Origin of the sequence: Amycolatopsis sp. WQ 127309 (assembly GCF_023023025.1) — a bacterium.
GTDB lineage: Bacteria > Actinomycetota > Actinomycetes > Mycobacteriales > Pseudonocardiaceae > Amycolatopsis.
This window is the reverse complement of sequence record NZ_CP095481.1, coordinates 5,147,244-5,202,640: the sequence shown is the minus strand read 5'-3', so window position 1 is coordinate 5,202,640 and position 55,397 is coordinate 5,147,244. Positions and strand designations below refer to the sequence as shown.

At 72.4% G+C, this 55,397-nt stretch carries 56 protein-coding genes (1 of these 56 only partly in view); 22 read left to right on the top strand and 34 right to left on the bottom strand.

Annotated elements, in window-relative coordinates; all coding sequences use genetic code 11:
* Window positions 1-531: 531 nt before the first annotated feature.
* Window positions 532-744, top strand: coding sequence for a hypothetical protein (locus MUY22_RS24585; protein WP_247062947.1), 213 nt, complete (start codon window positions 532-534; stop codon window positions 742-744).
* A 75-nt stretch (window positions 745-819) separates the two neighbouring features.
* Here the strand turns inward: MUY22_RS24585 and MUY22_RS24580 are convergent, their stop codons facing one another.
* Together MUY22_RS24580 and MUY22_RS24575 are read right to left on the bottom strand one after the other, a co-directional pair.
* Window positions 820-2,505, bottom strand: a complete 1,686-nt coding sequence (locus MUY22_RS24580) for a DUF885 domain-containing protein (RefSeq protein WP_247062946.1) — start codon at window positions 2,503-2,505, stop codon at window positions 820-822.
* A gap of 42 nt (window positions 2,506-2,547) precedes the next feature.
* On the bottom strand, window positions 2,548-3,432 hold the full coding sequence (locus tag MUY22_RS24575; RefSeq protein WP_247062945.1) for a methylenetetrahydrofolate reductase: 885 nt from the start codon (window positions 3,430-3,432) through the stop codon (window positions 2,548-2,550).
* A 135-nt stretch (window positions 3,433-3,567) separates the two neighbouring features.
* On the opposite strand from MUY22_RS24575, the gene merB reads away from it, so the two are divergent.
* Genes merB through MUY22_RS24550 form a run of 5 tightly spaced genes read left to right on the top strand, consistent with a single transcriptional unit; the run spans window position 3,568 to window position 8,591 of the window.
* Window positions 3,568-4,257, top strand: coding sequence for an organomercurial lyase (gene merB / locus MUY22_RS24570; RefSeq protein ID WP_247062944.1), 690 nt, complete (start codon window positions 3,568-3,570; stop codon window positions 4,255-4,257).
* Window positions 4,258-4,317: 60 nt separating this feature from the next.
* Window positions 4,318-5,409: a polyprenyl synthetase family protein gene (locus tag MUY22_RS24565; RefSeq protein ID WP_247062943.1), complete on the top strand. Its 1,092-nt coding sequence runs from the start codon at window positions 4,318-4,320 to the stop codon at window positions 5,407-5,409.
* 1 nt (window position 5,410) lies between these two features.
* Window positions 5,411-6,883, top strand: a complete 1,473-nt coding sequence (gene crtI / locus MUY22_RS24560; protein WP_247062941.1) for a phytoene desaturase family protein — start codon at window positions 5,411-5,413, stop codon at window positions 6,881-6,883.
* A complete protein-coding gene (locus MUY22_RS24555; RefSeq protein ID WP_247062939.1) occupies window positions 6,880-7,806 on the top strand; it encodes a phytoene/squalene synthase family protein in 927 nt (308 codons plus the stop codon). Before crtI ends, MUY22_RS24555 begins: the two co-directional genes overlap by 4 nt.
* Window positions 7,803-8,591 (top strand): LLM class F420-dependent oxidoreductase, encoded by a 789-nt coding sequence (locus tag MUY22_RS24550; protein WP_247062937.1) that lies wholly within the window; start codon window positions 7,803-7,805, stop codon window positions 8,589-8,591. The genes MUY22_RS24555 and MUY22_RS24550 overlap by 4 nt, the downstream gene beginning before the upstream one ends.
* 56 nt (window positions 8,592-8,647) lie before the next feature.
* Here MUY22_RS24550 and MUY22_RS24545 read toward each other — a convergent pair whose 3' ends face one another.
* Both MUY22_RS24545 and MUY22_RS24535 read right to left on the bottom strand, forming a co-directional pair.
* Window positions 8,648-8,806, bottom strand: coding sequence for a hypothetical protein (locus MUY22_RS24545; RefSeq protein WP_247062935.1), 159 nt, complete (start codon window positions 8,804-8,806; stop codon window positions 8,648-8,650).
* A 242-nt stretch (window positions 8,807-9,048) separates the two neighbouring features.
* Window positions 9,049-9,417 carry an Rv2175c family DNA-binding protein gene (locus MUY22_RS24535; protein WP_247062933.1) on the bottom strand — a complete coding sequence of 123 codons (369 nt, stop codon included), beginning with the start codon at window positions 9,415-9,417 and terminating at the stop codon, window positions 9,049-9,051.
* A gap of 103 nt (window positions 9,418-9,520) precedes the next feature.
* Here MUY22_RS24535 and pknB point away from each other — a divergent pair, with 103 nt between their 5' ends.
* From pknB to MUY22_RS24510, 5 genes are all read left to right on the top strand, one after another.
* Window positions 9,521-11,536 (top strand): Stk1 family PASTA domain-containing Ser/Thr kinase, encoded by a 2,016-nt coding sequence (gene pknB, locus MUY22_RS24530; RefSeq protein ID WP_247062931.1) that lies wholly within the window; start codon window positions 9,521-9,523, stop codon window positions 11,534-11,536.
* On the top strand, window positions 11,533-11,742 hold the full coding sequence (locus MUY22_RS24525; protein WP_247062929.1) for a hypothetical protein: 210 nt from the start codon (window positions 11,533-11,535) through the stop codon (window positions 11,740-11,742). The genes pknB and MUY22_RS24525 overlap by 4 nt, the downstream gene beginning before the upstream one ends.
* Window positions 11,743-11,792: 50 nt before the next feature.
* Entirely contained in the window at window positions 11,793-13,286 is a 1,494-nt protein-coding gene (locus MUY22_RS24520; RefSeq protein WP_247062927.1) for a flotillin family protein, read from the top strand.
* 136 nt (window positions 13,287-13,422) lie between these two features.
* Window positions 13,423-14,124: a hypothetical protein gene (locus MUY22_RS24515; RefSeq protein ID WP_247062926.1), complete on the top strand. Its 702-nt coding sequence runs from the start codon at window positions 13,423-13,425 to the stop codon at window positions 14,122-14,124.
* A 256-nt stretch (window positions 14,125-14,380) separates the two neighbouring features.
* A complete protein-coding gene (locus MUY22_RS24510; RefSeq protein ID WP_247064097.1) occupies window positions 14,381-15,622 on the top strand; it encodes a wax ester/triacylglycerol synthase family O-acyltransferase in 1,242 nt (413 codons plus the stop codon).
* Window positions 15,623-15,625: 3 nt separating this feature from the next.
* Here MUY22_RS24510 and MUY22_RS24505 read toward each other — a convergent pair whose 3' ends face one another.
* The 4 genes from MUY22_RS24505 to gltB form a co-directional block, all read right to left on the bottom strand.
* A complete protein-coding gene (locus tag MUY22_RS24505) occupies window positions 15,626-17,017 on the bottom strand; it encodes a class II 3-deoxy-7-phosphoheptulonate synthase (RefSeq protein ID WP_247062925.1) in 1,392 nt (463 codons plus the stop codon).
* 496 nt (window positions 17,018-17,513) lie between these two features.
* Complete coding sequence (locus MUY22_RS24495) at window positions 17,514-18,680, bottom strand: macrolide family glycosyltransferase (RefSeq protein ID WP_247062924.1); 1,167 nt, start codon at window positions 18,678-18,680, stop codon at window positions 17,514-17,516.
* A 103-nt stretch (window positions 18,681-18,783) separates the two neighbouring features.
* Window positions 18,784-20,292 (bottom strand): glutamate synthase subunit beta, encoded by a 1,509-nt coding sequence (locus tag MUY22_RS24490; protein WP_247062923.1) that lies wholly within the window; start codon window positions 20,290-20,292, stop codon window positions 18,784-18,786.
* Window positions 20,285-24,838 carry a glutamate synthase large subunit gene (gene gltB, locus MUY22_RS24485; protein ID WP_247062922.1) on the bottom strand — a complete coding sequence of 1,518 codons (4,554 nt, stop codon included), beginning with the start codon at window positions 24,836-24,838 and terminating at the stop codon, window positions 20,285-20,287. Before gltB ends, MUY22_RS24490 begins: the two co-directional genes overlap by 8 nt.
* Window positions 24,839-25,172: 334 nt before the next feature.
* Between gltB and MUY22_RS24480 the strand changes: the two genes are divergently transcribed.
* Window positions 25,173-25,958 carry an SDR family oxidoreductase gene (locus tag MUY22_RS24480; RefSeq protein ID WP_247062921.1) on the top strand — a complete coding sequence of 262 codons (786 nt, stop codon included), beginning with the start codon at window positions 25,173-25,175 and terminating at the stop codon, window positions 25,956-25,958.
* 4 nt (window positions 25,959-25,962) lie between these two features.
* Here the strand turns inward: MUY22_RS24480 and lgt are convergent, their stop codons facing one another.
* From lgt to MUY22_RS24465, 3 genes are read right to left on the bottom strand one after another with little or no spacing between them, the layout of a single operon-like run.
* Entirely contained in the window at window positions 25,963-26,988 is a 1,026-nt protein-coding gene (lgt, locus tag MUY22_RS24475; protein ID WP_247062919.1) for a prolipoprotein diacylglyceryl transferase, read from the bottom strand.
* A 26-nt stretch (window positions 26,989-27,014) separates the two neighbouring features.
* Complete coding sequence (locus MUY22_RS24470) at window positions 27,015-28,190, bottom strand: M20 family metallopeptidase (RefSeq protein ID WP_247062915.1); 1,176 nt, start codon at window positions 28,188-28,190, stop codon at window positions 27,015-27,017.
* Entirely contained in the window at window positions 28,187-29,311 is a 1,125-nt protein-coding gene (locus MUY22_RS24465; protein WP_247062913.1) for an amidohydrolase family protein, read from the bottom strand. The genes MUY22_RS24470 and MUY22_RS24465 overlap by 4 nt, the downstream gene beginning before the upstream one ends.
* 90 nt (window positions 29,312-29,401) lie before the next feature.
* Between MUY22_RS24465 and MUY22_RS24460 the strand changes: the two genes are divergently transcribed.
* Window positions 29,402-30,760 (top strand): glutamine synthetase family protein, encoded by a 1,359-nt coding sequence (locus tag MUY22_RS24460; protein ID WP_247062911.1) that lies wholly within the window; start codon window positions 29,402-29,404, stop codon window positions 30,758-30,760.
* On the opposite strand, the gene MUY22_RS24455 is transcribed toward MUY22_RS24460, so the two are convergent.
* The 8 genes from MUY22_RS24455 to MUY22_RS24420 form a co-directional block, all read right to left on the bottom strand.
* On the bottom strand, window positions 30,752-31,258 hold the full coding sequence (locus tag MUY22_RS24455; protein ID WP_247062909.1) for a peptidoglycan recognition family protein: 507 nt from the start codon (window positions 31,256-31,258) through the stop codon (window positions 30,752-30,754). The genes MUY22_RS24460 and MUY22_RS24455 overlap by 9 nt on opposite strands.
* A gap of 87 nt (window positions 31,259-31,345) precedes the next feature.
* Window positions 31,346-31,912 (bottom strand): Uma2 family endonuclease, encoded by a 567-nt coding sequence (locus tag MUY22_RS24450; protein ID WP_247062907.1) that lies wholly within the window; start codon window positions 31,910-31,912, stop codon window positions 31,346-31,348.
* Between the two features lie 134 nt (window positions 31,913-32,046).
* Window positions 32,047-32,427 (bottom strand): MerR family transcriptional regulator, encoded by a 381-nt coding sequence (locus tag MUY22_RS24445; protein ID WP_247062906.1) that lies wholly within the window; start codon window positions 32,425-32,427, stop codon window positions 32,047-32,049.
* 33 nt (window positions 32,428-32,460) lie between these two features.
* Window positions 32,461-33,252 (bottom strand): tryptophan synthase subunit alpha, encoded by a 792-nt coding sequence (gene trpA / locus MUY22_RS24440; RefSeq protein WP_247062904.1) that lies wholly within the window; start codon window positions 33,250-33,252, stop codon window positions 32,461-32,463.
* Window positions 33,249-34,481 (bottom strand): tryptophan synthase subunit beta, encoded by a 1,233-nt coding sequence (gene trpB, locus MUY22_RS24435; RefSeq protein WP_247062899.1) that lies wholly within the window; start codon window positions 34,479-34,481, stop codon window positions 33,249-33,251. Before trpB ends, trpA begins: the two co-directional genes overlap by 4 nt.
* Window positions 34,460-35,269 carry an indole-3-glycerol phosphate synthase TrpC gene (trpC, locus tag MUY22_RS24430; protein ID WP_247062897.1) on the bottom strand — a complete coding sequence of 270 codons (810 nt, stop codon included), beginning with the start codon at window positions 35,267-35,269 and terminating at the stop codon, window positions 34,460-34,462. Before trpC ends, trpB begins: the two co-directional genes overlap by 22 nt.
* A gap of 124 nt (window positions 35,270-35,393) precedes the next feature.
* Window positions 35,394-35,921 (bottom strand): Trp biosynthesis-associated membrane protein, encoded by a 528-nt coding sequence (locus MUY22_RS24425; RefSeq protein ID WP_247064095.1) that lies wholly within the window; start codon window positions 35,919-35,921, stop codon window positions 35,394-35,396.
* Window positions 35,922-35,979: 58 nt separating this feature from the next.
* Window positions 35,980-37,539: an anthranilate synthase component I gene (locus MUY22_RS24420; protein WP_247062895.1), complete on the bottom strand. Its 1,560-nt coding sequence runs from the start codon at window positions 37,537-37,539 to the stop codon at window positions 35,980-35,982.
* A 78-nt stretch (window positions 37,540-37,617) separates the two neighbouring features.
* Between MUY22_RS24420 and MUY22_RS24415 the strand changes: the two genes are divergently transcribed.
* A complete protein-coding gene (locus MUY22_RS24415) occupies window positions 37,618-38,250 on the top strand; it encodes a TetR/AcrR family transcriptional regulator (RefSeq protein WP_247062893.1) in 633 nt (210 codons plus the stop codon).
* Here MUY22_RS24415 and MUY22_RS24410 read toward each other — a convergent pair.
* The 8 genes from MUY22_RS24410 to hisF all read right to left on the bottom strand — a co-directional run bounded on the left by MUY22_RS24410 (window position 38,247) and on the right by hisF (window position 43,605).
* Window positions 38,247-39,125 carry a DUF3592 domain-containing protein gene (locus tag MUY22_RS24410; protein WP_371827639.1) on the bottom strand — a complete coding sequence of 293 codons (879 nt, stop codon included), beginning with the start codon at window positions 39,123-39,125 and terminating at the stop codon, window positions 38,247-38,249. The two genes, MUY22_RS24415 and MUY22_RS24410, sit on opposite strands and share 4 nt — an antisense overlap.
* Window positions 39,073-40,152: a DUF3592 domain-containing protein gene (locus MUY22_RS24405; protein ID WP_247062885.1), complete on the bottom strand. Its 1,080-nt coding sequence runs from the start codon at window positions 40,150-40,152 to the stop codon at window positions 39,073-39,075. The genes MUY22_RS24410 and MUY22_RS24405 overlap by 53 nt, the downstream gene beginning before the upstream one ends.
* Before the next feature lie 115 nt (window positions 40,153-40,267).
* On the bottom strand, window positions 40,268-40,834 hold the full coding sequence (locus MUY22_RS24400) for a hypothetical protein (protein ID WP_247062883.1): 567 nt from the start codon (window positions 40,832-40,834) through the stop codon (window positions 40,268-40,270).
* Window positions 40,835-40,936: 102 nt separating this feature from the next.
* The gene (locus MUY22_RS24395; RefSeq protein WP_247062882.1) at window positions 40,937-41,692 is read right to left on the bottom strand and encodes a hypothetical protein; all 756 of its coding nucleotides are present in this window, start codon (window positions 41,690-41,692) and stop codon (window positions 40,937-40,939) included.
* A gap of 44 nt (window positions 41,693-41,736) precedes the next feature.
* Window positions 41,737-42,099 (bottom strand): DUF1304 domain-containing protein, encoded by a 363-nt coding sequence (locus MUY22_RS24390; protein WP_247062881.1) that lies wholly within the window; start codon window positions 42,097-42,099, stop codon window positions 41,737-41,739.
* Window positions 42,096-42,461, bottom strand: coding sequence for a phosphoribosyl-AMP cyclohydrolase (gene hisI, locus MUY22_RS24385; protein ID WP_247062880.1), 366 nt, complete (start codon window positions 42,459-42,461; stop codon window positions 42,096-42,098). The genes MUY22_RS24390 and hisI overlap by 4 nt, the downstream gene beginning before the upstream one ends.
* The gene (locus MUY22_RS24380) at window positions 42,458-42,835 is read right to left on the bottom strand and encodes a hypothetical protein (RefSeq protein WP_247062879.1); all 378 of its coding nucleotides are present in this window, start codon (window positions 42,833-42,835) and stop codon (window positions 42,458-42,460) included. The genes hisI and MUY22_RS24380 overlap by 4 nt, the downstream gene beginning before the upstream one ends.
* The gene (hisF, locus tag MUY22_RS24375) at window positions 42,832-43,605 is read right to left on the bottom strand and encodes an imidazole glycerol phosphate synthase subunit HisF (RefSeq protein WP_247062877.1); all 774 of its coding nucleotides are present in this window, start codon (window positions 43,603-43,605) and stop codon (window positions 42,832-42,834) included. Before hisF ends, MUY22_RS24380 begins: the two co-directional genes overlap by 4 nt.
* Before the next feature lie 38 nt (window positions 43,606-43,643).
* Here hisF and MUY22_RS24370 point away from each other — a divergent pair, with 38 nt between their 5' ends.
* On the top strand, window positions 43,644-44,252 hold the full coding sequence (locus MUY22_RS24370) for a TetR/AcrR family transcriptional regulator (protein WP_247062876.1): 609 nt from the start codon (window positions 43,644-43,646) through the stop codon (window positions 44,250-44,252).
* A gap of 79 nt (window positions 44,253-44,331) precedes the next feature.
* On the opposite strand, the gene MUY22_RS24365 is transcribed toward MUY22_RS24370, so the two are convergent.
* Entirely contained in the window at window positions 44,332-45,960 is a 1,629-nt protein-coding gene (locus MUY22_RS24365) for a hypothetical protein (protein WP_247062874.1), read from the bottom strand.
* 294 nt (window positions 45,961-46,254) lie between these two features.
* On the opposite strand from MUY22_RS24365, the gene MUY22_RS24360 reads away from it, so the two are divergent.
* Window positions 46,255-46,752, top strand: a complete 498-nt coding sequence (locus tag MUY22_RS24360; RefSeq protein ID WP_247062872.1) for a SigE family RNA polymerase sigma factor — start codon at window positions 46,255-46,257, stop codon at window positions 46,750-46,752.
* Window positions 46,749-47,729 (top strand): hypothetical protein, encoded by a 981-nt coding sequence (locus tag MUY22_RS24355; protein ID WP_247062870.1) that lies wholly within the window; start codon window positions 46,749-46,751, stop codon window positions 47,727-47,729. Before MUY22_RS24360 ends, MUY22_RS24355 begins: the two co-directional genes overlap by 4 nt.
* Here the strand turns inward: MUY22_RS24355 and MUY22_RS24350 are convergent.
* Window positions 47,719-48,666, bottom strand: coding sequence for a hypothetical protein (locus tag MUY22_RS24350; protein WP_247062868.1), 948 nt, complete (start codon window positions 48,664-48,666; stop codon window positions 47,719-47,721). The two genes, MUY22_RS24355 and MUY22_RS24350, sit on opposite strands and share 11 nt — an antisense overlap.
* A 142-nt stretch (window positions 48,667-48,808) precedes the next feature.
* Here MUY22_RS24350 and MUY22_RS24345 point away from each other — a divergent pair, with 142 nt between their 5' ends.
* From MUY22_RS24345 to MUY22_RS24335, 3 genes are read left to right on the top strand one after another with little or no spacing between them, the layout of a single operon-like run.
* A complete protein-coding gene (locus MUY22_RS24345; RefSeq protein WP_247062866.1) occupies window positions 48,809-49,522 on the top strand; it encodes an ABC transporter ATP-binding protein in 714 nt (237 codons plus the stop codon).
* On the top strand, window positions 49,519-50,253 hold the full coding sequence (locus MUY22_RS24340; protein WP_247062864.1) for an ABC transporter permease: 735 nt from the start codon (window positions 49,519-49,521) through the stop codon (window positions 50,251-50,253). The genes MUY22_RS24345 and MUY22_RS24340 overlap by 4 nt, the downstream gene beginning before the upstream one ends.
* A 13-nt stretch (window positions 50,254-50,266) precedes the next feature.
* Window positions 50,267-50,653, top strand: coding sequence for a PPOX class F420-dependent oxidoreductase (locus MUY22_RS24335; protein ID WP_247062863.1), 387 nt, complete (start codon window positions 50,267-50,269; stop codon window positions 50,651-50,653).
* Here MUY22_RS24335 and MUY22_RS24330 read toward each other — a convergent pair.
* The 5 genes from MUY22_RS24330 to MUY22_RS24310 all read right to left on the bottom strand — a co-directional run bounded on the left by MUY22_RS24330 (window position 50,637) and on the right by MUY22_RS24310 (window position 53,879).
* The gene (locus tag MUY22_RS24330; RefSeq protein WP_247062861.1) at window positions 50,637-51,113 is read right to left on the bottom strand and encodes a GNAT family N-acetyltransferase; all 477 of its coding nucleotides are present in this window, start codon (window positions 51,111-51,113) and stop codon (window positions 50,637-50,639) included. The genes MUY22_RS24335 and MUY22_RS24330 overlap by 17 nt on opposite strands.
* Before the next feature lie 48 nt (window positions 51,114-51,161).
* Complete coding sequence (locus MUY22_RS24325) at window positions 51,162-51,503, bottom strand: DUF1330 domain-containing protein (protein WP_247062859.1); 342 nt, start codon at window positions 51,501-51,503, stop codon at window positions 51,162-51,164.
* Window positions 51,504-51,577: 74 nt separating this feature from the next.
* Window positions 51,578-52,315: a bifunctional 1-(5-phosphoribosyl)-5-((5-phosphoribosylamino)methylideneamino)imidazole-4-carboxamide isomerase/phosphoribosylanthranilate isomerase PriA gene (gene priA / locus MUY22_RS24320; protein ID WP_247062858.1), complete on the bottom strand. Its 738-nt coding sequence runs from the start codon at window positions 52,313-52,315 to the stop codon at window positions 51,578-51,580.
* Between the two features lie 35 nt (window positions 52,316-52,350).
* Window positions 52,351-52,971 carry an imidazole glycerol phosphate synthase subunit HisH gene (hisH, locus tag MUY22_RS24315; RefSeq protein WP_247064093.1) on the bottom strand — a complete coding sequence of 207 codons (621 nt, stop codon included), beginning with the start codon at window positions 52,969-52,971 and terminating at the stop codon, window positions 52,351-52,353.
* 32 nt (window positions 52,972-53,003) lie between these two features.
* Window positions 53,004-53,879 (bottom strand): hypothetical protein, encoded by an 876-nt coding sequence (locus MUY22_RS24310; RefSeq protein ID WP_247062857.1) that lies wholly within the window; start codon window positions 53,877-53,879, stop codon window positions 53,004-53,006.
* A 172-nt stretch (window positions 53,880-54,051) separates the two neighbouring features.
* On the opposite strand from MUY22_RS24310, the gene MUY22_RS24305 reads away from it, so the two are divergent.
* Together MUY22_RS24305 and MUY22_RS24300 are read left to right on the top strand one after the other, a co-directional pair.
* Complete coding sequence (locus MUY22_RS24305; RefSeq protein WP_247062856.1) at window positions 54,052-54,240, top strand: hypothetical protein; 189 nt, start codon at window positions 54,052-54,054, stop codon at window positions 54,238-54,240.
* Window positions 54,241-54,288: 48 nt separating this feature from the next.
* Window positions 54,289-55,397, top strand: the 5' portion of a protein-coding gene (locus MUY22_RS24300) for an acyl-CoA dehydrogenase family protein (protein WP_247062855.1). Its footprint extends 64 nt past the window's final position; the window shows 1,109 of its 1,173 coding nt (coding positions 1-1,109); it begins with the start codon at window positions 54,289-54,291; its stop codon lies off the right edge, out of view.

Below are 55,397 nucleotides of genomic sequence, written 5' to 3'. Positions count from 1 at the left end.
CCGACGCTAGCGGGAGCGGTCCGATGGCGCGACGGGTTTTCGGGCCCGCCCCGAGCCGGCGGGCGCGACGTTCCGGGCCCGCTTGTCCACAGGGGTGCCCTTGTGGTGAGCGAGCCCTGCTTGACCACAGATTTCGCTCGAAGCGGCCAGATACTCTGGCCAGGACCCAAAAGAAGGGATCGGAAGTGAGCTTGCCAACCGTTGTTTCGGCAGTTTTTCAGGACTGGCACTGATCGTCTCCGCGATCACTCTTCGGCGCACACATCTCGCGCCGTTCACGGTGGTCGCCGCGTTCGGTCCCATGCGCGTTGGCATGCATCGGATGAAGAACGGTGACGAGTCCTGGCGACTACCCCACTTCGCGGTCGCCGCCTCGTTTACGAACTCCGGGGCACGCCTCGGCCGCGTCATGGACATTCGCATGTCGCTGCGATACGTGGCATTGCCGATCCCCGGAGCCCGCGAAACGTTCCAATGCCACGGGGAGTACGACGAGAAGAGCTACCAAGCGAGCCATGGAAAAGATTCGAAATGATCAAGGCAAAAATCACCCACGCGAGCGCCGCACTGCGGACCGAACTGGAAGCGGGCGGGTCCTTCAAGATCGGCAGTCCTCTTGCAGACGGTGCGCTGAGGCAGCCTGCCGATCTTCACCAACACACCCTGGACGAAGACCTGCTCGGCGGTACCGGGGTGACCACCACGCCCACGATCGAGACCACGGACTCGGATGGGCGCGCATAAGGGCAAGCCCTGGACCTTCTCGTGCTCGGCCGGGCCGAAACCGAGCCCCGCCGGTGACCGGCGGGGCTCGGCTCGTCAGTCCAGCTGGGCCAGCTGGTCCCGAAGCGTGTCCAGGCCCATGCCGCCCATGTCCAGGGCCTGGGTGTGGAAGCGCTTGATGTCGAACGACGCTCCCGCGCGGGCCCGGGCGTCCTCGCGGGCCGCCAGCCACAGGCGCTCGCCGATCTTGTACGACGGGGCCTGGCCCGGCCAGCCCAGGTAGCGGTCGATCTCGTCGCGGACGTGGGCCGGGTCGGTGATCGTGCGGGTCAGCATGAACTCCAGGCCCAGGTCCGAGGTCCAGCGCTCACCTTCGTGGAAACCGGTGCCTGCCGGGATCTCCAGCTCCAGGTGCATGCCCAGGTCGATGATCACGCGGGCGGCGCGGAACAGCTGCTCGGACAGCATGCCCAGCAGGTCGCCGTCGTCGGAGAGGTAGCCCAGGTCCTGCATCAGGCGCTCGGAGTACAACGCCCAGCCTTCCGCGTGGCCCGACGTGAACGCCATCATCCGCTGGTACTTGTTCAGCGCGTCCGACTTGTCGACCGCCGTCGCGATCTGGAGGTGGTGGCCCGGCGCGCCCTCGTGGTAGACCGTGCTCGTCTCGCGCCAGGTGATGAACTCGTCGCGGCCCGGCGGCAGCGACCACCACATGCGGCCCGGCCGGCCGAAGTCCTCGCTCGGGCCGGTGTAGTACGCGCCGACGCCGCCACCCGGCGGGGCGATCAGGCACTCCAGCGCCATCACCCGGTCCGAGATGTCGAAGTGCTTGCCGCGCAACGACTTCAGCGCGTCGTCCGAGAGCCGCTGCATCCACGCCTCGAACTCGGCGCGCCCCTGGACGCGGTAGCGCGGGTCGGCGTCGAGCTGCGCCGCCGCCTCCGCCGGGGTGGCGCCGGCCTTGACGCGGTTCGCGACGGTGCGCATCTCCGCCTCGATGCGGGCGAACTCCGCCCAGCCCCATTCGTAGGCCTCGCGCAGGTCGAGCGCCGCGCCGACGAAGTACCGCGACCACAGGCGGTAGACGTCCTCGCCGACGGCGTCCTTGCCCGGGGCCTTCGGCGCCAGCTCGGCGCGCAGGAACCCGGCGAACTCCGCGAACGCCTCTTCGGCGGCCCGCGCGCCGCGCGCGAGGTCGGTCTTGAGCGCGTCGCCCTGCTTCTCCGCGCCGCCGACGAGCTCGCTGAAGAAGCCCTTCTCCTCCTTCAGCCCGGCCCACGTCTCGCACTGCTCCGCGACCTTCGCGACCTGACGCAGCGCCGCGACGTGGCCCGCGTCGGACCCGGCCAGCAGGCCCGTGCGGATCCCGGCCAGCGCCTTCGGCACCTCGCCGATCCGCGTCGCGACGACCGACCAGTCGGCCTCGGTGTCCACCGGCATCAGGTCGAAGGCCATCCGCAGTTCCTGGACCGGGCTGGAGATCACGTTGAGCTGCGCCACGTCGAGACCGGCTTCGTGGATCTCCAGTTCGAGCCCGATCCGCTCGGTGAACACGGCCTTCGCGGACCGCTCGCCGGCGTCGGCGGGCTCGGCCGCGGTCACCGCGGCGTGTGCCCGCGCGGCCAGCTCGGCGCGCTCGTCGAACCCGGCGGGCGAGTAGTCGGTCAGCCGGTGATCGTGGCCGATGATGCCGAAGGAGGTCGCGGCGACCGGGTCGGCGGCCGCGTAGTCGTCGACGTAGCGGTCGCAGATCCCGTGCACGCCATCGGAAGAAGAAGCCATGCGCCGCACGCTACCGGTCCAGTATGGGGCCGCGGTACGGACTTAAGTGCGGGCCGGCACCAAGCCCAGCCGCGCGATCACCTCGCGTGTCGCCTTCGACCGGTTGAAGGTGTAGAAGTGCAGGTTCGGCACGCCCTCGGCGATCAGCTTCTCGCACAGCTCGGTGATCACGTCGATGCCCGCGGCGCGGAACGCCTTGGGGTCGTCGGCGAGCGGTTCGAGCCGGTCGAGCAGCTTCGCCGGGGCCGGCGCGCCGGACAGCTTGATCGTCGTCTGCAGGGTCCGCAGCGTCGTCAGCGGCATCACGCCGGGCAGCACCGGGACGTCGCAGCCGGTCGCGGCGACGCGGTCGCGCAGGCGCAGGAAGTCCTCGGCGTCGTGGAACAGCTGCGCGATCGCGAAGTCGGCGCCCGCGCGCAGCTTGCGGACCAGGTACTTCGTGTCCGTTTCGAGGTCGGGCGAGCGGGGGTGGCCGTAGGTGGACGCCGAGACGCCGACGCAGAAGTCGCCCAGCTCCCGCACGAGCTGGACCAGCTCCTCGGCGTAGTTCAGGCCCTCGGGGTGCGGGGTCCACTCGCCGTAGACGTCGCCGGGCGGGTCGCCGCGCAGCGCGAGGATGTTGCGGACGCCGACCGAGGCGTACCAGCCGATCACGTTGCGCAGCTCGGCGACGGAGTGGTTGACGGCGGTCAGGTGCGCCATCGGCACCAGCGTCGTCTCGGTCGCGACGCGGGCGATGCTGCGGATCGTGCCGTCGCGGCTGGAGCCGCCGGCCCCGTAGGTGATCGACATGTAGGCCGGGTCGTACGGCTCGAGCTCCCGGACGGCCTTCCACAGGACGGCCTCGTCCGCCGTGTCCCGGGGTGGGAAGAACTCGATGGAGAACTTCGGCCCGTCTCCTCGCAACCGCTCGATCACCGACGTCATACCCGAATGTTAAGGGCCAGTGCCCGACATCCGGGAGTCCCCGTCCGCTTTCCGAGACGGAGAGTCGAGTGGTTTTCGAGTGTGGTTCGTGCGGGCGGCCCGACTAGACTGGGCAGCCACCGTGGGGAGCGAGCGATGAGGGACGACGCGAGCTGGGACGAGGACGTGCGCCTGGCCGTCTACCGCGCCTTCGCCGGCCACGGCCGCGCGCCGACGGCGCCGGAGCTGGCCGACGCCGCGGGCGGGTCGCTCGCCGTGGCCAAGCAGGCGCTGCACCGCCTCGCCGACGCCCACCACCTGGTGCTCGATGAGTCCGAGCACGTCGTGCTGGCGCACCCGTTCGCCGCGAAGTCGCTCGGCTTCTCGGTGATGGGCGCGCGCACGCTGTGGTGGGGCGGCTGCGCCTGGGACTCGTTCGCCATCCCCCACCTCGTCGACGACGAGCCGGAGGTCCTGGTCGCGACCCGGTGTCCCGGCTGCGAGCAGCCGCACGCGCTGGTCGTCGGCCGCGCCGAGCCGCCGGCGGGCTCCCAGGTGGCGCACTTCCTGGTGCCCGCGGCGCGGATGTGGGACGACGTGCTGCACACCTGCGAGCACCAGCGGCTGTTCTGCGACGAGTCCTGTGTGGACGAATGGCTCACCACGACCGGGCAGGCCAAGGGGGACGTGCTGGACCTCGGGACGCTCTGGCGGCTCGCCCGCGGCTGGTACGCGGGGCGGCTGGAGCGCGGCTACCGGCGGCGCGAGCCCGGCGGCGCCGTCGCGTACTTCGCCGAAGCCGGGCTCACGGGCCCGTTCTGGGCGCCGCCCGCGACGAGAGTCTGATTCACCACATCCGGGCGCCCCGGCGGCCCGGCCGCGGCCGGGTTCGGCGAGGATGAGGGCATGAACGTGCCCGTCTCCGACGTCGATCTGCCCGCCAACGTCGAGCGCGCGCTGGCCGGGTTCCTCGGCCGGGCGGGCGAGCGGATCATCGAGACCGAGCCGACCGTGGCCGCCGGGATCGAGGCGCTCAGCGGGTTCGTGCTGACGGGTGGCAAACGTTTGCGGCCCACGTTCGCGTGGTGGGGCTGGCGCGGCGCGGGTGGCGACCCGGCCGGGCCGGACGCCGAAGGCGTGCTGCAGGCGGTGTCCAGCCTGGAGCTGATCCAGGCGTGCGCGCTGATCCACGACGACCTGATCGACTCCTCCGACTCCCGCCGCGGGTTCCCGACCGTGCACATCGCGGGCGCGAAGCTGCACGCCGACCGCGGCTGGCTCGGCTCCCCCGCGACGTTCGGCCTGGCCACCGCGGTGCTGGTCGGCGACCTGGCGCTGGCCTGGGCCGACGACATGTTCGCCGACGCCCCGCTGCCGGCCCAGACGCTCGCCGCGGCGCGGCCGGCCTGGCGCGCCATGCGCACCGAGGTGCTCGCCGGGCAGTACCTCGACGTCCGCACGCAGGCCACCGGCGACGCCTCCCCCGAGGCCGCGCTGAAGATCGACCGGCTCAAGACGGCCGCCTACACCGTGCAGCGGCCGCTGCACCTGGGCGCGGCGCTCGGCGGGGCCTCCCCCGAGCTGATCGAGACGCTGCTGGAGTTCGGCGGCGAGGTCGGCATCGCCTTCCAGCTGCGCGACGACCTCCTGGGCGTCTTCGGCGACCCGTCGGTCACCGGCAAGCCCGCCGGCGACGACCTGCGCGAGGGCAAGCGCACCCTGCTCGTCGCGCTCGGCCTGCAGCTGGCCGCCGAAAAGGGTGAAGAGGCGGCCGCCACGGTCATCGCGGACGCGATCGGCGACGCCGACCTGTCCGACGAGGGTGTCGAGACCGTGCGGATGGCGTTGCAGCAGGTCGGCGCGGTCGACGCGGTGGAGCACCGGATCGACGAGCTGACCACCGCCGCGATGGCCGCGCTCGAGCGCGCGCACCTGGCCGAGCCGGCCCCCGCCGCGCTGACCGGGCTGGTCGTCAAGGCCACCCAGCGGACGTACTGACGTGCGGCGCGTGGAGGGGCCGACCGACCACGTCGTCGTCATCGGCGCCGGCCTGGCCGGCCTGTCGGCGACCCTGCACCTGCTCGGCGCGGGCCGCCGGGTGACGCTGCTGGAGCAGGCGGACACCCCGGGCGGGCGCACCGGGCAGCAGCGGTTCGGCGGCAACGCCGTGGACACCGGCGCGAGTGTGCTGACCATGCCCGAGCTGCTGGACGAGGCGTTCGCCGCGGTCGGCGAGTCGCTGTCCAAGAACCTGCGCCTGACCCGGCTGGACCCGGCGTACCGGGCTCGATTCGCCGACGGCAGCGCGCTCTCCCTGCACACCGACGGCGGCGCGATGGAAGCCGAGATCCGCGCCTTCGCCGGCGCGCGCGAAGCGGCGGGCTACCGGGCCCTGCGGCGGTGGCTGACCGAGCTGTACGCGGTGCAGAAGGACCGCTTCCTCGGCACGAACTTCGACTCGCCGCTCGACCTCGCCCGGCCCGAGCTGGTGAAACTCGCCGCGCTCGGCGGGTTCGGCCGGCTCGGCCCGCGCGTCGCCCGGTACCTGCGCGACGAGCGCGTCCGGCGGCTGTTCTCGTTCCAAGCGCTCTACGCGGGCCTCGACCCGGCCCGCGCGATCGGCGCGTACGGCGTCATCTCGTACATGGACACCGTCGGCGGCGTGTACTACCCCGAAGGCGGCATGGGCGAGATCGGCCGGGCGCTGACCGGCGCGGCGACGCGGGCGGGCGCGGACGTGCGGTTCGGCACCGAAGCGGCGTGGCTCGAGCGCGTCTCGTCCCGGGTGCGCGCGGTCCGCACGCGCTCGGGCGAGCGGATTCCGTGCGACGCCGTCGTCCTCGCGACCGAGCTGAGTACGGCGTACCGGCTCATCGGCGCGCGGCCGAAGCGGCCGGTGCCGTTGCGCTACTCGCCGTCCGCCGTCGTCCTGCACGGGCGGACCACGAAGGCGTGGGACCTGGGCCACCACACGATCTACTTCGGCGCCGCCTGGGAGCGGACGTTCGCCGAGATCATCCGCGAAGGACGGCTGATGAGCGACCCGTCACTGCTGGTCACGCGCCCGACGGCGACCGACCCGGGACTCGCCGGGAACGGCGGCGAGATCGTCTCCGTGCTGGCGCCCGCGCCGAACCTGAACCGCGGGCCGATCGACTGGGCGCGCGTCCGCGGGCCGTACCGCGAAGAGCTGCTTCGCACGCTCGAAGCGCGGGGGCTGACCGGGTTCGGCGACGAGTTCACCGTCGACGAGACGTTCACCCCGGCCGATTGGGCGGCCCGCGGGCTCGCCGCCGGGACGCCGTTCTCGCTGGCGCACACGTTCGCCCAGACCGGCCCGTTCCGGCCCGCGAACCTGGTGCGCGCGGCGGGCAACGTGGTGCTGGCCGGCTGCGGCACGACGCCGGGCGTCGGCATCCCGCCGGTGCTCATCTCCGGACGGCTCGCGGCGGAACGGATCACCGGGAAGTGAACGAACTTGACGCCGCCGGCATCACCGACCCGGCCCTGCGCGCCTCCTACGCCGCGTGCCGCCGGCTCAACGCCCACCACGGCCGCACGTTCTTCCTCGCGACGCGCCTGCTGCCGGCCCGCGCCCGGCCGGCCGCGCACGCGCTGTACGGCTTCGCGCGGATGGCCGACGAGCTGGTCGACAACCCCGAACCGGGCACGGACCCGGCGGCCGAGCTGGACCGCGTCGCGGCGATGGTCGAGGACGTCTTCGCCGGCGGCACCCCGGACGACCCGGTGCTCGCGGCGCTGTCGGACACGGTGCACTCCTACGGCATCGCCCAGGACCTGTTCGACGCGTTCCTGCGCTCGATGCGGGCGGACCTGAAGCCGGTCGAGTACGCGACGTTCACCGACCTGGGTGCGTACACGTACGGGTCGGCGGCGGTGATCGGGCTGCAGATGCTGCCGGTCTTCGGCACCGTCGGGCCGCTGGCCGACGCCGAGCCGGGGGCGATCGCGCTCGGCGAGGCGTTCCAGCTGACCAACTTCCTGCGCGACGTCGGCGAGGACCTCGACCGCGGCCGGCTGTACCTGCCGCTCGACGAGCTGGCCGCGTTCGGCGTCTCGCGTGAGCTGCTGGAAGCGCGCCGCCCGGACCCGCGGATCCGCGCGGCGATGGCGTACTTCGTGGCCAGGACCCGCGCGGTGTACCGGCGGGCCGAAGCCGGGGTTCCGTTGCTGCGCCCGGAATCCCGGCCGTGCGTGCGGACGGCGTTGACGCTGTACGAGGGCATCCTGGACGAGATCGCCGCACTGGACCACGACGTCCTCACGCGGCGGGCGGTGGTGCCGAAGACGCGCCGGCTGGTGGTCGCGCTGCCCGCGTTCGCCGCGGTCTGGGCGCGCGGGACCCTCGGGGCCGGTCGTAGGCTGCGATCATGACCTCAGCAGCACAGCGACCGATCCGGATCGGGCTGCAGCTCCAGCCGCAGCACGCCGACTACGACACCATCCGGCGCACCGCGTCCGCCGCCGAAGAGCTCGGCGCCGACATCGTCTTCAACTGGGACCACTTCTATCCGTTGTACGGCGAGCCCGAGGGCCAGCACTTCGAGTGCTGGACCATGCTCGGCGCCTGGGCGGAGTCGACGTCGCGCGTGGAGATCGGCGCGCTCGTGACCTGCAACAGCTACCGCAACCCCGAGCTGCTGGCCGACATGGCCCGCACCGTCGACCACATCTCCGGCGGCCGGCTCATCCTCGGCATCGGCTCCGGCTGGTTCGAGAAGGACTACGACGAGTACGGCTACGAGTTCGGCACCGCCGGCGGCCGCCTCGACAACCTGGCGGAGTCGCTCCCGCGCATCGAGGCCCGCCTCGGCAAGCTGAACCCGGCGCCGACGCGCAAGATCCCGGTGCTCATCGGCGGTGGCGGCGAGAAGAAGACCCTGAAGCTGGTCGCCAAGCACGGCGACATCTGGCACGGCTTCGGCGACCCGGAGGTCGTCGAGCGCAAGGTCAAGATCCTCGACCAGCACTGCGCCGACGTCGGCCGCGACCCGGCCGAGATCGAGCGCTCGTGCGGCGTCCAGGGCGAGCCGGACGAGCTGGGCCCGAAGCTGCTGAGCCTCGGCGTCTCGACGTTCACCGTCGGCGTGGGCGGCCCGGACTACGACCTGGGCCTGCTCAAGTCGTGGATCGCCTGGCGCGACAAGAACAACGGCTGAGTCCTTTTGGTCCGTGAAGGCCTCCTTACCGGCTCTTATGGCCGGTAAGGAGGCCTTCACGGCTTTCCGGGGTGCTGTGCGGCGACGCGTTCGCGGCGGTCGGTTCGGCCACCGCGAGCCTTCTCGATGCGCTGACCTTCACCGCCGCCGCTCTCGCCGCTCCGGCGGGCCACCTCGGCGTCCACGCTCTCGTGCGCCGGGGTCGGGATGGTCACCGTCTGTTAGCCCCTGCTCGGCGCCGCGCACCTCGGGAGCGCCGCGGACGGCACCTTGCTCATGACCGACGGGAAACTCCTGGTCGCGGCCGCGGCGCTGGCCGGATTCGCCGAAGGGCCGCAGCTCACGGCCCTGCTCGCGGTCCGGCACCGGGAGACGCCCGCACGCGTGCGGGCGCAGGTGTTCACGACGGCGGCGAGCGTCAAGATCACCGGTCTGGCCGCCGCCGCGCTAAGTCAGGTCAGAAGGCCATCGCCTGGGCGCGCCGCTTCACCTCGGTGCCGTGGCTCGTGCGCAGCGCGTTGACCGGCGTGTTGCCCGGCAGCGACTCGTCGACGGTGAACAGCCAGCGGAGCATCTCGGTGCGGCTGAACCCGGAGTCGTCGAGCACGGTTATCGTGCCGGACAGGCCCTTGACCACGCCGTCCTTGACGAGGAACGCGCTCGGGACGCACAGCTCGCCGCCTCGTTTGAGGGCGATCAGCTCGCCCTCGCGCAGCAGCTGGCGGACCTTGTTGGTCGACGTCCCGAGGGCGGTCGCGACCTCCGGCAGCGGCAGCACCGCGATGTCGGCGGCCAGGACGTCTTCGGCGACAGGAATCCCACTCACAGGTGACACTGTGCCACATTCGCCCCCCTCTCCCGCTAGTGCGCACGGGTGACCCGCGAGGTCTCCTCCACGCGGCGTGCCGGGTTCCGTACGATCCTTACTCGTGACACGCACCCACCCCAGCCTGGTCGGCACGCTGCTCGAGCGGCGCTACCGGGTGGACCGGCTGCTCGCCCACGGCGGGATGTCGTCGGTCTACCAGGGGACGGACACCCGGTTGGACCGCCAGGTCGCGATCAAGATCATGGACCCGCGCTTCGCGGACGACCGGTCGTTCGTGGACCGGTTCGTGCGGGAGGCCCAGTCGGCCGCCCAGCTGCACCACCCGAACGTCGTGGCGGTGCACGACAAGGGCGAGGAGGGCGGCCTCGCCTTCCTGGTCATGGAACTCGTCGACGGCGGCACCCTGCGGGACCTGCTGGACGAGAAGGGCCCGCTCGACATCGCGCTCGCGCTGAGCGTCGCCGAGCCCGTGCTGTCGGCGCTCGCCGCCGCGCACCGGGCCGGGCTGGTGCACCGCGACGTCAAGCCCGAGAACGTGCTCATCGGCCGGTCCGGGCCGCACACCGGCGGCGTCGTCAAGGTCGCCGACTTCGGTCTCGTGCGGGCCGTGGCCAGCGCCGGGACGACGAGCGCGAGCGTCATCCTCGGCACCGTCGCCTACCTCTCCCCCGAGCAGGTCACCACCGGCGCGGCCAACGCGCGCGGCGACGTCTACTCGGCCGGGATCCTGCTCTACGAAATGCTCACCGGCCGCGCGCCCTACACCGGCGACACCGCGATCTCGGTGGCCTACCGGCACGTCAACGACGACGTCCCGCGGGCGAGCGAGCTGCGCCCGGACCTGCCGGCCGCCCTCGACGACCTGATCACGCGCGCGACCCGGCGCGACCCCGAGCTGCGGCCCGCCGACGCCGGGGAGTTCCTCACCGAGCTGACCGCGGTGCGCGCGCAACTGGGCCTGCTGCCGGTCACCGTGCCGGTCCCGGTGTCCCACGGCCAGGGCGACATCGCCGACACCGAGCGCACGCTGCCGCGGATCCCGCAGGTGCAGCCCGACACCGGGAAGACCATGCCGGTGCACCGCCCGAACGCGACGCGGGCGCTCAGCCACCCCGGCCACCCGGGCACCCCGCCGCCGGGAATCCCCGCGGCCGGGAACGTCCCGCCGCGCCCGCCCCGCCGGCGGGCCGAGCCGGAACCCGAGAAGCCTGCGGACAACCGCAAGCGGATCGCGCTGATCGCCGGGGCCGTGCTGCTGTTCGGCGGGCTGATCACGGCGTTCATCTTCATGCTGACCGACACCGGCGGCGACAAGACCTCGACGGTGCCGAAGCTCGTCGGGCTGAACCAGGCGGCGGCGGGTGACGCCCTGCGCTCGGCGAAGCTGACGCCGCAGTTCAGCCAGGAGTTCGACAACTCGGTGCCGTCGAACACCGTGCTGCGCAACGAACCCCCCGAGGGCACCACGCTGACGCCGAACTCGACGGTGTCGGTCGTGCTGTCCAAGGGCCGCCCGGCCGTGCCGGACATCCGCCCGGGCACCGCGCTGCCCGACGCCGAGCAGGCGATCAAGACGGCGCAGCTGACCCCGGTCCGCGGCACCGACGACTTCGACGCCGACGTCCCGCAGGGCGCGGTGATCCGCACCGAGCCCGGCGCCGGCAGCCAGCTGAACATCAACGGGCAGGTCACGATCATCGTGTCCAAGGGCCCGATCCCGCTGCCGCCGGTCCCGGACGTCACCGGGAAGAGCAAGGACGAGGCGTTCCAGCTCCTGCAGCAGGCCGGGTTCGAGCCGTTCCAGGCGGGCGAGGAGTTCAACCAGACCGTCCCGGGCGGTGCCGTCACCCGGACCGACCCGGGGGCCAACTCGCAGGCGACGGCGAAGCGGATCGGCGTGTTCCTCAACAACGCCGTCCAGGTGCCGGACGTCCGGTTCCGCTCGTTCGACGACGCCCAGAAGCTCCTCGAGCAGGCCGGGCTGCAGGCCGACCGCGACGGCGGCCGCGGGCGCGGCGGGGGCGGCGGGTTCGACTTCGTCTTCCAGCAGGACCCGCAGCCGGGCACGTTCGTGCAAAAGGGCTCCAAGGTCAAGCTGAAGGGCTTCGGTGGATGATCGGCAGCCGCGGGCGCGTGACCGGCACGATCGGCCCCGGCCTCATCGGTGAGGTGCTGCTGAGCGTCCGGGGCGGCACCGAGGCCTTCTACGCCTACCCGATCGACCCCGAAGCGACCTTCAGCTCCGGCACGCAGGTGCTCGTCGTGGACTTCGAACCGCCCCGCACGGTTTATGTCGAACGGTGGCAACCACTGAGCCGCTAGCGGCGTCGAAGGGCTACCAACAACAGAAGACTGAGGGGTGTGGGAGGCCAATGAGCATCCTGCTGATCGTCGGCATCGCCGTCGTGGCCGTGATCGTCATCTTCGGACTGCTGCGGGTCCTGTACAAGGTCGCGGAGCCGAACGAAGCGCTGATCGTGTCCGGCTGGGGGATCCGGGTCGAACGCAGCGAGACCGCGGACAGCCTGGGCTTCAAGATCATCACCGGCCGCGGCGTGAACGTCATCCCCGGGTTCCAGACCGCCCGGCGGCTGTCACTGGACACCCGGGGCGTCAACCTGCAGGTTTCCTGCGTGACCCGGCAGGGGCTGCCGGTCACCGTGCGCGCCGTGGTGATCTACAAGGTCGGCGACGACTTCTCGTCGATCGCCAACGCCGCCCGCCGGTTCCTGGACCAGCAGAAGGGCATGAACGACACGATCCACGAGCTCTTCTCCGGCCACCTGCGCTCCATCGTGGGCGGGCTGACCATCGAGGAGATGATCCACAACCGGGACGCGCTCACCGGCGAGGTGCGCCAGTCCTCGGCCACCGAGATGATCAAGCTCGGCCTGATCGTGGACTCCCTGCAGATCCAGGAGATCGACGACGAATCGGGCTACATCCTCAACCTCGGCAAGCCGCACGCCGCCGCGATCGCCGCGTCGGCCCGGATCGCCGAGGCGCAGCGCGACCAGGAAGCCGCCCAGGTCGAGCAGGAGTCGGCGGCGAAGAAGGCGGCCGCGGTCCGCGCGAGCCAGATCCAGCAGGCCGGTTACCAGGCCGAGGTCGACCAGGCGCGGGCGAAGATGTCCCAGTCCGGTCCGCTGGCCGAGGCGACCGCGCGCCAGGAGGTCGTCGTCCAGGAGACGCGGGCCGCCGAGCTGGAGGCGGCGCTGGCCGAGCAGCGGCTGCAGTCGCAGGTCCGCAAGCCGGCCGACGCGAAGGCGTACGACACGCGCACGGCGGCCGACGCGGCCCGTGACGCTTCGATCGCCAAGGCCCAGGCCGAGGCGAAGGAGACCGAGCTGCGGGCGGCGGCGGACGCGACCCGCGTCAAGACCGCGGCCGAAGCCGAGGCGCAGGCGACGAAGGCCCGTGCGGAAGCGGCGGCCGGGGCGACCCGGGCGACCGGTGAAGCGGAGGCGGCCGCGGCCAAGGCACGCGGTCTCGCCGACGCGGAAGCCGCGAAGGCGAAGGGTCTCGCCGAAGCCGAGTCGGCCCGGGCGAAGGGGCTCGCCGAGGCGGACGCCATCAAGGCGCGCGCCGCGGCGCTGGCGGAGAACCAGGAAGCCGTCGTCGCGCAGCAGCTGGCCGAGCGCTGGCCGGAGATCGTCGAGGCGGGCGCGAGCGCGTTCGGCAACATCGACCACATGGTCGTGCTCAACGGCGCCGACGGAATGTCCGACATGTTCGCCAAGGCGCTGTCGCTCGGCGGGACCGGTCTCGGCCTGGCCCGGCAGCTGATGGAGTCGATGGGCAAGCCGGCGGACAAGGAGCTCGACGAGAGCGCCGGCAAGAACGGCGAGCTCAAGCTGAGCGACTGATCGCACACGCTGCGTGCGGCCCTTGTGTCCCGGATCACGGGAGACGAGGGCCGTACGCCCGTTCGGGGGCGGAAATTCCCGGGACGTTGCCTTACCGTGGGCGCATGGTGCCGGACAGCACGTCGCGGGCCGCCCGATGAACTTCTTCACCGGCGGTCCCCGCGAACGTCCCCTGTTCCCCGTTCCGGAGCAGGAGCTGTACGCCTTCAACGGCAGACACTGGACCGATCCCCCGCGCGAGCACATCGTCCCGGCCGTGCTGCCGTGGGCGCAGGCGCTGGGCCGGTCCGAGCGCACGATCGTCGCGCTGCGGGCCGTCGAGGTGTGGCCGGAGGCGGTCACCCTGCGGGTCACGGTGTACTCGCGCGACAGCCTGGTCGACGACCCCGCGGAAGGGCTGATCGACCACCGCCGGGTCCCCGACTACAACGGCCTGCTCATCGGCGTGCTCTACGCCGACGGGAGCCGGGCCAGCTCGGAGACCATTTCGGTGCCCTCGGCGAGCGAGCCGGACGGGCCGGTGCTGCGGGCGCAGGCGGTCGGCGGGACGCGCTTCGCCGTCGAGCACGAGGTGTTCCTGTGGCCGCTGCCGTCGGCGGGGCCGCTCAAACTGGTCGTCCAGTGGCGCGGCCGGGGCATCGAAGAGTCCCGGACGACGCTCGACGGCGGCGCGATCCGCGCCGCGGCGAAGGACGCCGCGGAGATCTGGCCCGGGCTGGGCAAGCGCCACGCCGGCGCGTTGCCGGTGCGCCGCGTCGGCAAGCAGGTGGCGCTGACCCCCGACTGGGGGACCGCCACGGCCCGGGCGGACAAGCCCGGAACCCCGCCCGGCGAATAAGAACCGGTTGATCTGTGACCCCGGGCACCGCTGCCCGGGGTATCTCGAATGGCTGAATGGGGTGGTTAGTTAGCGTCGACGAAACACTTCGACCACCCGCGCGTCACGTCGGGCTGGTGCAGTGGCTTTCTCCTCCCCTCGTCGCACGTGGCCGTGCAGACCCGCGAACGCCTGATGGGAAAGGTCGCTTATGGCAGGCTCGCCGCTCAGCGCACTCGACGTCGCTTTCCTTTGCCTGGAAAGCGAAAAGTCCCCGATGCACATGGGTGCGGTGATCACGTTCACCGCGCGACGGCCGGTGGATCCGCCGGCGTTGACCGCGATCCTCGCCGAACGGGCCGCCCGGCTCCCGAAGCTGCGCCAGCGGGCGCGCTCGGAGCTGTTCCCGCCCGGCGCCGCCCGCTGGACCGAAGACGCGGATTTCGTTGCCGCGGACCACATCCACCACGTCGAGCTCAGCTCGCTCTACGACCCGGACCCGCTGACGGCCTACGCGTCGCGGTGGATCGCCGAGCCGCTCGACACCGGCCGCCCGCTGTGGGACCTCACCCTGGTCACCGGCCTGCCCGGCGGGCAGTTCGCGTTGCTGATGAAGCTGCACCACGCGCTCACCGACGGTGCCGGGGCGTACGCGGTCGCGGCCGGGCTGCTCGACGGCGTCAAGCTGCCGTCCGCGCCGGCCCGCCGGATCCCGGCCCAGCGGTCCACTTTGGACACGGTGAAGGGCGCGCTCGGCACGGTCTGGGGGCAAGCCAACGAAGCCGCCGGCATCGCCTCGTCGGTGGTGCGGGCCACCCGCCCGACGCTGTCCCCGGTGTCGGCGCCGGCCTCGGCCGAACGCCGGCTGGGGTTCGTGCGGCTGCCGCTCGCGGAGCTGCGCCGGGTGCGCCGGGCCCACGGCGGCACCACCAACGACGTCGTGCTGGCGGTGCTGTCCGGCGCGCTGCGCGAGTGGCTGGTGAACCGCGGCCACCGCGCCGACGGCCGCACGCTGCGCGCGCTGATCCCGGTGAGCGTCCGCGGCCGCTCGGGTGACCAGCTCGGCGGCAACAAGCTGTCCGGCTACCTGTGCGACCTGCCGGTCGGCGAGGACGACCCGGTCGAGCGCCTGCGCGTCGTCCGCCGCGCGATGAACCGCAACAAGGCGGCGGGCCCGAGCCGCGGCGCGGGAGCGCTGCCGCTGCTGGCCGACCGCGTCCCGGCCCTGCTGCACCGGCTGGGCACGCGCACCGCGGGCCAGGCCGCGCCGCTGCTGTTCGACCTGGTGATCACCACGGTCCCGCTCCCCCCGGCCCGCCTCTCGATCGACGGCGCACCGCTGGCGGAGGTCTACCCGTTCGTCCCGCTGGCCCCCCGCCACGCGGTCGGCATCGCGGTGGCCACCTACCGCGACTCGGTCCACATCGGACTCCAGGTCAACGGCGAAGCGGTGCCGGACATCGGCTCGCTGCGGGACGCGGTCCTGAAGTCCGCGTCCCGCCTGCTCGACGCCTCCTGAGCCTCAGCCGCGGAGCATCTCCGCGACCAGGAACGCCAGTTCCAGGGACTGCTGCGTGTTCAGGCGCGGGTCGCACGCCGTTTCGTAGCGGCCCGAGAGGTCGATGTCCGAGATCTCCTGGGCGCCGCCCAGACACTCGGTGACGTCCTCGCCGGTCAGCTCGACGTGGATGCCGCCCGGGTAGGTGCCCAGCTCGTTGTGGACCTCGAAGAAGCCCTGGACCTCGTCGACGATCCGGTCGAAGTGGCGCGTCTTGTACCCGGTGGACGACTCGTGCGTGTTGCCGTGCATCGGGTCGCACTGCCAGATGACCTTGTGCCCGGACGCCTCGACCTTCTCGACGATGCCCGGCAGCACGTCGCGGACCTTGCCGTTGCCCATCCGCGCGATCAGCGTCAGCCGGCCCGCCTCGACACGCGGGTCGAGCCGCTCGACGTACTCCACGGCCTGCTCGGGCGTGGTCGTCGGGCCGATCTTCAACCCGATCGGGTTGGCCAGCAGCTCGGCGAACGCGATGTGCGCGCCGTCCAGCTGGCGGGTCCGCTCGCCGATCCAGAGGAAGTGCGACGACAGGTTGTACAGCTTCGGGTTCGACGCGTCGGCGTTGTCGAGCCGCAGCATCGAGCGCTCGTAGTCGAGCAGCAGGGCCTCGTGGCTGGCGAAGATCTCGGTCGACTGCAGCGACGTGTCGGTGACGCCGCAGGCCGACATGAACCGCAGGCCGCGGTCGATCTCGTTGGCCAGCGCCTCGAAGCGCTGCGCCGCCGGCGACGCCGAGACGAAGTCCTTGTTCCAGTCGTGCACCTGGTGCAGGTCGGCCATGCCGGCGCCGGTGAGGGCGCGGACCAGGTTCATCGCCGCGCCCGCGTTCGCGTAGGCGCGGATCATCCGGCCGGGGTCGGGCACGCGCAGCTCGGGCTTGGCGACCAGCGAGTTGATGATGTCGCCGCGGTACACCGGCAGGCCCAGCGCGTCCGTCGCGGCCGAGCGCGGCTTCGCGTACTGGCCGGCGATGCGGCCGACCTTGACCACCGGCAGGCTCGCGCCGTAGGTCAGCACGACCGCCATCTGCAGCAGGGTGCGCAGGTTGGCCCGGATGTGCGGCTCGGTGTTCGACTCGAACGTCTCCGCGCAGTCGCCGCCCTGGAGCAGGAACGCCTCACCGCGGGCCACCATCGCCAACCGGCTCTTCAGCCGGTCGATCTCGGCCGGGACGGTGATCGGCGGCACGCTCTCCAGCACCCCGCGCACCCGGTTGGTGAGTTCCGGATCGGGCCACTCCGGCTGCTGGGCCGCGGGCCGGGCCAGGGCCGCGTCGAGGCGGGCCCGCAGCTCGGGCGGAAGCGGCGGCAGTTCGGGCAGTGTGTCGACGGGGACGTCCACAGTCCAGTTCACCCCTCCAGGATAAGGTTCGCGCCGTGCCTCGTTCCGCCAGGTGGGCCACCGAGCTCCTCGCTCCCTGGGCCCGAGCGCTCGCGTTGCCCCTCGTGCTCGCCTGGGACGCGCACTGAGCTGGGGACTCCTCATCGCCGTCACGGGGTCGCCGATCCCGCCGGCCGTCATCGTCCGCGGGGCGAAGCACGGCGAGCAGGACGGCCATCACGTGACGGCGCCGGGTCCCGCTGCCGATCGCCGGGCTCTCCGATACCGGGCTGGTCAGCCCGCTGGTCGCGGCCGGCGCGAAGGTCGGGATCTCCCCGCACGCGGCCGCGCCCGAGGTGCTGACGCTCCCCCGCGGCCCGTCGGTGCTCCCCCCGGTTCGGCTGGGTGGCGTGGCCGGCGATGGACGTCGTCGGCGGCGGCGGCGGTCACTGGGCGCTGCTCACCGCGTTGACCGGCTGACGTTCCGCACTCGCGAAGTCCGCAAGCCGGAAGAAAGCGAAGCCCGGAGTCAGGCGAGCAGCTCCTCGATCGTGTCGGCTCCGGCACGCGGGCCGCCCGCCGCGCGCAGGTGGCCGGCCATCCGGGTCAGGTTCGCGCGGATCGCCGGGTCCGCCGCGACCTCGTCGACCGTCCGGCGCAGCTCCCGCGGGTCGAGGGGGCCGGTGAGCACCCGGCCCAGGCCCAGCTCCTCGACGCGGCGGCCGTTGACCGTCTGCTCCGGCGTCTGCGGGTAGGACACCAGCGGCACCTCGCACAGCAGCGCCTCCATCGTGGAGTTCATCCCCGTGTGCGACAGGAACACCTCCGCGTGCCGCAGCACGGCAGGCTGCGGAAAGTACGGCCGGACCTCGAAGTTCGCCGGGATCGGGCCCAGCCGGGCCGGGTCGACGCGCTCGCCGAGCGCCAGCACCACGGGCCGCCCGGTGCCGCCGAACGCCGTCACGCACGCGGCGAAGAAGTCGGGGCGGTCGTTGACCACCGTGCCCAGCGAGACGAACAGCACCGGGCCGGCCGCGGGCGTCCAGTCCGCGTCCCGGGAGCCGAACGACGGGCCGATGAACCGGTAGTCGGCCCCGAAGGTGTCGCCGGCGATCTGGAACTCGCGCGGGAGGAAGACGAGCTTCCGGTCCGCGAGCCGGCCCACCGAGGCCGGCGTCCCGGCCGGGACACCGGCGGACGCGGCGAACCGGGCCTGGGCGGCGGCGTACTCGGCCAGCCGCGGGTGGCCCGGGTCGAAGCCGGGCGGGGCCAGCAGGGTCGTCGGGTCGAACACGTCGTTGCCCGCGAACGTCGGCACCGTCGCCACCGACGGGCGGCCGAGCCGGTGGGCCAGCACCGGCCCGAACGGCGTCAGCGAGTCGTAGCAGACGACGTCCGGCGGGTCTTCGCGGAACACCTCCGTCAGCCGCGGCAGCACCGCACGGGTGACGTCGAGTGCGCCGGTGAGCGTCTCGGCGACCTCCTCGGTGGTCCGGCTGCGCGCGGCGGCCACCTTCGCCCACGGCGCGTCCGGCACGACCGGTGCCGCCCCCGCCGCGGCGACGGCGTCCCGCAGCGCCGGGCCGGTGGCGTAGGTGACCCGGTGCCCGCGCCGGACCAGCTCCTCGACCAGCGGCAGGGTCGGGTTGACGTGCCCCGCCGCCGGAACCGCGAGAAACGCGATGTGTGCGCCCATGGTCGGAACGGACCCCCATTTCCCGACCATTGTGGCGGGCGCCGCTCGAATACGGAAAGGGCCACCCGGCACGCGGCCAGGTGGCCCTTTCCGCGACGCGCGTTCAGACGACGGCGAGTGGCAACGCCGTCGGGTGCACCGGGGACGGGAGGTCGGACGCGCCGGTCAGGTACGTGTCGACCGCGTTGGCCACCGAACGGCCCTCGGCGATCGCCCAGACCACCAGCGACGCGCCGCGGTGGGCGTCGCCGCAGACGAACACACCCGCCGTCTCGGTCTGCCAGTCCGCACCGCACGACAGCGTGCCGCGCTTGGTCAGCGACAGCCCGAGGCCGCCCAGCAGCGGCATCTCCTCGACGCCCTCGAAGCCGATCGCCAGCAGGACCAGGTCCGCCGGGAGCGTCTCGACGTCGTCGCCGACCGGGATGACCTCGCGGCGTCCGGTCGCGGGGTCCTTCTGCACCTTGACCTGCTGCAGCTCGACCGCCGTGACGCGGCCGGCGTCGTCGCCGACGAACCGCTTGACCGCGACGGCGAACTTCCGCTCCCCCGCCTCCTCGTGCGCCGGGTAGGTGCGCAGGATGTAGGGCCAGGTCGGCCACGGCGAGCGGTCGTCGTCCCGGGTGGACGGTGGGATCGGGTACTGGTCCAGCTGGGTCACCGAAAGCGCGCCCTGGCGGGTGGCCGTGCCGTAGGAGTCGGCGCCGGTGTCGCCGCCGCCGATGATCACGACGTGCTTGCCGCGCGCGTCGACCGGCGACGGGCCGTCACCCTCGACGAACTTGTTGGCCGGCACCAGGTGTTCCATCGCCAGGTGCACGCCGGACAGCTCGCGCCCGGGCGTAGTCGTGTCGTCGCGGCCGCGCAGGGCGCCCACCGCGAGCACGACGGCGTCGTACCGCTCGCGCAGGTCCTCCACCGTCAGGTCGACGCCGACCTCGCAGCCGGTGACGAACTTCGTGCCCTCCTTGCGCAGCTGCGCGAGGCGGCGGTCGAGGACCTTCTTCTCCATCTTGAACTCGGGGATGCCGTAGCGCAGCAGCCCGCCGAGCCGGTCGTCCCGCTCGAAGACGGTGACCTCGTGCCCGGCGCGGGTCAGCTGCTGGGCGGCGGCGAGCCCGGCCGGGCCGGAGCCGACGACCGCGACCCGTTGCCCCGACGACACTTCCGCCACCTGCGGCTGGACGTAGCCCGCTTCCCACGACTGGTCGGCGATCGTCTGCTCGACGCGCTTGATCGACACCGGCCCGCCTGAGAGCGGCGAGATCGACAGCACGCAGCCCGCCTCGCACGGCGCGGGGCACAGCTTCCCGGTGAACTCGGGGAAGTTGTTGGTGGCGTGCAACCGATCGCTCGCCGCGGCCCAGTCGCCGCGGCGGACGAGGTCGTTCCACTCCGGGATCAGGTTGCCCAGCGGACAACCGGACCCGCCGGAGTGGCAGAACGGGATGCCGCAGTCCATGCACCGCGACGCCTGCTTGCGGACGTCTTCGTTGCGCACGCCCGGGTCGACGTCCGCGTAGACCTCGCCCCACGAGTGCAGCCGGTCCTCTTTGGACTTCTTCTTGGGCTCTTCGCGGTCGTACTTGAGAAAACCGGTCGGGTCAGCCACGAGCGGCCTCCATGATCGCCTCGTCGACGTCGCGGCCCGCGGCCTTCGCCGCCTTCGCCGCGTCCAGGACCCGCTGGTAGTCACGCGGCATCACCTTCGTGAACGCCACGCTGCGCCGCGGCCAGTCGCCGAGCAGCGACGCGGCCACCGCGGAGCGGGTGAGATCGTAGTGCTGCTGCACGGTTTTCTTGAGCCAGGCCAGGTCGTCCGCGGTCGGCTTGAGCAGGTCCACCATGTCCTGGTTGACCTTCTTGCGGTCGACGTCGAGCAGGAACGCGATGCCGCCGGACATGCCGGCCGCCAGGTTCCGCCCGGTCGGGCCGAGCACCACGGCGCGGCCGCCGGTCATGTACTCGAAGGCGTGGTCGCCGACACCCTCGGCGACGACGGTGGCGCCGGAGTTGCGGACGCAGAAGCGTTCGCCGACCTGACCGCGCAGGAAGAGCTCGCCGCCGGTCGCGCCGTAGGCGATCGTGTTGCCCGCGATCGTCTGCGCCTCGGCGGCGAAGGACGCGTCCGGGTCGGGCCGGACGATGATCCGCCCGCCGGACAGGCCCTTGCCGACGTAGTCGTTGGCGTCGCCGACCATGTCGAGGGTGATGCCGCGCGGCAGGAACGCGCCGAGCGACTGGCCCGCGGACCCGGTGAGCAGCACGTGGATCGTGCCCTCGGGCAGGCCTTCGCCGCCGTAGCGGCGGGTGATCTCCGAGCCGAGCAGGGTGCCGACGGTCCGGTTGACGTTGCGCACCGGCAGTTCGAGCCGCACCGGGTGCGCGTCTTCCAGGGCCGCCTCGGCGAGCTGGATGAGCGTGCGGTCCAAGGCGTGCTCGAGGCCGTGGTCCTGGCCGCGGGTCCGCCGCTTCGCGCCGCCATAGGGCGTCTCGGCCGGCATCTCGAAGATCGGCGACAGGTCGAGCCCGGACGCCTTCCAGTGGTGCACGGCCTCGTCGGTGTTCAGCAGCTCGGCGTGGCCGATGGCCTCGTCGAGCGTGCGGAAGCCCAGTGCCGCCAGGGTTTCCCGGACTTCCTGCGCGACGAACTCGAAGAAGTTCACGACGTGCTCGACCTGGCCGGTGTAGCGCTTGCGGAGCTCGGGGCTCTGCGTGGCGACGCCGACCGGGCAGGTGTCGAGGTGGCAGACGCGCATCATGATGCAGCCCGCGACGACGAGCGGGGCCGTCGCGAAGCCGTACTCCTCGGCGCCGAGGAGCGCCGCGATGACGACGTCGCGCCCCGTCTTCATGGCGCCGTCGACCTGCACGGTGATCCGGTCGCGCAACCCGTTGAGCAGCAACGTCTGCTGGGTCTCGGCGAGGCCGATCTCCCACGGGGTGCCGGCGTGCTTGAGCGAGTTCATCGGGGACGCGCCGGTGCCGCCGTCGTGCCCCGAGATGAGCACGACGTCCGCGTGCGCCTTCGACACGCCCGCCGCGACCGTGCCGACGCCGAGCGAGGACACCAGCTTCACGTGGATGCGGGCGTTTTCGTTGGCGTTCTTGAGGTCGTGGATCAGCTGGGCGAGGTCCTCGATGGAGTAGATGTCGTGGTGCGGCGGCGGGGAGATCAAGCCGACGCCCGGCGTGGAGTGCCGGGTCCGCGCGATCCACGGGTACACCTTGTTCGGCGGCAGCTGGCCGCCCTCGCCGGGCTTCGCGCCCTGCGCCATCTTGATCTGGATGTCGTCGGCGTTGACGAGGTACTCGCTGGTGACGCCGAACCGGCCCGAAGCGACCTGCTTGATCGCGCTGCGGCGCTCGGGGTCGTAGAGCCGCTCCGGGTCTTCGCCGCCCTCGCCCGTGTTGGACCGGCCGCCGAGCCGGTTCATCGCGATGGCCAGGGTTTCGTGCGCCTCGGCCGAAATCGAGCCGTACGACATCGCGCCGGTGTTGAAGCGCTTGAAGATCGCCTCGGCCGGCTCGACCTCGTCGAGCGGCACCGGCTCGCGGACGCCGTCGCGGAAGGCGAACAGCCCGCGCAGCGTGCCACCCTCGCGGTAGAGGCGGTGCACCTCGTCGGTGTACTTGCGGTACACCTCCTCGCGGCCGGTCTTGGACGCGTGCTGCAGCAGGAACACCGTCTCCGGCGAGAACAGGTGCAGCTCGCCCTCGCGGCGGTAGGCGTACTCGCCGCCGGTGTCGAGTCCCCGGTGGACGCGGTCGGTCGGGTTGTCCGGGTACGCGCGGCGGTGCCGCACGGCGACCTCTTCGGCGAGCACGTCGAGCCGCACGCCGCCGAGCTTCGACGACGTCCCGGTGAAGTACTCGTCGAGCAGGTCCTGGGCCAGGCCGAGGGATTCGAAGACCTGGGCGGCGGTGTACGCGCCGACCGTCGAGATGCCCATCTTGGACATGATCTTCAGGACGCCCTTGACGAGCGCCTGCACGTAGTTGCGGATCGCCTTTCCGGACTCGATGCCCGTGACGGCGCCCTGCCCGATCATGTCCTCGATGGTCTCGAAGGCCAGGTACGGGTTCACCGCGGCGGCGCCGTAGCCGAGCAGCAGCGCGATGTGGTGCACCTCGCGGGCGTCCCCGGATTCGACGACCAGCGCGACGCGCAGGCGTTCCTTCGTGCGGACCAGGTGGTGGTGCACCGCGGAAACCAGCAGCAGCGACGGGATCGGCGCCATCCGGTGGTCGGAGTCGCGGTCGGACAGCACCAGCGTGCGCGCGCCGGCCGCGATCGCCTCGGACGCCTCACGCCGGACGCGCTCGACCGCCGACGCCAGCGCCTCGGCGCCGCCGTCCGCTTCGTACAGTCCGGAAAGGACACTGCACGCGAAGCCCGGCAGGTCGCCGTCGTCGTTGATGTGGATGAGCTTGGCGAGCTCGTCGTTGTCGATCACCGGGTACGGCAGCTTCAGGTGCCGGCACGACGCCGGGCCCGGGGCCAGCAGGTTGCGCTCCGGGCCCATGATCCGCGCCATGCACGTGACGAGCTCTTCGCGGATCGCGTCCAGCGGCGGGTTGGTCACCTGCGCGAAGTTCTGCTTGAAGTAGTCGTAGAGCAGGCGAGATCGCTGGGACAGCACCGCGACCGGCGTGTCCGAGCCCATCGAGCCGATCGGCTCGGCGCCCTTCTCAGCCATCGGCGCGAGCAGGATCTTGAGCTCTTCCTCGGTGTAGCCAAAGGAAAGCTGGCGCCGCAGCACCGAGTCGTGGCTCTGCACGACGTGGTCGCGGTCGGGCAGCTCGGCGAGCTTCAGCAGGCCGGCGTGCAGCCAGCCCTCGTACGGCAGGTCTTTGCCCAGCTCGGACTTGACCTCTTCGTCGTCGACGATCCGGCCGGCCGCGGTGTCCACCAGGAACATCCGGCCGGGCTTGAGGCGGCCCTTCGCGACGACGTCCTTCGGGGCGACGTCCAGGACGCCCGCCTCGCTGGCGAGCACGACGCGGTCGTCGGCGGTGCGCCACCAGCGCGCCGGGCGCAGGCCGTTGCGGTCGAGGACCGCGCCGACCAGCGTGCCGTCGGTGAAGGTGACGCAGGCCGGGCCGTCCCACGGTTCCATGAGACTAGCGTGGAACTGGTAGAAGGCACGGCGCGCGGGCTTCATCGTGGCGTGGTTCTCCCACGCCTCCGGGATCATCATCAGCACCGCGTGCGGCAGCGACCGGCCGCCCAGGTGCAGCAGCTCCAGGACCTCGTCGAACGAGGCCGAGTCCGACGCGTCCGCCGAGCAGATCGGGAACAGCCGGGTCAGGTCGCCGGGGATGAGGTCCGATTCGAGCAGCGCCTCGCGGGCCCGCATGCGGTTGCGGTTGCCGCGGATGGTGTTGATCTCGCCGTTGTGGGCCACGAACCGGAAGGGGTGCGCGAGCGGCCACGACGGGAACGTGTTGGTGGAGAAGCGGGAGTGGACCAGCGCGATGGCGCTCGCCAGCCGCTCGTCGCGCAGGTCGCCGAAGAACGCGGGCAGCTGCTCCGGCGTGACCATGCCTTTGTAGACGATCGTCCGCGAGGACAGCGACGGGAAGTACGTGCCGCAGCCCGCGATCCCGCTCTCGTGCTCGGTGCGCTTGCGCAGGCAGAAGGCCAGGCGGTCCAGCTCGAGGCCCGCGGCGCCGTCGCCGGCGACGAAGAGCATCGCGAAGTGCGGCATGACCGAGCGGGCGGACGGGCCGATGTCGGCGCGGTCGGCGTCGACCGGGACCTCGCGCCAGCCCAGGACTTCGAGTCCTTCTTCGACGGCGATGCGTTCGGCCAGCTCGACGGCCTTGCGGCGCTGCTCGGCGTCGGCGGGCAGGAAGGCGATCCCCGCCGCGTACCGGTGGTGGCCGTTTTCGTCGGGTTCGGGCAGCTCGAAACCGGCTTCCGCACGCAGCAGCTCGTCGGGCAGCTGCAGCAGGATGCCGGCGCCGTCGCCGCTGGTGGGTTCGGCACCGGCGGCGCCTCGGTGGTCCAGATTGGTCAACGCGGCGAGGCCGTCGGTGACGATGCCATGGGAGCGGCGGCCGCGGATGTCGGCCACCATGGCCACACCGCAGGAGTCCTGTTCGGTCTCCGGATCGTAGAGACCCTGCTTGCCGGGAATGGCGGAGAAGATCATGAAGGGACCTCCTTCGTCGTCTGTTCGTGCTGGCCGGGCTAGCGGCCGGGGAGCGCACGGGACGACGATGGCCCGCTCGTTAGCGCGACTTTAACACCTGGGAAACATGCCAGCATCAATTCAGAGCGCCCCGAACAACGCCGGACGGTAACGATCTGGCCGCGCGGAACGACGTAGTTCCTGATGAGTTCCTGGTAGTTCGCTCTGCTAAGTATACGACCCGGAAACCTGCGTCAAGTCTAACGTGACGCGGCCGACGCCGCCCGGTCCGATGCCCCGCGACGCCCCCTTCGAGGCGTTCCCGCACGTTAGTAGAACGTGTTACATTTCCCGCATGATCCTCGACCGGTTCCGGCTGCCCGGGCAGGTCGCGGTGGTCACCGGCGCCGGACGCGGGATCGGCGCGGCCACCGCCGTGGCCCTCGCCGAAGCGGGCGCCGACGTGGTCATCGCCTCCCGGACGGCAGCCCAGCTCGAAGAAGTGGCCTCCCGGGTGTTCTCGGCGGGCCGCCGCGCCCACGTCGTCCCGCTCGACCTCGCCGACCCGGCCGCCGCCGCGACGCTCGCCGCGGTGGCCGTCGAGCAGTTCGGGCGCCTCGACCTGGTCGTCAACAACGTCGGCGGCACCTACCCGCGGCCCCTGCTCGAGACGACGCCCGGGTTCCTCGAGGAGGCGTTCCGCTTCAACGTCTCGACGGCGCACGCGCTGACGGTCGCGGCGGCGCCCTCGCTCGTCAAGACGGGCGGCTCGGTCGTCAACATCTCGTCGATCATGGGTCGGGTCGGCGGCCGCGGCTTCGTCGCCTACGGCACGGCGAAGGCGGCCCTGGCCCACTGGACCCGCCTAGCGGCGGCCGACCTCGCACCACGCGTGCGGGTGAACGCGATCTCGGTGGGCTCGGTGGCGACGTCGGCGCTGGAGATCGTGGTCGGCAACCCGGAGCTGAAGGAGAAGATGGAGTCCGCGACGCCGTTGCGCCGGATCGGCGAGGCGGAGGACATCGCGGCGACCGTGGTCTTCCTGGCGTCCCGGGCCGGCGGCTACATCACCGGCAAGATCCTCGAGGTCGACGGCGGGCTCCAGTCCCCCAACCTGGACCTGGGCCTGCCGGACCTCTGACGCGTCAGTCCTCGGTCTTCTTGGGTTCCTCGGCCACCGGGGGCTCTTCAGCGGGCTTCTCCACCGAAGCCGGAGCCGGGGCCTCGGCGGCCACCTTCACGGAGTCGCTGTCGTCCGGTTCGGCTTCCGGCGCGGCCGCGGCCGTGTCCTTGCCGTGCAGCAGCTCCGGGGCTTCCCGCGGCCCGCGCCGGCCCGCCAGCACGAAGTAGACCACCGCGGCGAGGAACAGCAGGATCGACGTCCAGACGTTGACCCGCAGGCCGAGGATGTGGTTCGCGGTGTCGGTCCGCATCATCTCGATCCAGCCGCGGCCCGCCGTGTAGCCCGCGACGTACAGCGCGAACACCCGGCCGTGGCCGAGCTTGAACTTCCGGTCGGCCCAGACGATCAGGCCGGCGATCAGCAGGTTCCAGATCAGCTCGTACAGGAACGTCGGGTGGACCGGGCTCTCCGGCAGCGGGATGTGGCCCGTCGCGACGCCGTTGAGCAGGTTCTCCGGGTCGTCCGGGTTGAAGCGCTGGTAGACCTCCAGGCCCCACGGCAGGTCGGTGTGCGCGCCGTAGAGCTCCTGGTTGAAGTAGTTGCCGAGACGGCCGATGGCCTGCGCCACGATGATGCCGGGGGCGATCGCGTCGGCCATCGCCGGCAGCGGGACGCCCTTGCGGCGGCACGCGATGAGCGCGCCCACCGCGCCGAGCGCGATGGCGCCCCAGATGCCGAGGCCGCCGTCCCAGATCGCGAAGGCGTTCCAGGGGTTCTTGCCCTCGGTAAAGTACAGCTCGGGGTCGGTGATGACGTGGTACAACCGGCCGCCGACCAGGCCGAACGGCACGGCGTACACCGCCATGTCGATGATCGTGCCCTTGGTGCCGCCCCGGGCGACCCAGCGCCGTTCACCCCACCAGATCGCGACGATGATGCCGGCGATGATGCACAGGGCGTAGGCGCGGATCGGGATGATCCCCAGGTGCCAGACCCCGCGGTCGGGGCTGGGGATCGTCGCGAGGAAGGCGGCCGAGGCGGAAATCACGGGGCCACCGTAGCGCGTCTCCCGAGCTAGCGGGACTCCGCCTCCGTCGCGGCCAGGTAGCCCGCCACCAGCGCGTGCGCGACGCGGGTGACGGCGTCGTCGCCGGGGAGGAACACCTCGTCGTGCAGGCTGGGCGCGCCGGCGGTGTCGCCGAGGCCGACGAACAGCATCAGGCCGCGGGTTTCGCCGCCGCAGTAGTGCGCGAAGTCGTCGGCGCCGAACGAGCGGAACTCGTGGTCGACGCGGGCGCCGCCGTGCACCAGCCGGCGCTGCGCCGCCGCGGCCAGGGCCGGGTCGTTGTGCAGCACCGGCTCGCACGGGCTGATCCGCAGCTCGGCGGTGCAGCCGTGGGCCGCCGCGGTGCCGTGCACGATCTGCGCCAGCGCTTCGAGCGCGCGCTCACGGTCCTCCGCGCGCATCAGCCGCAGCGAGCCGGCCGCGCTCGCCGAGTTCGGGACGACGTTCGCCGCGGTGCCGGCCTGGACCCGGCCGACCGAGCAGACCGCGCCGAACACCGGGTCGATCCGGCGCGACGCCAGCTGCTGCAGGCTCACCACCAGCTGCGACAGCGCGAGGATCGGGTCGCGCAGCATGTGCGGGTAACCGGCGTGCCCGCCCTGGCCGTGCAGGACGACCTCGAACTCGTCGGTGGACGCGTTGACCGGGCCCGGCACGGCCGACACGGCGCCGTCCGCGAGCCGGGGCTGGACGTGCGCGCCGATCACGGTGTCCACCCGGTGCTCGGCGAGCAGCCCGGACTCGACGACGTCGAGCGCGCCGGAGGGCGAGGTCTCCTCCCGCGGCTGGAGCAGCGCGAGGATCGGGCGCGGCACCCCGACCCGCACCGCCGCGCGGGCCACCGCGACCAGCGCCGCGAGGTGCACGTCGTGGCCGCACGCGTGCATCAGGTCGGTCTCCGACGCCCACGGCACGCCGGTGCGCTCGGTGACCGGCAGCGCGTCCAGCTCGGCGCGCAGGGCGACCGCGGGGGCGTCGGCCGCCGCGCCGGGCAGCGGGATCGCACGGCCGGTCTTGGCGACGCGGACGCCGTCGCCCGCGCCGATCGCCGCGGTGACCAGCCGGGCGGTGTCCTCCTCGTCGCCGGAGCCGCGCGGGTCGGCGTGCACGGCGTGGCGGAGGGCGACGGCGGCGGGCAGTTCGTCGTCGATCGCCCGGGTCCACCGGGTCCACAGGTCGGTCACACGTGCTCCAAGCGGTAGATCCTCTTCGCGTTCTCGTGCCCCACCAAAGCACACAGCCGGACGGCGTCCACTTCGGACATCGCGTCGGCGGCCAGCGCGGCGCGCACGAAGTCCGACAGGCCGCGCCGGAACAACGCCGTGCCCAGGTGGTACAGCTCGGCCAGGCCGAACGCGTCGGTGGAGAACAGCACCTTCCCGAACGGCGCGATCTCCAGCAGCTCGGCCAGGATCGCGGGCGCCCGGAACCCCGCGTTGTGCGTGATCAGGCCGGCGTCGACGAAGACGTGCTCGAAGACCTGCGCGAGGTAGGCCGCCTGGCGGTGGAACGGGTAGTTGTGCAGCAGCAGGATCGGCACGCCTAGCTCGCGCGTCGCCCGCAGGAAGCCGGTGAGCAGCAGCGGGTCGCAGCGGTGCAGGTCGACGTCGGAGTCGCCGTACCCGACGTGGAACTGCACCGGCAGGCCCAGGTCGAGCCCGGTCCAGACGAGGTGGCGGTGCAGCACCTCGTCGGCCAGCCGGACGTTCCCGGAGCGCAGCCAGCGTTCCGCCGCGGCCGTCACTTCGGACGGCGACGGCCGCTCCCCCGCCAGGTCGAGGCCGACGCGGTAGGCGGCGATCGACTTGAGCCCGACGGCCGTCGCGGCCCGTTTCCCCAGCTCGTCGGCGAAGGCCACGGCGAACCCCGCCGCGGTCGTGCCTCCGATCACCGCCTCCGCGACCTGCTCCAGCCGGACGACGTCGTGCACCCGGCTCGCGGCGAGGGCGCCGAACTCCGGCGTCGTCGTCACGGACTCCGGCAGGAACCCGCCGTCCAGCAGGAAGTCGGTCGTGCCGGTCGCCCGCAGGAACCGCCGCGCCACCTCGGCCGCGCCCAGCTCGGCGCGGCGGTCGAGGTAGACGTCGGCTTCGGCGTGCTTCGGCAGGTCGAGCACGGGCGCGCAGCGTGCGCGCACGGCCAGGCCGATGAGCGAGTCGAACAGGCTGGTGCCGAGCGGCGACGTCGCGCCGGCCTCGGTCAGCAGGGCCTCGAAGTCCGCGCGGGTCACGTCCCGGGTGAGGACGCCGTGGCCGTGGTGGTCCACGAGCGGCAGGTCCGCCACGAACGGGAGCAGCTCGGTCATGCGCGGCCCGCCGCTGGACGGGTTTCGACGGCGTCTGACACGATCTCCTCCACTTTCCCAAGGTACTCGGTGAACCTCGACGGGAGCAGGATGAGCCGGCTCGATCGGGCAGAACTCGCGCAGCAGGGCGCCATCCGGGCCGACGGCCTGCGCGCCGCCGGGGTGGAGCTGGTCGCGCTGACCTTCGTGGACAACAGCGGCATCACCCGGACGAAGGCCGTCCCGGTGGACCGGCTGTGGTCGGCGGCCGCGTGGGGCGTCGGCGCGTCGAACTCCTTCGACTTCTTCCTGGCCACCGACGAGATCGTGGACGGCACCTACTCGCGTGGTCCGGTCGGCGACCTGCGGCTGCACCCGGACCTCGACGCGCTCGTCCCGCTGGCCGCGCAGCCCGGCTGGGCGTGGGCGCCGGCGAACCGCTACGACCAGGACGGCGTCCCCCACCCGCAGGACTCCCGGGCGCAAGCGGCCGCGGCGACGGCGCGGCTCGCGGCGCTGGGCTACGACGTCCGGACCGCGTTCGAGATCGAATGGGTGATCACGACGGCGGACGCGCCGGACGACCCGCGCTCGGCGACGGCGGGCCCGGCCTACGGTTACGCGCGGCTTTCCGCGCAGGCGCCGTACCTGCGGGCACTGGTCTCGGCGTTGGCCGCGCAAGGTGTTGCGGTGGAACAGATCCACCCGGAGTACGCGGCCGGGCAGTTCGAGCTGTCAGTGGCCGCGGACGACCCGGTGCGCGCGGCCGACATCGCGGTGCTGACCCGCGAGACGATCCGGGTGGTCAGCCGGCAGCACGGGCTGCGCGCGTCGTTCACGCCGAAGTTCGCCCCGGACGGCGTCGGCAACGGCGGTCACGTCCACCTGAGCCTGTGGGACGGCGACCGCAACCTCTGCACCGGCGGCGACCGCCGGTTCGGGCTGACCGCGACGGCGGAGGCGTTCGGCGCCGGGATCTTCTCGCGGCTGCCCGCGTTGCTGGCGATCGGCGCGCCGTCGGTGGTCAGCTACCTGCGGCTGGAGCCGCACCACTGGGCGGGCGTGTTCCTGGCGTGGGGCCTGGAGAACCGCGAGGCGCCGCTGCGGCTGGTGCGGGGCGTGGCCGGCCAGCGCGACCGGGCGGCGAACTTCGAGGTCAAGTGCTTCGACCTGACCGCGAACCCGTACCTGGTGGTGGCCGCGCTGCTGTTCGCCGGCTTGGCCGGCGTGGACGCCGACGCGACGCTGCCGGAGCCCGTCGACGTCGACCCCGGGACGCTGCCCGCGGCCGAGCGGCTGCCGAAGACACTCGCCGAAGCCGTCACGGCGTTCGAAGCGGACGAAGCGCTGACGAAGGCGTTCGGCCCGGAACTGGCGACGACGCTGGTGGACGTCCGCCGCGGCGAGATCGACCGGTTCGGGCGCCTGTCGCCGGCGGAGCTGTGCGCCGTGATGCGGTACCTACACTAGGGCTTTCGCGACCTCCGTCCGCAGCTGCGGCAGCTTGGCGTAGAGGCGATCGCCGGGGCACTCGGTGTTGTAGTAGTCGCGGTGGCCCTTGATCTCCGCGACCGGGATGCCGTACTGGCGGCAGATGTGGGCGCAGAACACGACGAGCGAGTCCCACTGCGACTGCGGTGGCTCGACGCTGGTGTAGCGGCCTTCGTTCTCGATGCCGATGGCGTTGGTGTTCTGGCCGGGGCAGTGCGCGCCCTGGATCATGGTGGTCCGGCCGCGCAGCGCGTCGAGGCTGCCGTGCCGCCCTTCCAGGCGGTAGCCGCCGCGGCTGACGGTGAAGTGCTGGCCGGTGTCGGACCAGCCGTTGTCGTCCATGTGGTCGTGCTGATCGTCGCGGGCGACCTGGAAGGCGTGGCCGAGGGAGTAGTCGGTGCTGTTGGCCCTGGCGATGTGGTGGATGAGAATCCGGTTCGCGGGATGGTCGAGGATGACGAGCTCATCCGACGGCACCGCGAAGGAAGGTACGCCGCGGAAGGTGTCCGATGTCCATGCACCGGACTCTCCCGCGGCCGCGTACAGCTTTTGTACAAAACCCGGTCAGGCCAGGGTGATCTCGGCTTCGAAGGGCCGGGTGAGGTGGAGCTGCCCGGCTTCGCTCTTGGCGATGGGTTCGTACTCGCCGCGTTGGAGTTCGAAGAGGGTCGCGGTGTCCGGCTCGCCCGGCTCGACCAGCAGGTAGAACGGGATCAGGGCTTCGGCGTAAATGGCCCGCTTGAGGATCCGGTCCTGCACCTTGGTCGACGGCGACACGATCTCCGCCGCGAGGAGGACATCGCTCGCCGCGAAGGCCACGGTGTCGACCGCGGTGCAGGTCAGGATCACCAGATCGGGGATCAGCAGTCGCTGGCCCCCGAAGCGCACGTTCACGCCCGGTAGTAGCTCGGTGTCCTCGGGCAGCGCGGGCACGAAGGCGAACTGCAGTTTCTGCAGGAGCCGTTGGTGCACCGAGGTCGGCGCGGGGCTCACGAGGAGTGCCCCGTCCACGAGCTCGATCCGCTGGAGTGAGGTCTGATCCTCCGGCAGTGCGAGGACTTCGTCGACCGTCCAGCCGTCGGGGTGCGGTGGGATGCTGAGCCCGGAATCGGGTTCAGTCGGTGCTGCCATCGCGCTTCACCTCCGCTCGCGCCGATCGCCGTCGGTCTGCTCCAGTGTGGCATGTCCGCTCGGTCCCCTCGTTGTGGATCATCACACGGGGAGTATGCGGATCACCACCGACAGTTCTGAGCCGGGTGATGGCGTCACGAGGATGCGACAGCCAGTTCCGATGCGCCGCTGTAGAGCTTGATCTTGAACTGGATGTGCTCCTGGTGCTCGCGCAGCCGGTCGATCTGGGCCTCGACGCGGGCCTCGTGGTCGCGTAGGACCTCCAGGCGCTCGTCCTGCGTCGCGTCGCCCGAGCGCAGCAGTTCCACGAAGCGCAGCATCTCCGCGACCGGCATGCCCGTGTACCGCAGGCAGCGCAGGAGCTGCAGGAACTCCACGTCGTGGTCGGTGAACGTGCGGCGGCCGCCCGCGGTGCGGCCGACGTGGTGCAGCAGGCCGATGCGCTCGTAGTACCGCAAGGTGTCGATGGTGAAGCCGGTCTTTTCGGTCACCTGGGCCGGGGTGTAGGACGTCACCGGTCCAGGGTGGCACCTGGAGTGCGCTCCAGGTCAAGCCGTGGCGACGGCCCGGCGCACCCCGTCGGCCAGCTCCGCGGACAGCCGGTGCACTCCCGAAGGGCCGTCCGCCGCCGCCGTGACCAGGGCCGAGCCCACGATCACCGCGTCCGCGAACGCCGCCACCTCGGCCGCCTGGTCGCCCGAGCGCACGCCGAGGCCGACGCCGATCGGGAGCTTCGTGTGCGCCCGCGTGCGGCGCACCAGCTCCTCCGCGCCCGCGCCGACCTGGTCACGCGCGCCCGTCACGCCCATCACCGCGGTCGCGTAGATGAAGCCCGAGGCCGCGTCCACCGTGCGGGCGAGCCGCTCCTCCGACGACGACGGCGCCACCAGGAAGGTCCGGTCGAGGCCGTGGGCCTTCGACGCGGTCATCCACTCGCCGGCTTCGTCCGGGATCAGGTCCGGGGTGATCAGGCCGAGCCCGCCCGCCGCCGCGAGGTCGCGCGCGAAGCGGTCGACGCCGTAGCGGTGCACCGGGTTCCAGTACGTCATGACGACCGCGCGGCCGCCGCGGGCCGAGATCGACTCGACGACCTCGAAGACGTGCTTGAGGCGGAAGCCGTTGTCCAGCGCGGTCACCGACGCGGCCTGGATGGTCGGACCGTCCATCACCGGGTCGGAGTACGGGACGCCGACCTCGATGAGGTCCGCGCCGCCGTCGATCGTCGCCGCGATCAGGTCCTTCGAGGCCTCGACGGTCGGGAAGCCGGCCGGCAGGTACCCGATCAGGGCGCCGCGGCCCTCCGCGCGCGTCGTGGCGAAGAGGTCGTCGAGCCCGCTCACTTGTCCACCAACCCGAACCACTTCGCCGCTGTGTCCATGTCCTTGTCGCCGCGGCCGGACAGGTTGACCACGATCAAGCCCTCCGGGCCGAGCTCGCGCCCCAGGTCCAGGGCGCCGGCCAGCGCGTGCGCCGACTCGATCGCCGGGATGATGCCCTCGGTGCGCGAGAGCAGCATGAACGCGTCCATCGCCTGGGCGTCGGTGATCGGGCGGTACTCGGCGCGGCCGGTGTCCTTCAGCCACGCGTGCTCCGGGCCGACGCCCGGGTAGTCCAGCCCGGCCGAGATCGAGTGCGACTCGACCGTCTGGCCGTCGTCGTCCTGCAGCAGGTACGTCATCGCGCCGTGCAGGGTGCCCGGGGTGCCCTTGGTGAGGGTCGCGCCGTGGCGGTTGCCGTCGATGCCCTCGCCGCCCGGCTCCAGGCCGACCAGCCGCACGGACGGGTCGTCGTAGAAGCCCGAGAAGATGCCGATCGCGTTCGACCCGCCGCCGACGCAGGCCGCGACTACGTCGGGCAGGCGGCCGGCCTGCTCGAGGATCTGCGCGCGGGCCTCGGTGCCGATGATGTGGTGGAAGTTGCGGACCATCGTCGGGAACGGGGCCGGGCCGGCCGCCGTGCCGAACAGGTAGTGCGTACTGTCCGCGTTGGTCACCCAGTCGCGCAGCGCCTCGTTGATGGCGTCCTTCAGCGTCCGCGAACCGGTCTTGACCGGGATGACCTCGGCGCCGAGCAGCCGCATGCGGGCCACGTTCAGCGCCTGGCGCTCGGTGTCGACCTCGCCCATGTAGACGACGCAGTCGAGGTCGAGCAGCGCGCACGCGGTGGCCGTGGCGACGCCGTGCTGACCCGCGCCGGTCTCGGCGATGACGCGCTTCTTGCCCATGCGCTTGGTGAGCAGCGCCTGGCCCAGCACGTTGTTGATCTTGTGCGAGCCGGTGTGGTTCAGGTCTTCGCGCTTGAGGAACACGCGCGCGCCGCCCGCGTGCTCGCCGAAGCGCTTGGCCTCGGTGAGCAGCGACGGGCGGCCGGCGTAATCGCGGAGCAGGCGGTTGAACTCGTTCAGGAACTCGGGGTCGTGCCGGGCCTTCTCGTACTCGGTGGCGACCTCGTCGACGACGCCGATCAGCGCCTCCGGCATGAACCGGCCGCCGTACGGGCCGTAGTAGCCGCGCTCGTCCGGGTCGTGTTCGGCGTTTTGCTCGTTGGTCACCGCGACGGCCTCGGGCACGCGGGGTGCGATCCGGCGGTGACCAGCTTGACCAGGGCGCCCTTCGGGTCGCCCGAGGCGACGAGGCCTTCGCCGACCAGCACCGCGTCGGCGCCGTGCCCGGCGTAGGACATCAGGTCGCCCGGCCCGCGGACGCCCGACTCGGCAACCTTGTAGACGTCCATCGGCAGGCCGGGGGCCAGCCGCGAGAAGACGTCGCGGTCCACCTCGAGGGTGTGCAGGTTGCGCGCGTTGACGCCGATGACCTTGGCGCCCGCCTCGAGGGCCCGGTCGGCCTCCTCGGCGTTGTGGATCTCCACCAGCGCGGTCATGCCCAGCGACTCGACGCGGTCGAGCAGCGCGGCGAGCGCGTTCTGCTCCAGCGCGGCGACGATCAGCAGCACCATGTCGGCGCCGTGCAGCCGGGCCTCGTGCACCTGGTACGGGCTGACGACGAAGTCCTTGCGCAGCACCGGGATGTCCACGGCCGCGCGGACGGCGTCGAGGTCGGCCAGCGAGCCGCCGAAGCGGCGCTGCTCGGTGAGCACGCTGATCACCCGCGCGCCGCCGTCCTGGTAGTCCTTGGCCAGCGCGGCGGGGTCGGGGATGTCGGCCAGGTCGCCCTTGGACGGGCTGCGGCGCTTCACCTCGGCGATCACGCCGATGCCGGACTCGCGCAGCGCGGTCATCACGTCGCGGGGCGGCTGCGCGGCGGCCGCGCGGATCTTCAGCTGGTCGAACGGCAGCGCGGATTCCCGCACGGCGAGGTCTTCCCGCACGCCGGCGACGATCTCTTCGAGCACGCTCACCGGGCGCCCCCGCCCGGGCTCGTGGTCACGGTTTCACTCGCAAGGTCGCTCACAAAAACCTTCCCCTTCCCGCCGAAACGATGCTAACCCCCGCATCCGAAGAGCCCGGTTCCGGGTGTGCGCGTTACTCCGAATGCCGTCCGCCACCCTCCGTGGGATCCTCGCCCTCCGACAGCGCTTCCCACAACTCGGCGTCCGGATCACGCACCTTCTTCCGGGTGGCCGGGGCCGCGTACTTCGCGCCGAGCCGGGCACCGCGCCCGGCACCCTTGATCGCTGCCAACCCGCCGGCGGCGACCAGAATTCCCCCCAGCACGGCCAGGCCGCGCCCGAGCAGTAGCTGCGTCACCGGCAGCCCGTCGGCCCAGCCGGTGAACCGGACCCCCGCCACACCGGCCCACACGGCCGCCACACCGGCCAGCGCCAGCACGACGCCCAGGACGCGCCGGGCCCAGCCGCCGGTGGCGATCAGGCCGGCCACCCCGGCGAGCGCGAGCAGCGCCAGCGGCACGAGCGCCGTCGCGCGCTGTTCGCCGGTCTCGCGGTAGAGGACCGTGCCGCGGACGCCGCCGTCGCGGAACTCGGCGTACCAGGTCAGCTTGGACGCGCCCCACAGCGCGAGCGCGCCCAGCAGCAGCGCGACCACCATCATCCACAGTGGACGCCGGGACGGCCGCGCCGTCGCGGTTTCGGGGTCCGCCACCTCCGGCTCAGACACGAGCGGCGTCCGCGGCCGGGTCGAGCTTGCCCGCCGGCACCATGGTCTGGGCCGCGGCGACCGCGGACAGCACGGTCCGCGCCTTGTTCAGCGACTCGGTGTCCTCGTAGTCGGCCACCGAGTCGGCGACCACCCCGCCCCCGGCCTGGACGTGCGCGATCCCGTCCTTCATCAGCGCGGTGCGGATCGCGATCGCCGTGTCGGCGTCCCCGGCGAAGTCGAGGTAGCCGACGACGCCGCCGTACAGCGCGCGGCGCACCGGCTCCAGCTCCTCGATCAGCTCCATCGCGCGGACCTTCGGGGCGCCGGACAGCGTCCCGGCCGGGAAGCACGCGGTGACCGCGTCGAAGGCCGTCTTGCCCTCGGCCAGCTCGCCGGTGACGGTGGAGACGATGTGCATGACGTGGCTGTAGCGCTCGATCTGGAAGAAGTCGACGACGCGCACGGTGCCCGGCTTGCAGACCTTGCCCAGGTCGTTGCGGCCGAGGTCGACGAGCATCAGGTGCTCGGCGCGCTCCTTCTCGTCGGCCAGCAGGTCCTTGGCCAGCTGCGCGTCCTCCTCGGGGTCGGCGCCGCGCCAGCGGGTGCCCGCGATCGGGTGCGTGGTCGCCTTGCCGTCCCGCACGGTGACCAGGGACTCGGGGCTGGAGCCGACGATGTCGAAGCCGTCGAGCCGCAGCAGGTACATGTACGGGCTGGGGTTGGACGTGCGCAGCACGCGGTAGACGTCGAGCGCGTCGGCGCCGGTTTCGATCTCGAACCGTTGCGAGGGCACGACCTGGAACGCTTCGCCGGCCTTGATCGCCTCGACGGCCTTGTCGACCGCGGCGTGGAAGTCCTCCTTGGACCGCTTCCGGGTGAACTCCGGCTCGGGCCGGTCGAACGCGGCGACGGTGGCGGGCGCGGGCACCTGCAGCTGCTCGGTCATCGCGCCCAGCCGGGCGACGGCGTCGTCGTAGGCCGCGTCCACGCGCTCGGGCGAGTCGTCCCAGTTGACGGCGTTCGCGATGAGCGTGACCGTGCCCTCGTGGTGGTCGAACGCGGCCAGGTCGGTGGCCAGGAGCATGGTCAGCTCGGGGATGTCGAGGTCGCGCTCGGCCAGCTCGGGCAGCTTTTCGAGCCAGCGGACGGCGTCGTAGCCGATGTAGCCGACCATCCCGCCGGTGAGCGGCGGCAGGCCGGGCAGGGCCTCGGTGTGCAGCGCCTCGATGGTCTCGCGCAGCACGGTCAGGGGGTTGCCCTCGGTCGGCAGGCCGACCGGCGGGGTGCCGGTCCAGACCGCTTCGCCGTCGCGGACGGTGAGCGCGGCGGGGCTGCGGACGCCGATGAACGACCAGCGCGTCCAGGAGGCGCCGTTCTCCGCGGACTCGAACAGGAAGGTGCCCGGCCGGTCGGCGGCGAGCTTGCGGTACACCCCGATCGGCGTCTCGCCGTCGGCGAGCACCCGGCGCACGACCGGGATCACGCGGCGGCTCTCGGCGAGGGCGCGGAAGTCCTCGCGGGACGGGCTGACCGAGCCGGGGCCGGTGGAACCGGCGTAAGCGCTGACCATGGAACTCATTGTGCCGCCCCGTGTGAACCGGGCCGCGCGGGGTCCCGAATTCAGCAAATGTTGAATTCAGGATCGCGGATGAGTCATGATGGGGCGGTGAGCACCACCGACAACCCCGAGACTACGGCGCGCCGCCGCGGCCGCCGGCCCGCGGGCCAGGACACGCGCACGGCCCTGATCGACGCCGCGCGGTCGGTGTTCGCCGAGAACGGCTACGACGGCGCGACCGTCCGCGCGATCGCCACCCGCGCCGGCGTCGACGCCGCGATGGTCAACCACTGGTTCGGCAGCAAGGAGGGCCTGTTCGCCCGCGCGGTGCTCGAGCTGCCGTTCGACCCCCTGGAGCTGCTGGAAACCCTGCGCGACGGCCCCGACGAGGAGTTCGGCGAGCGGATCGTCCGCACGTTCCTCACCCGGTGGGACAGCGCGGGCGGCGGCGTGTTCGTGGCGCTCATCCGCAGCGTCGCCGGCCACGAGCAGGCGGGCCAGGTCCTGCGAGACTTCTTCCGGAAGTTCTTCACGCACGTGCTCTCGTCGGTCGGCTCCGACCAGATCCCCTTGCGCACCACGCTCTGCGCGTCCCAGCTGGTGGGCATGGGCATGATCCGCTACGTGGCGAAGTTCGAGCCGCTGGCCGCGGCGGACGTCGAAACGCTGGTGGCCGCGGTGGCGCCGAACGTGCAGCGCTACATCAGCGGCGACATCGGCTAGGGCACGCGCCGGCCCATCTCGGCGCGCGACGTCCGGCCGAACGCCGGGACCGCGTACGGCCGGCGCAGGTCGCCGCGGGAGAAGAGGACGACCATGTCCGGGCCCGCGCCGCCGACCCACGCCGGTCGAGCGGGCTGGTGCCACAGGTACGTGCTGCCGTGGCACGACATCGAGGCCCGCAGCTCGGCCCGGCTGCCGTCGCGGTACTCGACGAGCAGGTCCGGCAGGTGCCGTCCCCGGCGGACCGGGTAGTCGGGCCGCACGGTGACCGCAGCCGGCCGCCAGCCGGTCCGCAGCACCGCCCGGTGCCGCCGTCGCCACCGAAGGGATGCGGCCAGGCTCACGCCGGCGAACGTCAGCACGACCAGGCCGAGGATCCAGAACAAGGCCGACACCCGGCCGTCCAGGCGGTCCTCCAGCAGCGTGCGCGCCCTGGCCGGGTTCGCGGGGTCGTAGATCACCGTGAGCGTCCCGCCCACGATGTAGCGCCGTCCCGACGTCACCGGGATGGTGGCGTAGCCCGGTTCACCCCGCACGTCGTAGGAGACGCGGATCGCCTGCTCTCCCGTGTGGTCGTCGAACCACAGCACCTTCCCGGTCACGTGGACGCCGTCGCGCAGGAGCGCGCGGGCGGGGTACTCGTACACGACCAAGCCGGCGAACACGCCTCCGGCGGCGACCAGCAGGAGCAGCGCGATGGCCAGCGCGCCTGCCGTGCACCGGCAGCCTGGCGATCTGGGCGGCCGGATCCGGCGGTGCCCCGTCCGGTGCGGTTTCGTCCTCTTCCGGCAGCCAAGCCGCGTCTTCCCCCACCGGCCCAGATTACGCGGACGGCGGCCGCCGCCGCGGCGATATCGCGCGCGCGGGGACGGCAAGCGCCCGCTTGCGCAGCGGCGGGTCCGGGAACAGCACGACCATGGCCCGGCCCCAGCCGCCGACCCACGCCTCGCGGTTCCGCCGGCCCTGGAACCCGGTGGCGCCGTGCGTCGAGGAGACAGCCCGCAGCACCACGCGGGAGCCGTCGCCGTAGCGGACGTGGAGGTCCGGCAGGTGCCGTCCTTTGCGGACCGGGTAGTCGGGCACGACGCGCACCTCGGCGACGCGCCAGCCGGTGTGCCGGACGGCGCGGTACCGCCGCCACCAGCCCGCGGCGGCCACCAGCGACCAGGGCACCGCGACGCAGGCGAGCAGCGCCGGCACCACGAGGATCCCCAGGAGGCCCTGGTCGTCGTTGGGTTCCTCCACCGTCCGGACGTGCGCGGGGTCGGCCCGGTCGTACACCACCGTCACCGCTTCGCCGACCACGTACGCGCGTTCGGTGTCCCGGACGATCTCCGCGGTCCGGGACACGCCGCCTGCCGGGTAGCGCACCCGCATCGACGAGGCGCCGCTGCCGTGTCTCGTGTCGTGGACGCTCACCACCTCGCCCGGGGTGCGGGCCCCCGTCGCCAGGAGGTGCTCGGCCGCGTCGTCCACCAGCGTGAGCCCGGTGGTCGCGGCGGCCAGCACGCCGAACCAGAGCAGCGCGATCCCTGCCGCCCGCACGCCCAGGCCGCGCAGCCGGCGGGTTTCGGCCGCGAAGCGCTCCTCGTCGTCGAGCGGCACCGCCGGCGAGAGCCAGCTGCCGGTGCCCATCCGCGTGAGCACGGCGCCGGTCCGGTGGTCGCCGGCGCGGATCCGGAAGACAGCGAAGCCGGCCAGCGCCCCGGAACCGGCGAGCACGCCGAAATCGGCGGCGAGCTCGCCGTCGTCGAGGCGGTAACCCGGGTCGAGGACCGAGTAGGCGGTGCCGATCACGAAGACCACGAACACCAGCGCCCCCACCGCACCGGCGATCACCCAGGCCGCTCTGCGCCGCGTGAGCCGTCGCAGCACGACCGCGTAGTCCCGTTCCGGATCCATCCGCCGAATGTAGGGCGGAAACCCTTGTGCCGGACGGGTTCGGGAGGTACCCGACACGCGGGCAACCGAACGCGGCGCCCGCGCGTGCAAGCGGTCATGGACCGCGTCCGGCCGCTCAGGTTTCGGGCGTCCAGCGGTAGGTCCGGGCCTTCGCCGCGAACACGCGGGGCCGCGTCCACCACGGCGGCCGCGGCAGCACCAGCAGGACCATGGCCGAGCCGTGGCCGCCGACGAGCGCGGGCAGGCCGGGCAGCTCGGACAACGCCCGGACGGTCCACGTGCCGTCGACCATCCGCAGGTCGATCCGGCTGCCGTCGGCGAACCGCACCGCCACCACGGGACCCGGCGGTTCCATCCCCACGTGGCCGATCGTCGCGGTCGCCTCGCGCCAGCCCGTGACGCGCACCGCGCGGTAGCGGCGCCGCCACCGCACCAGGTTGCCCACGCAGCTCGCGACACCGATCGCACCCACGAGGAAGAGCACGGCGCCGGCCCCGACGCTCGCGAGCCCCACCGGCGCGGCCCCCAGCAGCATCGCGGCCGACAGCACCACGAAGAACGCCGAGCGGTCGCTCTGCTCGCGCACCAGCCGGGTGTACTCCGGCCCGCCCGCGGCCCGGGCCCCGCGCCGCCCGGGCCGCGGCAGCGAGTCCGCGATCTTCCGCCGTCGCTCCAGTCCCATTCCCGGAATGTAGAACGGAAAGCCACGGTTCGGCGGGATTCGGGAGACAGCCGACACCCGGGCAACCGGACGTCGCGCCCGGGCGTGCAAGGGAGCAGGGCTTCAGCTTCGTGCCGTCGGACGGGCGCCCGGCTTCGGCTCGAGTGACCTGACCGGGACCGCGTAGGGGCCGTTGCGGAACAGGCCGCGCGGGAACAGCACCACCATCGAGCGGTCCGCCCCGCCGAAGCGCACCGGGGTGCCCGGGAAGTCCGTCATGTTCGCGGCACCGTGCGTCGAACTGAGCGACTGGGTGCGGATCCGGGTGTCGTCGTCGAGGGTCAGGATGACGGTGCACGGGCCGCTGCCGTGGGTCACCGTGGCCGTCGCCGGACGCCAGCCGGACGCCGTCACCGCGCGATGACGGCGTCGCCAGCTGACCGCGGCCGCGACCGAGAACCCGAACCCCATCAGGGCGAAGACGATGATCACCAGCGGCGTGGCCGCGGCGATTTCGGGTGGCGAATCGGTGTCGGACCGCGTCAGGACCACGGCGGCCCCGACCCCCGCCGCCACGGTGACGACGGCCCAGAGCACCGCGAGCCCGGTCGCGCGGAGGCCGAGCGCGCGCACGCGGGTGGTCTGGACGTCGAGGTCGACGTCGTCCCAGCCCGGCGGCACCACACCCGTGGCCGCCGCGTACCGGCGGCCGAGCCGGCGGGCCCAGCCCGCGCACAACGCCGACAGCGCCGCGAAGGGCACCACCAGCGGCATGTACGGCTCGCCCGCCACCAGCGCCAGGACCAGCGCGGCGACCGCGACGAGCCCCACCAGCACACTTGCGGCGACCAGCGCCGCCCTCCCCCGCCGCAGCCCCATGGCCGCCCCCTTCCCCAGGGGACGGAGCGTAGACCGGACGGTGGTTACCTGGCCAGCAGCAGCGCGATCAGCGTCAGCACGCCCGGCACCACCTGCACGAACAGGATCCGCTTGTTCGCCGTCGCCGCGCCGTAGATGCCGGCGATGATCACGCAGACGATGCCGTAGAGCTTCAGCTGGTAGCCCGTGGGGTCGGTGGCGATCAGGCCCCAGACCAGCGCGAGGGCCAGGAAACCGTTGTACAGCCCCTGGTTCGCGGCCAGCGGCGCGCTCTCCTTGGCGAACTCCTCGGTGGTCCCGAACGCCGCGCGTCCGCGCGGGGTGGTCCAGAGGAACATCTCCAGGACGACGATGTAGACGTGGATCAGGGCGACCAGCCCGACCAGGATGTCGGCGGCGATCTTCACGCGGTGTGCTCTTTCTCGTCGGCCAGGAGCAGGCGCTCCCCGGTGTCGAAACAGGTGTGGGTGCCGGTGTGGCAGGCGGGGCCGGTCTGGTCGACGCGCAGCAGGACGGTGTCGCCGTCGCAGTCGATGCGGACCTCGCGGACGTGCTGGTAGTGCCCGGACGTCTCGCCCTTGACCCACAGCTTCTGCCGGCTGCGGGAGAAGTACGTGCCCCGGCGGGTGGACAGGGTCGCCGCGAGGGCGTCGTCGTTCATCCAGGCCATCATCAGCACGTCCGAGGTGGCGTGTTCGACGACGACCGCGGCGATCAGGCCGTCGGCGTTGCGCTTGAGGCGCGCCGAGACGCCCGCGTCGAGGTTCATGCTCCGGCTCCCAGCAGGTGCCGCTTGAGCGGCATGGAGTTCAACAGGACGAACGCGTAGCCGTAGCCGAAGAAGGACAGGCCGGAGAACACCTTGTTGAACCACAGTTCGGCGCCCAGCAGCAGGAACGCGTGCAGCAGGGCGAACACCACGGTGACGACCAGGCCGCCGATCCGGGCGCTGCCCATCTTCACCGCCAGCCCGGTGGTCACGACACCGCCGAGGATCAGGGCGAGCGCGGGCGTCCGGTAGATGGCCAGGCTCGAGCCCGCGCTCAGCACGGGGATCAGGTCGAGCAGGGCCCACGCCACCGGCAGGCCGATCAGCAGGGCGGCGACGACCTTGACCTCGACGGGTGCGCGCCAGGACTTCATCGGACCTCCACCCCGCCGTCGCGCAGCGCGGTCTTGACCTCGCCGATCTTCAACTGTCCGAAGTGGAACACGCTGGCGGCGAGCACCGCGTCCGCACCGGAACGCACCGCGGGCAGGAAGTGCTCCAGGGCCCCCGCTCCCCCGCTGGCGATCACCGGCACCCGCACGGCCTTGCGGACCAGGTCGATCAGCTCGAGGTCGAAGCCGTTCTTGGTGCCGTCGGCGTCCATCGAGTTCAGCAGGATCTCGCCGACGCCGAGCTCCTCACCGCGCGCGGCCCACTCGACGGCGTCGACGCCGGTGCCGCGGCGCCCGCCGTGGGTGGTGACCTCGAAGCCGGACGGCGTCGCTTCGCCGCCTTCGGGCACGCGGCGCGCGTCGACCGACAGCACGATGCACTGGGCGCCGAACCGGCGCGAGGCCTCGTGGAGGAACTCCGGCCGGGCGATCGCGGCGGTGTTGATGCTCACCTTGTCCGCGCCGGTGCGCAGCAGCCGGTTGACGTCGTCGTTGCTGCGGACGCCGCCGCCGACGGTCAGCGGGATGAACACCTGCTCGGCGGTCCGGCGGACGACGTCGTAGGTGGTCTCGCGGTCGCCCGAGGACGCCGTGACGTCGAGGAACGTCAGTTCGTCGGCGCCCTCGGCGTCATAACGCCGGGCCAGCTCGACGGGATCGCCGGCGTCGCGGAGGCCGGCGAAGTTGACGCCCTTCACGACCCGGCCCGCGTCGACGTCGAGACAGGGGATCACCCGCACCGCGACAGACATGACCGCAAGCGTAGTCAAGGGCGTTCTAAGCTCGGGCAATGGCACAGGCGGGGCGGCGGCCGGGGCGGACGGAGACGCGGGAGAAGATCCTCGACGCGGCCCGGCACCGGTTCGCGGAGCTGGGGTACGACGGCGCGACGGTCCGCGGGATCGCCGCCGACGCCGGGGTGAACGCGGCACTGCTGCACCACTTCTTCGGCAGCAAGCAGCAGCTTTTCGCGGCGTCGATGAACCTGCCGGTGAACCCGGCTTCACTGGTCCCGGCGATCCTCACGGGTCCGCGCTCGGGCGTGGGCGAACGGCTGGTGCGCGCCTTCCTGGCGCTCTGGGCCGCGCCGGAGGGGCGGACGCCGTTCCTCGCGATGCTGCGCGCCGCGGCGACGAACGAGCAGGTCGCGCTCATGATGCGCCAGTTCATCGAGCGCACGGTGCTGGCCGAGGTCGCCAAGGCGCTCGACGTGCCGCCGGTGCGCGTCACCGGGATCGCCGCGCAGATGATCGGCGTCGCACTGCTGCGCTACGTGATCAAACTCCCCCCGCTGGCCGACGCGGACGACGAGGAGCTGGTCGCCCTGCTCGCCCCGGTCGCGCAGTACTACCTCGACCCGGCACCCGGCGGTCAGGGCCCGGCCACCCGATCCGGCTAGCTCGCCTCGGGTGCGCGGACTGCTCCCGGCGGCCGACCGTGAGGGTTCCGCCCCTCCTGGACACCCACGACCGCCGTCGTCACCAGACGAAGATCCGCGGCATGCTCACCCGTGGTGGTGGCGCGATCCGGGGTACCCGGGCGATCTCCGGGGGCACCCGGAACGTGTCCGGCGGGGTGTAGCCGTGCAGGCCGTAGTCGCGCGTTCCGTAGCTGCCCAGGCCGTAGTCGTACGGGTACCGCAGGCTGTAGTACTCCGGCGGTGGCAGCCGCAGTGCCTCGATGTCCGGCAGGGTGAGCTTCAGCTTGCCTGACGGGTCGTACTCCGGCGGTGGCCGCCGCGCCTCGATCACCTCCGTGACCTTCCGGTCCAGCTGGACCGGGGCGTCCCGCAGCGCCGAGACGGTCGTGGCGAACGTGCGCGCCAGGTCCTCCGCGCGCGGCGTGGCGTGCGCGACCGGCTTGGCGATGTCCGTCTGCCGGACCAGGTCCGCGGCCTCGCGGTCGACCGCCGCGCCGAGGTCCTGCGGGGCGCGCAGCACCAGCTCGGCCAGGCGGTCGTACGCCCGGGCGAGCCGGTCTTGCAGGCCCCTGTCCGCCGCCTCGACGAACGCCTGCACCAGCGGGTCCAGGAACGGGACGGCGTCCGTCACCGGTTTCGTGAGCGCCGCGATCCGTTCGGTGGCCACCTTTTCGACCTGCAGCGTCACCTTCTTCCGGCTGTCGGCGACCAGGTCGATGCCCGGCTCGGCCGGCCGCGCGTCGACGACCGCCCGCGCGGCTTCGACCTGCTCCGGCGTCACCTCGCCGGGCGTCGCCCGGCCGGTGGCCTCGACCCGCAGCTCCGGCCCGATCCCCGCGGCCTTCTCCTCGCTCACGGTCTCCGCGCGGACGGCGTCGTCGACCGCGGGCAGGCTCACGTCGTACGGCTTGGCGCTCGCGGCGCTGCTCCGCGCGGTGTCGAGCAGGTTCGGCAGCTGCGTGGCCCGCGCGGCGAGCGCGTCCCGGTAGGACTGCGGGAACGCCGCCTGGACCTTGTCGTAGAGCTTGCCGGCGACGCGTTCGGTCAGGCCCGCCTCGAGCTTCTTCGTCACCTCGGCGTAGCCCTGCTGCGCCACCTTGAACTTCACCTGCAGGTCCGTGGCCGGCACGCCCACCTGCATGCCGAACAGCGTCAGCGCGGCGAGCGTGGCCAGGCCGGCGGCCGCCGGGCCGCTGTACTTCGTGTAGAAGTCCGCGGCCCGCCCCAGCCCGGCTGCGGTCCGCCCGCGCCACGGCCCGGCGTCCCGGCGGGCGAGCAGCAGGCAGGTCAGCAGGTAGACGCCGATCAGCACGGCGAACACCGAGAACTCGCTCAGTTTCAGGTGGTCCGAGAAGAACCGCGACACCGTCTCGAAGAACCGCTGCAGTGAGATCAGCCAGCCGACGCCCGACGTGTCGCCGAACCACCGCAGGTACGCCGACAGCAGGAAGTACGCCGTCGCCGCCACGCCGATGGGCACGAGGTAGAGCACCCCGAACGAAGCCAGGTGGTACCGGAACCCCGGGCCCTCCCGCACCTGCTCGGCCGTGAACCGCCGCGTGTAGCCGCGGCCGAACCGCACCAGCCCCCAGATCACGCCCACGACCAGCGCGAACGGGCCGGCCACGAACGCCGCCACGAGCACCGCCGAGACGGCCAGAGCCGCCCGCTGCTTCCCCGCCGTCATCTCCCCCTCCGATCTGTCCGGTTCAGGAAAGCACGGCCCACCGACAGGTTTTCCGAGGCGATCCCCGGCACCGCCGACGGCTGGGAACGCAGCGGAGCCGACACTCACCCGGACTCGTGAACGACCGCGACGCAGCCAGACCGAACCGCCCGTCATCTACCGCTCGGTGACGGACAAGGCTCGCGAACTGGGCCGAACCGGTGAACTCCGTCACGAAAGAAACTTCCCGGCCGCGTGCATCAACTCGGCCGTCCCGGACGTCCATGAAGGTGACAGGCGGGCGAAGGGACGTACGTGGGCTTCGAAGAGTTCGTGGCGGAGCGGCTGGACGGGCTGCTCCGCTACGCGACCGTCCTGACGAACGACCCGCACCTCGCGCAGGACATCGTCCAGGACGTCCTGCTGCGCGCGCAGCAGCGCTGGGACGGCATCGACGCCCCGCCGACGTACGTCCGCAAGATGGTCACCAACGAGTACCTGTCGTGGCGCCGCCGGGCCGTGCGGCGGATGGTGCCGAGCAGCCACGAGGTCCTCGACGCGCTGTCCCCGCCCGGAGCCGACCCCGCCACCGCCTACGACGAGCGGGACGCGATGCTCGCCCTGCTCGCCACGCTCCCCCGCAAGCAGCGCGCCGCGGTCGTGCTGCGCTACTACGAGGACTACTCGGACGCCGAGATCGCCGCCGTCCTGCGGTGCGGCACCTCCACCGTGCGCAGCCAGATCTCCCGTGCCCTGACCACCCTCCGGGAAGCACCCCACCCCGCGCCCCTGACCACCGGAGCCCCCGAATGACCCGCAGCGACCACGAGACCGAGACGCTGATCCGGGAGAGCCTCGACCGCCTCGCCGCCCGCGCGCCGGACGGCCACGCGGTCCGGGACGCGCTCGCGGACGCCCGGCGCCGTCGCCCGGTCGCGCGGCTGACGCTGGTGGCCGCCGCCGTGGTGCTGCTGGTGGCCGGGGTCTTCGTCGGCACGCAGGTGCTCACGAGGACGCCGGACCTCGAGCCGGCGGCGGGCCGCCCGGTGCTCGGCTACACCCCCGGCTGGCTGCCCGACGGCTTCACCGAGCAGCACCGCGAGGGCGGCCCGGGCCTTGCTCCGCAGGTCCGCCGGTGGTTCGCCGGGCCGGCGGAGATCACGCTCTCGGCGTATTCGACGGCCGACCCCGAGTGGTCGGGGCCCGTGCCGAAGATCGCGTCGGCCCAGGACCAGACCATCGTGCACGGCCGGATCGCCATGATCACCGGCGACACCAGCACCGCCGCCCTGCTCACCTGGACCGCCGACGCCGGCCACGTGCTCACCGCCCGGGTCGGCGGGGTGCCGGACGCCCGCGCGGTCGCTCAGCGGATCGCCGAGTCGGTCGACGCGACCCCGGTCGGCGTCCGCGGCGAGCTGCGGTTCGGGCCGCTGCCGGCCGGGCTCACCGAACGCTCGGCCGCCGTCCGGGGCACCGGCCCGGACGACGCGAGCACCGAGCTGACGGCGGCCGACCCGGCCCGCCCGTCGGTCCCGGCCGTGACGGCCGCCGTCGGCGCCGGCTCGCCCGGGATCGGCGGCGCCGCGAGCATTTCCGTACGCGGCGGCCCCGGGTTCTACTCGGCGCCGAAGCCCGGCGAAGCCGCACTGGTCGCGGTCCGGCTGCCGTCCGGGCGCTGGCTGACGGTGACCGGACCGCAGCCGGAGGCCGTGCTGGTCGCCGTCGCGGACGGCGTCCAGCTCGACCCTTCGCCCGACTACCGCTGGCTCGGGCGGCCTACCAGCTGACCGTCGGGAACCAGATGATCCCGAGCCGGCCGAGCACGCGCACGTCCCAGTAGAGCAGCGTGAACGTGCCGCCGACGAGCAGCGCCGCGCCCGTCACGGCGGCGATGCGGCCCGGCTTCGCGGCCAGCCAGCGCTGCACGCGCCCGCCCGTCGCGTGCGTCAGGATCAGGAACAGCACGCCCATGATCACGATGTTGCCGAGCGACTGCAGGGCGAACGCGGCGGCGCCGTAGAAGACGTTGTGCTGCTCGGCGGCGCTGCGGAACATGATCCGGAACAGCGGGTAGGGCCGGCCGATGAGGAACCCGCCGATCAGCGCGCCCATCAGGACCAGCGGTGCGGCCGGGTGCCGCCGGGTCAGCGCGCCGATCGGGTTGCCGATCACGCCCACCGAAGCCAGGCCCAGCACCAGGAACACCAGGCCGACGACGCCGAAGGCGACCATCGACTGGATGCTGCGCGGCGTCAGCCCGGTGGCCGGCGCGGTGTCGAACTGCGGCATCCGGGTGCCGACGAGCGCGACGATCACGCCGTAGACGATCGACACGGTGAGCATGCCCGCCGCGATCCAGCCGAGCGGCTTGAGCGTCGTCGCGAACCGCCGTTTCCCGCCCGCCTCGCCGCCGACCAGCGGCGCGACCGCGCCGAACGCGGCGATGTTGCAGGCGGTGAACGAGCCGGCGAGCCCGGAGACGAACGCGAACAGCGTCCCGGCCAGCACACCGCCGATCGGGGTGGCCTTCGCGTCGTAGCCGAGCAGCGTGTTGGCGACGCTGTCGCCGATGACGGAGTCGACGAACGGTGCCGACCAGAGCGCCGTCAACGCGAACCCGGCGAGGACCGCGATGACCACGACCCGCGCCCGGTGCTCGGGATACGGGCCCGAGCCGAAGAAACCCGCTTGCGGATGAACCGGAACCTGCTGTGTGACCGCCATCTACACCCTCCAGTGTGCGGGAAAAACCCAGCCCACGAAGCGTTGCAAATATTCCATTGAAGCGCTTCCGCCGAACTGCGCCTCTGGGTTGGGCCGGAAGCGTGCTTGACGCCGTGACCTCGGCGAGCGCAGAATTAATCGCATGACTAATTCTGCCGTCGAGGTCACCGGCCTGCGGGTCCGCCGCGGCGGACGGCCGGTGGTGCGCGACGTGAGCTTCGCGGTCCCGCGCGGTGTGGTCACCGGGCTGCTCGGCCCGAGCGGCTGCGGCAAGACGACGCTGCTGCGCGCGATCGTCGGCGTGCAGCTCGTCGAGAGCGGCACCGTCACCGTGCTGGGCCTGCCCGCGGGCAGCCCGCCGCTGCGGCGCCGGATCGGCTACGCGACGCAGAACCCGGCGATCTACGCGGACCTGACCGTCCGCGAGGCGCTGCGTTACTTCGCCGCGGTGCTGCGCGCCCCGGTGTCCGATGTGGACCGGGTCATCGGCGAGGTCGGCCTGGGCGACCACGCCGGAAAGCTCGTCGGCTCCCTGTCGGGCGGGCAGCACAACCGCGCGAACCTCGCCGTCGCGCTGCTCGGCCGGCCCGAGCTGCTGGTGCTCGACGAGCCGACCGTCGGGCTCGACCCGGTGCTGCGCGACGAGCTGTGGGCGCTGTTCCGCCGGCTCGCCGAAGGCGGCGCCACGCTGCTGGTGTCCAGCCACGTCATGGACGAAGCGGCGCGCTGCGACCGGCTCCTGCTGATGCGCGAGGGCGTCCTGCTGGCCGACGACGCGCCGGCGGAGCTGCGACGGCGCACCGGCGCCGCCGACCTCGAGCAGGCGTTCCTGCGGCTCGTGCGGGTCGCGTCGTGAACCCCGCGCTGACGCTCGCCACCACGCGGCGCATCCTGACCCAGCTGCGGCACGACCCGCGCACCGTCGTGATGCTGGTCCTGGTGCCGACGCTGCTGATGATCCTGCTGCGGTTCGTGTTCAACTCGACGCTGGTGTTCAGCCACGTCGCGCCCGCGCTGCTCGGCGTCTTCCCGTTCCTGATCATGTTCCTGATCGCGTCGATCACGACGCTGCGCGAGCGGACGACGGCCACCCTGGAGCGGCTGATGACGCTCCCCCTCGGCCGGCTCGACCTGCTTTTCGGCTACGCGCTGGCGTTCGGCGTGCTCGCCGTCGTCCAGGTGGCGCTCGCGACGGCCGTCTCGCTGTCGTGGCTGGGCCTCGACCTGGCGGGCCCGGTCGCGCTGCTGCTGGTGATCGCCGTCCTCGACGCGCTGCTCGGGATGGCGCTCGGGCTGTTCGTCAGCGCGTTCGCGCGCACGGAGTTCCAGGCCATCCAGTTCATGCCGGTGTTCGTGCTGCCGCAGATCCTGCTGTGCGGCCTGATCGCGGCGCGCGAGGACATGAGCCGGCCGCTGCGGTGGCTGTCCGACGTGATGCCGCTGTCCTACGCGGTCGAGGCGCTGAACCGGGTCACGGCTTCGCCGACGGTGGACGCGGTGATCCTGCGGAACCTGGCGGTCGTCGCCGGCTGCGCGCTGCTGGCGCTGGTCCTCGGCGCGGCGACGCTGCGGCGCCGGACGCCCTGACTACCGTGGACGCATGGCATCCGAAACGGATCGGCTCGCGGCCGAGCGCTACGTCGTCCTGACCACGTTCCGCAAGGACGGCCGCGCCGTGCCGACCCCGATCTGGGTCGCCGGCGACGCGGGCGAGCTCGTCTTCAACTCGGTCCGGGACGTGGGCAAGGTCAAGCGGATCCGCAACAGCGGCCGCGTCGAGGTCCAGGCCTGCGACCTGCGCGGCAAGAAGACGCACGGCGCGGTGGCGAGCGGCCAGGCCCGGCTGCTGGACCTCGAGGAGACCAAGCGGGCCCAGCAGGTGATCGGGCGCAAGTACGGCGTCGTCGGGCGGGTGTCGATGTTCTTCTCGAAGCTGCGCGGCCCGGCCGACCGGACGGTCGGGATCGCCGTCAAGCTGAGCGAGTGAAGCCCCGGAACCCCCGCCGCAGGTAGTTCGGCAGGGCGTTCGGGTGATCGAGGGTCGAGGTGTGCAGCCAGACCCGGCGCGCGTCCGGCACCGTCCACGCGGCCGCGACGACGAGCGTGAGCGCGTACCCGCCGAGCCCCTTCCCGACGAACTCGGGCAGCAGCCCGAACGTCGTGATCTCGACGTCGTCGCCGGGCTGCGGCTCGAAGTCGGCGGCGCCGGCGATCTCCCCGCGGTACTCGACCAGGCGGTAGCGCCGGTGCGGCTCGGCGAGCCAGCGCGCCCAGTCGCCGTCGGTCCGGGACGCGCTCGGCCAGCGGTAGGGCGTCCCGATCCGGACGTGCAGCTCGCGGATGAGCGGCGAGGCCTCGACGGTCCGCAGGGTCACCCCGTCGACCGGCGGCGCCGGGGTGAGCTGGTCGGCCGCGGTCATCTCGAGCTGGGTGACGATCTCCTCCACCGCGGCAACCTAGTGGTTCGGCGTGGTCCTGTCAGCCGCTTTTCGGCGTCAACCGGCCGCACGCAGCGCCGCCGCCATGGCCGCCGAGTCGTGGTCCGGCCCGCAGCCTTCGACGATGACCAGGTCACCCGGGATGTGGTCGGCGCGCAGCCGCAGGATCGCCTGGTAGGCGGGCGAGTCGTACCACTCGCGAGCCACCGCGGCGCTCGGGAACTCGATCACCACGAGCGCGCCGGGCCACTCGCCTTCGAGCACCTGGACGTCGGCGCCGTGCACGACGAACCTGCCGCCGTACGGGTCGAGCGTGGCCTGGATGCGTTCGAGGTACCGGTAGACGTCCTCCGGCAGCACGGCGGGCGGACGCAGGTGCGCGATTCCGTAGGCGGTCATGGTGGTCCTTTCGTTGTCCTGAAAGGAATCCTGCCCGCCCGCGCGCACCGCGTCGATTACCCCGGGGGTAATCCTCAGACCTTCGCGACCGCCGCCAGCGCCTCGGGCAGCGTGAACGCCCCCGCGTACAGCGCCTTGCCGACGATCGAGCCCTCGACGCCGTCGGACTCCAGGCCGGCCAGCGCGACCAGGTCGTCCACACTGGACACGCCGCCGGACGCGATGACCGGGGCGTCGGTGCGGGCGACGACCTCGCGCAGCAGGTCCAGGTTCGGGCCCTTCAACGTGCCGTCCTTGCTCACGTCCGTCACGACGTAGCGGGACGCGCCGTCGCGGTCGAGGCGGTCCAGGACCTCCCACAGGTCGCCGCCGTCGGACGTCCAGCCGCGGGCCGAAAGCCGGTGGCCGGCCTCGGTGATGCGCACGTCGAGGCCGATCGCGACGCGGTCGCCGTACTCGCCGATCACACGCGCGGTCCACTCGGGATCCTCGAGCGCGGCGGTGCCGAGGTTGACGCGGCGGGCGCCGGTGGCCAGCGCGGCCTTCAGCGAGGCGTCGTCGCGGATGCCGCCGGAGAGCTCGACCCGCACGTCGAGCCGGCCGACGACCTCGGCGAGCAGCTCGCGGTTGCTGCCCTTGCCGAACGCGGCGTCGAGGTCGACCAGGTGGATCCACTCGGCACCGTCGCGCTGCCAGGCCAGCGCGGCCTCCAGCGGGCTGCCATAGGAGGTCTCGGTGCCGGCCTCGCCCTGGACGAGTCGCACGGCCTGGCCATCGGCCACATCAACGGCGGGAAGCAGCGTGAAAGTCACGCCGTAACTCTAGGGCGCAGACCCGGGTCACCCGGTCAGAGGGTCGCGAGCCAGTTGCGCAGCAGCTGCGCACCGGCGTCACCGGACTTCTCCGGGTGGAACTGGGTCGCCCAGAGCGGGCCGTTCTCCACCGCCGCGACGAAGTCCTCGCCGTGGTTGGCCCAGGTGACCTTCGGCTCGCGGCCGGGCAGGCCCGACTCCAGCTCCCACGTGCGGGCGGCGTAGGAGTGCACGAAGTAGAAGCGCTCCTCGGGGTCGAGGCCCGCGAACAGCTGCGAGTCCGCCGGTGCGCGCACGGTGTTCCAGCCCATGTGCGGCAGCACGTCGGCCTTCAGCCGGTCGACCGTGCCGGGCCACTCCCCCGTGCCCTCGGTCTCCTCGCCGTGTTCGACGCCGCGCTCGAAGAGGATCTGCATGCCGACGCAGATGCCCAGCACGGGACGGCCGCCGGCGAGGCGCTTGCCGATGATCCGCTGCCCCTTGACCGACAGCAGGCCGGCCATGCAGGCGGAGTAGGCGCCGACGCCGGGCACGACCAGGCCGTCGGCTTCGACGGCGGCGTGCGGGTCGGCGGTGACCTCGACTTCGGCCCCGGCGCGCGCCACAGCGCGTTCGGCGGAGCGGAGGTTGCCGGAACCGTAGTCGAGAATCACCACACGAGACACGCCACACAGCGTAGCCGGAGGACTCAGCGGCGCTCGAACGAATAGACGTCGGTCACCGTGTTGCACGGCGACGGCGGCACGACCTCGACCCGCAGGAACCCCGTCGGCGCGTCGTAGTCGACGCCTTCCGGGGTGAACGTGCCGGTGCAGGTGCTGACCAGCGGCACCTGGCCGAGCTCGCGCACCTTCGCCGTGACGTCGTGGCCGTTCAGCGGCCGGGCCAGGTCGACCTGCAGCAGCTGCAGGTTCGTCGGGTACAGGTCGTTGTTCGGGTCCGACGTCGCGCAGACCAGCCGCGTCGCGCTGACGAAGTCGCAGCCCTGGGCGCTGCGGATGGGGTGGTCGAGGTGGATGCGGGCGGCGATCGGCAGGTCACCGGCGACGCGCGGGGCGCGCGGGTTGAGGAACGGCGTCGGCGAGACGTAGAGCCGGTCGATCTCGCCGAGCGGGCCGGACACCAGCCACTGGCCGTCGGGAGTGGCCGCGACCTGGGCGTTCGCGTTGACGGCCGGCTCGTCGGCCTGCAGCGGGTGGACGAACTCCGTCGTCGTCCCGTCCGGCTTGGTGACCAGGTACATCTTCTTCGCCGGCGTCGGGGTGACGGTGTCCTGGTAGACGTCGAAGACGTAGCCGCGCAGGGAGTCGGGGTCGCCGACGTGGCCCCAGCCCTCGTCCTTGAGCGGCTGCGGGATGGTCGCGCCGTTGCGGTAGACGGTCTCGGGGGCCTGCCCGGGCAGGCGGAGCGTGGTGATGCCCTCGCCGCTCACGCGGTTCTCGGCGGTGGTGTGGCCGACCTGGTGCCACGGGTTGCCCTGGGCGGCGGCGATGCCGGTGCCGGTGCCGCCGAGCAGGGCCGTGGTGGTCAGGGCGAGCAGACTTGCCGTCCGCAGTGCGCGCATGTGCGCTCCTCAGAAGTCGAGACCACGGCGGCGGCAGCGCGATTCTGCCATGGGTGGGCGACGCGCCGGAAGAATCTTGAAGACAACCGTTTCGGCGTCCCGCTCGCTGGGTATGTAGTCACCCGATCGCGTGAGGGGCTCTTCGCGCGCGCCCGGACGCCAGGAGGCGGAGATGGCCGAGAACGATGTGCTGTCCCAGATGCTCGACGCCTGGCGCGACGACGTCGAGAGCGTCCCGTTCCCGCAGTTCAGCGAGCTGCTGATCCCCCGTCAGCAGATCCGGCCCCTGGCCGAGCGGCGCTGTACCGCGCGTCCTTCTGTCGCCCGCGTGACGAACGCCACGCAGGGGACAGACGCCTGACTGTGGTTTCCTGCGGGGACCGCACCGACGCGTCCCCTTGGAGCCCTCATGAGCCGCACTCCGGATCCGCACGACTTCCTGGACCTCGACGCCGGGCTCGCCGAGGAGGAACGCGCCATCCGCGACGCCGTCCGCGCGTACGCGAAGGACAACCTGCTGGACCGCGTCGCCGGCTGGTACGAGACGGGCGCGCTGCCCGCGTCGGAGCTGGCGAAGGAGTTCGGCTCGCTCGGCCTGCTGGGCATGCACCTGGAGGGGTACGGCTGCGCCGGCACCAGCGCCGTCGCCTACGGCATCGCGTGCCGTGAGCTGGAAGCCGTCGACTCGGGCCTGCGGAGCTTCGTGTCGGTGCAGGGCTCGCTGGCGATGTACGCGATCCACAAGTGGGGCAGCGAGGAGCAGCGGCAGGAGTGGCTGCCGCGGATGGCGACCGGCGACGCGCTGGGCTGCTTCGGCCTGACCGAGCCGGACGCGGGCAGCGACCCGGGCGCGATGCGCACGCGCGCGATGCGCGACGGGTCCGACTGGGTGCTGTCGGGCACGAAGATGTGGATCACCAACGGAACCGTCGCCGACGTCGCGGTCGTCTGGGCCCAGACCGACGACGGCATCCGCGGCTTCGTCGTCCCGACGTCGACGCCGGGCTTCACGGCGAACGAGGTCAAGCACAAGCTGTCGCTGCGGGCATCCCTGACGGCGGAGCTGGTCCTCGACGGCGTCCGGCTCCCCTCGTCGGCGATGTTCCCCGAGGTCAAGGGCCTGCGCGGGCCGCTGTCCTGCCTGAACGAGGCCCGCTACGGGATCTTGTTCGGCGTCGTCGGCGCGGCGCGCGCGTGCTACGAATCGGCGTTGGAGTACACGCTGTCGCGGGAGCAGTTCGGGAAGCCGCTGGCGGGTTTTCAGCTGACCCAGCGCAAGCTGGCCGACCTGCTCGTCGAGGTCAACCGCGCCGGCCTGGTGGCGATGCAGATCGGGCGGCTCAAGGACAGCGGGCAGCTGCACCACAACCACGTCAGCTTCGGCAAGATGGCCAACGTCCGGTCGGCGATCGAGGTGGCCCGCACGGCCCGGACGATGCTGGGCGCGAACGGGATTTCGCTGGAGTACCCGGTGATGCGGCACATGGCGAACCTCGAGACGGTGCTGACGTACGAGGG

What these genes read in the sequence shown, in the direction of transcription:
- MUY22_RS24395 (WP_247062882.1), bottom strand. Translation starts at nt 41,692, where the DNA reads ATGGGGCTGCGGCGGGGGAGGGCGGCGCTGGTCGCCGCAAGTGTGCTG.
- gltB (WP_247062922.1), bottom strand. Translation starts at nt 24,838, where the DNA reads ATGATCTTCTCCGCCATTCCCGGCAAGCAGGGTCTCTACGATCCGGAG.
- MUY22_RS24585 (WP_247062947.1), top strand. Translation starts at nt 532, where the DNA reads ATGATCAAGGCAAAAATCACCCACGCGAGCGCCGCACTGCGGACCGAA.
- MUY22_RS24510 (WP_247064097.1), top strand. Translation starts at nt 14,381, where the DNA reads ATGCACATGGGTGCGGTGATCACGTTCACCGCGCGACGGCCGGTGGAT.
- hisI (WP_247062880.1), bottom strand. Translation starts at nt 42,461, where the DNA reads ATGAACCTCGACGCGGGCGTCTCGGCGCGCCTCAAGCGCAACGCCGAC.
- MUY22_RS24350 (WP_247062868.1), bottom strand. Translation starts at nt 48,666, where the DNA reads ATGGCGGTCACACAGCAGGTTCCGGTTCATCCGCAAGCGGGTTTCTTC.
- MUY22_RS24565 (WP_247062943.1), top strand. Translation starts at nt 4,318, where the DNA reads ATGAACGTGCCCGTCTCCGACGTCGATCTGCCCGCCAACGTCGAGCGC.
- MUY22_RS24355 (WP_247062870.1), top strand. Translation starts at nt 46,749, where the DNA reads ATGACCCGCAGCGACCACGAGACCGAGACGCTGATCCGGGAGAGCCTC.
- MUY22_RS24465 (WP_247062913.1), bottom strand. Translation starts at nt 29,311, where the DNA reads ATGACCGAGCTGCTCCCGTTCGTGGCGGACCTGCCGCTCGTGGACCAC.
- MUY22_RS24550 (WP_247062937.1), top strand. Translation starts at nt 7,803, where the DNA reads ATGACCTCAGCAGCACAGCGACCGATCCGGATCGGGCTGCAGCTCCAG.
- MUY22_RS24370 (WP_247062876.1), top strand. Translation starts at nt 43,644, where the DNA reads ATGGCACAGGCGGGGCGGCGGCCGGGGCGGACGGAGACGCGGGAGAAG.
- MUY22_RS24400 (WP_247062883.1), bottom strand. Translation starts at nt 40,834, where the DNA reads ATGGGACTGGAGCGACGGCGGAAGATCGCGGACTCGCTGCCGCGGCCC.
- MUY22_RS24495 (WP_247062924.1), bottom strand. Translation starts at nt 18,680, where the DNA reads ATGGGCGCACACATCGCGTTTCTCGCGGTTCCGGCGGCGGGGCACGTC.
- MUY22_RS24450 (WP_247062907.1), bottom strand. Translation starts at nt 31,912, where the DNA reads ATGGCAGCACCGACTGAACCCGATTCCGGGCTCAGCATCCCACCGCAC.
- MUY22_RS24415 (WP_247062893.1), top strand. Translation starts at nt 37,618, where the DNA reads ATGAGTCATGATGGGGCGGTGAGCACCACCGACAACCCCGAGACTACG.
- MUY22_RS24420 (WP_247062895.1), bottom strand. Translation starts at nt 37,539, where the DNA reads ATGGTCAGCGCTTACGCCGGTTCCACCGGCCCCGGCTCGGTCAGCCCG.
- MUY22_RS24460 (WP_247062911.1), top strand. Translation starts at nt 29,402, where the DNA reads ATGAGCCGGCTCGATCGGGCAGAACTCGCGCAGCAGGGCGCCATCCGG.
- MUY22_RS24345 (WP_247062866.1), top strand. Translation starts at nt 48,809, where the DNA reads ATGACTAATTCTGCCGTCGAGGTCACCGGCCTGCGGGTCCGCCGCGGC.
- MUY22_RS24520 (WP_247062927.1), top strand. Translation starts at nt 11,793, where the DNA reads ATGAGCATCCTGCTGATCGTCGGCATCGCCGTCGTGGCCGTGATCGTC.
- MUY22_RS24335 (WP_247062863.1), top strand. Translation starts at nt 50,267, where the DNA reads ATGGCATCCGAAACGGATCGGCTCGCGGCCGAGCGCTACGTCGTCCTG.
- MUY22_RS24575 (WP_247062945.1), bottom strand. Translation starts at nt 3,432, where the DNA reads ATGACGTCGGTGATCGAGCGGTTGCGAGGAGACGGGCCGAAGTTCTCC.
- MUY22_RS24425 (WP_247064095.1), bottom strand. Translation starts at nt 35,921, where the DNA reads ATGATGGTGGTCGCGCTGCTGCTGGGCGCGCTCGCGCTGTGGGGCGCG.
- hisF (WP_247062877.1), bottom strand. Translation starts at nt 43,605, where the DNA reads ATGTCTGTCGCGGTGCGGGTGATCCCCTGTCTCGACGTCGACGCGGGC.
- MUY22_RS24515 (WP_247062926.1), top strand. Translation starts at nt 13,423, where the DNA reads ATGAACTTCTTCACCGGCGGTCCCCGCGAACGTCCCCTGTTCCCCGTT.
- MUY22_RS24380 (WP_247062879.1), bottom strand. Translation starts at nt 42,835, where the DNA reads ATGAAGTCCTGGCGCGCACCCGTCGAGGTCAAGGTCGTCGCCGCCCTG.
- MUY22_RS24405 (WP_247062885.1), bottom strand. Translation starts at nt 40,152, where the DNA reads ATGGATCCGGAACGGGACTACGCGGTCGTGCTGCGACGGCTCACGCGG.
- merB (WP_247062944.1), top strand. Translation starts at nt 3,568, where the DNA reads ATGAGGGACGACGCGAGCTGGGACGAGGACGTGCGCCTGGCCGTCTAC.
- MUY22_RS24480 (WP_247062921.1), top strand. Translation starts at nt 25,173, where the DNA reads ATGATCCTCGACCGGTTCCGGCTGCCCGGGCAGGTCGCGGTGGTCACC.
- MUY22_RS24325 (WP_247062859.1), bottom strand. Translation starts at nt 51,503, where the DNA reads ATGACCGCCTACGGAATCGCGCACCTGCGTCCGCCCGCCGTGCTGCCG.
- MUY22_RS24310 (WP_247062857.1), bottom strand. Translation starts at nt 53,879, where the DNA reads ATGCGCGCACTGCGGACGGCAAGTCTGCTCGCCCTGACCACCACGGCC.
- MUY22_RS24580 (WP_247062946.1), bottom strand. Translation starts at nt 2,505, where the DNA reads ATGGCTTCTTCTTCCGATGGCGTGCACGGGATCTGCGACCGCTACGTC.
- MUY22_RS24305 (WP_247062856.1), top strand. Translation starts at nt 54,052, where the DNA reads ATGGCCGAGAACGATGTGCTGTCCCAGATGCTCGACGCCTGGCGCGAC.
- MUY22_RS24525 (WP_247062929.1), top strand. Translation starts at nt 11,533, where the DNA reads ATGATCGGCAGCCGCGGGCGCGTGACCGGCACGATCGGCCCCGGCCTC.
- MUY22_RS24365 (WP_247062874.1), bottom strand. Translation starts at nt 45,960, where the DNA reads ATGACGGCGGGGAAGCAGCGGGCGGCTCTGGCCGTCTCGGCGGTGCTC.